We start from the raw sequence: 57,671 nt of genomic DNA on the forward strand, positions 1-57,671 counted from the left end.
TCCCGAGAACGACCTCGACGCCGGCCGGCGGCGATTCGACGTCGTTGCTGACTTTGGAGAGGTTCACTTCCACGAGGAGTTCGTCGTCCGATTCGACGCGGTCCGCCGCGGTCTGTTCGACGTCGAACCCGTTGATGATGAACGGTTCGACCGCGTAGACGGTTTCAGTTCCGTTCGTGAGCGCGATTGCGTACGTACCGGGGTCGTAGCGATCGAGCGAGAACGACGCCGAGGCGGAGCCGCCGTCGACGTACTGGCTGTCACGGAGTCGCTGTTGACTGTCGACGACACGGATGGAGTACGAGTCACCGGACGGGCCGTCGGTCGAAACGGAGAGGTAGCCGTCTTCCGACGCGCTGCCGATGGCTTCGATGGTCTGGTCTCCCCACTGAGTCGAAATCGTTCGGTCCGGGATGTCGAGGTCGCCGTCGATGTCGACGTCGTAGTCGGCGCTCTGTGCCGCCGTCAACGGGGCGACCGCCGAACACACCAACACGAGCGCCAAGAGGAGGGCACGGGACGAGTGCATGTGCCAGCCTCTACAGTCGTCTGGGGTAAGTGCATTGTCATGGCGAGTCGAACAGTCAGCGGTGGAGCAACCGCCCGACGTCGAACCGAACGAAGGGCGTCGCCGCGATGACGGCGCTACAGACCGCGAGACAGACCGCGCCGAGGGCGGACGCGGCGACCAACAGGGGAGTGAACGGGACGGCGAGTCGAATCCCGAAGACGACGAGCACGTCGACCCGCGCGAGCACCCACAGGAGCGCCGCCGCGAGGCCGAACGAGAGGACCGCCGCGGGAATCGCGAGACGGACGGCGTCGGCCGCGAGCAAGGCGAGAATCCGTCGTCTGCTCGCGCCGGTCGCGCGGTAGATGCCGATGACGCGGCGGTTCGCGTGCACCGCCTGCGCGAACGTCGCGGTCGTGCCGCCGATGGTGCTCAACCCGGCGAGCGAGACGAGCACGACGAACAGCAACTGCACGTTTCCGAAGACGTTCTCGATGGCCCGGCCGATACCGGTTCCCTCGGTGTACTCGCCGCGACTGCTGAGCGTCGCCGCGACGCGCTCGTCGCCGGTGACGCGGTAGGTCGCCGTCGAGATGACCGTCCCGTCGACGACCAATCGGAGGTCGTACGTGCCCGGCGGCGGGTCGTCACCGAGTCCGACCTCGGACGCCGACAGTTCGATCTCCGAGACGTTTCCGGCGGTCAGTTCGAGGGTCCGCGTCTGGGTCCCACCCGGCGAGACGAGGGTGAGGTTGCGGACGAGGAAGCGGCCCCACGGGTTGGCGACGCGTGCGGTCACCGTCGGGTTCGTGAGTCGCGACCCGGTGGACGGCGAGACCGTCAACCGCCCGCCGAGTCGCTGCGGCGCGCCGCGTTCCACGGTGAGCGTGTGTTCTTCCGGGACGTAGCCGTCTTTCGAGAGCCGGAGCGTGTACGTGCCCGGCTCTTCGGGAACCCGGATGGGCACGCCGCCGCGGGCGTCCGTCGTCGCGCTCCGGCCGTCGAGCGTGACGGTCACACCGGAGACCACGGACTCGTTCGGCGTCGTCGCCGGTACGACGAGCGTGGACCCCGGCGGCGCGCGCGTCGGGTACTCGGACGGGAGCTGAAGCGTGTTCGGCCGGTACACCGTCACCGAGCGGGTGACGCCGTCGGTCGCGAGTTCGTACGTCCCCGCGGTCTCGAAGCTCGTCTCGAACGACAGTTGGGTCGATTCGTCGCTCCCGAGCGTCACGTCTCGTTCGAGCGTTCGGTTCCCCACGCGGACCGTAACCGTTTCACTCGCGGTGGTGGACCCGAGGTTTCGGACCGTCGCGCCGAAGCGATACGTCGCGTTCGTCCGGACCTCGGACGGTCCCGAGAGGCTCGTCACGAGCAGTCCCGACGAGCGGTTCTGCAGGGACGTGAGCCTCGAAGACGCGTTCTTCGTCCGAATCAGGTGAACCGTTCCGGGACCCGTCGCCAGCGGCTGTGTCGTCTCGAGCGGGACGACGAGCTGGTCGTTCGTCACGCCGCTTCCGGCGAACGTCCCGACGATTGTGACACGTCTGACGCCGGGCGTGACGCTCCCCCCGAGCGTCACCGTCTCTCCGACTTCGAGCCCGAGCGTCCGCGCGAGGTCGGTCCCGACGACGGCCTCGTCGGCGCGCTGTGGGGCCGTCCCCGCGACTAACGACGCGTCGGTGACCGAGCTAAACGCGGTGTAGTTCGCCCCGCGAACGAGGTACGGCGTCCGGCCTCGGGTCTGCGCGTAGATGACCTCCGGGCTCGCCGTGATACCGTACGAGCGGAGGACCGTCGCGTAGTTCTCGTCGATGCGGCTGTTGAGGGGGTGTGCGGCACCGCTCTCGACGACCGTCCCGCTCGACGTTGTGGCGAGCGGCGCGAGCGCGCCGCCAATCGACCCCGTCAGTAGGATGATGAGCATGAAGACGGCGAGCGTCGCCGCCGTCGGGGTGAACGCCCGCCAATCGACGAGCGTCGGCGAGGCGACCGCTTGGAATCGGCGAATCGGCTGCGGCCATCGACTGGTGGCCCGGTGTGTTTGGTCGAACTTCGGGTCGCCGCGGACGACCGGAAGCGCCGCGAGGACCCCGGCGAAGAGGCCCATCACGAGGAGGAACCCGGCGATGCCGAGGAGCGAAAACGCGATATCCGCGGTCACGTTCGTCTGAATCGACACCGGGAGGCCCACGTACGTCGCGGCGTTGACGACGCCGTTGGTCACGATTACGCCGAGCGCGTATCCCAACGCGACCCCGACGAACGTGAGCGACAGCACGCGCCCGAGGATAATCGAGAGGATGCGCTGCGGCGACGCTCCGGTCGCGCGGGCGACGCCGATGAGACGGGTCCGGTCCCGAATCGACATCTTCGTGACGTTGTACACGACGACGAGAATCAAGAGCCCGCCGGCGAACGCGGCGACCGAGAGCGTCCGGACGACCTGCGTGATACCGCCCGCCAGAAACGGGAGCGCCGCGATGAGCGGGACGGTCGTCGGTGACGACGGTGCACCCGAACTCCCGGTGTCGAACACCAAGGCACCGCTCGTCCCCAACTGCTGGACGGTATCGGTGTCCGCGACGTACCACGAGTCGGGAAACAGCGTTTCGTCGACGCGGTGCGGCGAGACGGACGTCGACACGGTATTTTCAGGGCCGGACAGCTCTATCAGATGGACCGTCGATACCGGGGCCGAGACACCGTCTTTCGGCGGTCTCGGGAGCGTCGCGGCTTGCCACGAGACCGACGCACCGGAAATCGTTCGCGGCGCGTCCGGCGGTACCCCGACGACTCGGCGCGTCTCGCCGTCCGGCAGTGAAACTGTCGTGACCGCGATGACGACCTCGTCGGCGGACGCGGCCGCAACGGCGTCGTCGTACGACTGTTCGTAGGTGACCGTCGCCGAACTCGAGAGGTCGGAACTGAGGGTGCCGGTGTAGGTGGCCGCCGTGAGCAACAACAGCGCGGAACCGAGGAGAAACGCTGTCGTGACGGCGACGACCGCGATGCTCAGCCACTCGCGGCGCGACCACCTCGAGAGGAGCGCTGTCGCATAGCGCATGTTATCCGAGGCGGTTCATTGACGGATGAACTCGTCCGGTTTCCGGCGGAGCGAGCCGTCTATCAGCACGTGCGTCTCTTCGAACTGGTCGGACAGCGTGGGGTCGTGGCTGATCACGACGAGCGCGGTGTCCGTCTGGTCCTTGACGCGGAACAGGAGGTCGAGGACGCGCGCTGCGGTTTCGGGGTCGAGTTGCCCCGTCGGCTCGTCGGCGAAGACGACGTCCGGCCGGTTCGCGAGGGAGCGGGCGATGGCGACGCGCTGTTTCTCCCCGCCGCTGAGCGTCGCCGGATACTGGTCTTTGAGGTCCAAGATGTCGAGGGCGTCGAACAGCGTGTCGAGCCACGCCTCGTCTCGGCTCCGGGTGTGGTCCTGCGGCAGCGCGGCGTTATCCCACGCGGTCAGGTCCGGGATGAGCTGGAAGTCCTGGAACACGAATCCGATCGCGTCCCGCCGTAACACGGCGCGTTTCCGCTCGGGGAGCGCGCTCGTGTCGTCGCCGTGGACGTAGAGCGAGCCGCTGGTCGGGGTACTGAGCAGTCCGAGGACGTTGAACAGCGTCGTCTTCCCGGCACCGCTCGGTCCTTGAATGAGGAGGGAGGTGTCAGGCTCGACGGTGATGGAGACGTCCGCGAGAATGGTGGAGTCACCACGTTCGACGGTGAGCGAATCGCCACGCAGTACGGGGCCCGTCATCGATATGCTCCCTTCATGCTTCACGTATGTATAGTGTATGGGTGCTCGGTCAGACCGTCCGGTTCGTCGCGGCCGCGCACGTCGCGTTTCCGACCGGCCGGGACACCACCACGGGGTCGTTCCCGGTGTTGGCGTAGACGACGTTCCGCGTCGCGGTCCACTCGGCGTACGCGGTCGCCGAGACGGTCTCCGGGGCGTTCGGGAAGAGGTGCGCACCGGTCGTCGTCCACGAGCGTTGCGAGATGACGAGACAGTCCGGGCTCGGTCCGCCCGAGAGCCAGTTCGCGACGGCGCTGTAGCCGACCTGCGCCTTGAAGTAGTTCGCCCCGACCCGCGTCAGCGAGTGGTCGCTCAACCACGGCGAGTCGGTGTGCGTGGAGGCGAATTTGACGCCGTCGAACTCGGACTCGTAGGTCGTCGACGGGACGGTCGCCGTGTCCATCGTGAGGTACGCGAGCGGTGCGGTCGCGACTGTCGACACGAGCACGAGCGCGACGAGCCCGAGGCGGAGCGTGCGCCCGGCGGTCGACCCCGATGCGGCCTGAAGGAGGCGAACGAGGACAACTCCGACGAGCATCGCCGCCGGGATGTGAAGGAACGTCTGCGCGCGCATGACCGTGTCGTAGTACTCGGGCGTGAGCGACGCGGTGAGGCCGAACCCGATGATGGTGACCGGCGCGAGGAACATCGCCGTCGGTATCGCGCCGCCGCGGTACGACTCGAACAGTTCGAGTCCGAAGGCGGCGGTCACCGCGAACACGCCGAGAATCGCGACGAGCCCCAAGATGAGCGGCGGCGTCTGGGTCGTCCCCGGGAATATCGGCGAGACGGCGTTGAGCCCGACGATGCCGAAAAACGACCCGACGACGGCGAGATACGAGACCTGTTTGACCCGGCGGCCCGTCTGTTGGACCCACACGATGCCGATGGCGAGGAGGACGAGCCACGCGAGGAAGAGCCCGGGATAGGCCATGACTCGGTTCACGTACGGGACGCTGAGCGTCGTCGACGACTCGGCGAAGCGGTAGTACGAGAACATGTACGCCCAGAAAGCGACCGCGAGCACGCCCGGACCGAGCACCGAGCGGAGCGACAGCCGCACGGAGACGTGGCGCACGACGAGCGCGGTCACGACGAGCGCGGCGATGAACGTCGAAAACGTGTGCGTCATCGGGAACACGACGAGCAAGAGCCCGACGACGAGCCACCAGCGGCGGAGCCGACTCCGCAACGCGAGGTGCAGACAGAACGCGAGCGTAATCACGAGGAGGATGCCGAGAATCTCCTCGTCGGGAACCGTGGTCCGACGGAGGAACAGCCCCTGAATGGCGAGGAGCGTCGCCGTCACCGCGCCGACCGCGGTGGCGGTCCCGTCGCTCGACCCGCTGTCGCGGAGCACGCGGCGAGCGACGACGCCGCCGACGAAACAGATAACCCCGCCGACGACGGTCGCGAGCGGCTGAATCGCACGGACGGGAACGGCGTCGGTGACCAGCGACACGACGCTCAGGTACGTGCTGAACACGAGGTTGTCCGCCCGCTGCGTGAGCGGGAGCGAACCCGTCTCCGTGGCCGTCTTCGCTAACCACGCGTAGTCGAATCCGTCGAGCGTCGATGGAAGGCCGCTCCAATAAAGCGGGAGAGCACGGAGGGCGAACGCGAGGGCGACACCCGCGATGAGAATCACGAATCCGCGGCGGCGTCCGTTACTCATTGGTGATACTACCCTCTCCCTCGGGCGTCGGTATATGTCTATCCACTAAGAGTGCCGCGGGGTCCTGCAGCAACAGATAGCCCGTCGCGAGACACGCGCTCGCGACCGCGAGGCCGAGGCCCGCGAGCACCATCCCGGCGATGACGCCGGGCGAGAACGCCGGCGTGAGCGCCACGCCGAACACGCGGAGTTCGCCGACCGACAGAAGCGCCGTCACGGCCGCGGTGGCGATGACGAAGGCGGCGGCCGAAGCGACGAGTCCGACTTTGAGCGTGTCGAAGAGGACGAGCCGGAGGATGTCGGTCCGGCGCGCCCCGGTCGCGCGGTACACGCCGATGGTCTTCCGAACGCCGTAGGTGCTCCGCGTGAACGCGGCGGTCGTGCTCCCGACGGTCATGAGGCTCACCAGCGCGACGACCGCGGCGAGGAGCACTTCGAGGTTCCCGAAGACGAGCTGAATCGCCTGCGCGATGCCGCCGCCGCTCGTGTAGCGACCGCTCCCCGCGAGCGCGGTCGCCAACCGCTCGTCGCCGCGGACGCGATACGTGAGCGTGGCCGGTTCGCTCGCGCCGACCTGCGACGAGACGGTGTACTCTCCGGCCGGGCGCTGTGGGAGAGTCGCCGAGACGCGACGACTCCCGCCCGGTGCGAGCGAGACGGCCCGTTCGACGTCAGTCCCCGGACCCCGAATAGTCACGGTCGTGTTCAGTCGCTGTGTCCACGGGTTGGTGAGCCGCGCCGTCACCGTCGGCGACGTGAACAGCGTCGGCGTCTGCGGCGAGAGAGAGAGCGTCTGGACCGGCCGCCGAGTCGCGTCCTCGGAGACGGTCACCGTGGTGTTACGCTGTTGGGAGCCGGCACGCGCGGACACGACGTACGTCCCCGTCTCGTTGAACCGGACGCGGGCCGTCCCGCTCGCGTCCGTCGTTCGGCGCTGGCCATCGACCGAAACCGTCGCGTTCGCGACCGGCTCGCCGCCCCGCGAGACGCTGATTCGCGGCGCGCCCCCGACCGGTATCGACGCGGGAACGCTCACGCCGAGCGACTCGACGACGCGGCCTCGCTCGTCGACCGTCACCGACTTGGTCACGTCGGCCACGGAGAGAGAAACGGTCCCCGCAGGCGGCGTCTCGAACGCGACGAACGTCGTCTTCGACCGGCGACTGGGCACCGAGAGTGCGGTCTTCGCAGTCGCGTCCCCGAGCGTGACGGAGACGGACCGGGAGGCGTCGCTCAGCCCGAGATTCGTGGCCTCGACGGCGACGCCGAAGCTCCCGTCTCGGCGCGTGACCGTCGCGTCCGTGACCACGATTGTCGACGCGTTCGCGTCTCCGCTGGCGAGGCCGCTGGTTCTGATGAACTGAACCCCGTCTCGCCCAGTCGTCGTGAGGTGGCGCGCCGTGTCCAGCGACACGAGGAGTTGGTCGTCTTGGACGCCGGTGCCCGCAAACCGGCCCACGATTTCGATTCGCGTGATGCCGGGCGTCGTGCTGCCCCCGAGAACGAGCGTGTCGCCGACACCGAGGCCGGTCGCCTCGGCGAGACTCGCCCCGATGAGCGCCTCGTCGTCTCCGGTCGGTTCCCGTCCCGTCGTCAGCGCCGTGTGCGCCAGCGACTCGTACGCGGAGTAGTTCACCCCCCGCGCGACGAACGGCGTGTTTCGGTACACCTCGAAGAGGAGAATCTCCGGACTGACCGCGACGCCCTGACTGCGGAGCGCAGACGCGTACGATTCCGGGACGTTACTCGCGATGGGATGGGGTGCGTCCGGCTCCGTAATCGTCTGTTGGCCGACGCCCGAAAGCGGGCCGACCGCGCCGATAACGGCCGACAGCAACAGCACCACGCCCATGAACACGCTCAGCGTTGCGACGGTGGGGACGGTCGCCTCCCACCCGAGCAATCGCGTCTCGAAGAGTCCTGCGAGCGGCGACCGCGACTGGTCGTCGGCGGACTGACCCGACGACGACAGTCGGTCCAGCGGTTTCGTCGCCTCTGGGTACGACGCTGTCAGGCCGGCGACGACGCCGGCGACGAGCAGCACGGCGGTCGCCAGTCCGAGCAGTTGGATGACCGGCGGCGTAAGTGCGAGCGCAAGGGAGGTCGGGAGGCCGGCGTAAACCGCCGCGTTCAGGACCGCACGGACGAGGATGACGCCGATGCTGTATCCGAGCGCCAGTCCGACGGCCGCGAGCGTGATGGCGCGGAGCGTGTACACGCCGACGATTTGCCGCGGCGTCGCGCCCGTCGAGCGGAGCACGGCGATGTCCGGGCGTCGCTCCTTGACCGTGAGTCGGATGACGCTGTACGTCGTCACCCCGACGAGAATGCCGCTCGCGAGCGTCGCGAGTTGGAGCAGGCGGACCAGTTGGTCGGTCCCGCGGACGAAAAACTGGAGCGCCGACAACAGCGGCGTCGCCGGTGCGCCGTCCGTCCGTTCGATGGTGACCACCTCGGTCGCCTCGAACGCTGAAACCGTCTCGGCACGGGTGAGATACCAGCCGTCTCGGAGGACCTGATGGCCGGAGCGGTCCGTAACCGTGACCGACGTCGCCGTCTCGTCCGTTGCGAGCGAGACGGTCTCGCCGGCGGGCGGTCCGCCGACGACGGCGAGCGTTCCGGGGTCCGGACGGGGGAAGTCGATTGTTTGCCCCCGGACGGTGAGTTCCGAGACGCCCGGCGGGACGCCGACAACCGTCGCGGGCGTCCCGTCGACGGTCGCCCCAACGAGGACGAGTCGGACGTCGGAGTCGGACCCGCTCGCGTCCGCGACGCTCGACGGGGAGTCAACGCGCTCGACGTGATAGCTCGTCCCGAACTCGTCGGAGATGGTCGTCGTCTGCTGGCCGAGCGAGACGCCGAGAATGGCGGCACCGACGAGAAAAGAGACGGTGAGGGCGATGACGAGCACGGCGAGTGTGTCGCGCGTCTCCCAACTGAACGAAAGCGCTCGACGGTAGCCCATTAGTGTTCTCTATCGCGAGACTCGCGAGCGCTCACATTAAGTGTGTGTGGTTCCGCTGACTCATCGGTCAGACGACACTCACACGGCAGTTCGAAGCTGCCGATGACCGCCGGCGCAGTCAAAATCGGTTGCGCCGCAGGGCCTCGACCCGTCACGCAGAGCGCGACTGAATCGAGGTGTTAGTTAGCCCGCAGACGCGCCGCACCGATGAGCGCAACCAGCGAGACGAGCGCCGGCAACACGCCGAACCCTGGCGCTTGGCTCTCCGTCTCCGTCGGCGTCTCGGTCGTCACCGGGTCGGAGGTCGTGGTCGGCTCGGCGACCGTGATCGTCGCCGATTCGCCCCCGACAGAGAGGTTGTACGTCCCCGCCTGCTGGAACGCCGGGAGGAACACGACCGTCGATTCGTTGCCGGGTTCGAGGTCGGTGACGGTCTTGGTCGACTCAATCGACCCATCGACCGTGAGATTGACCGTCGCGTTCGTCGTCACGTCCCCGTCGTTCAGGACGGTCGCCGTGGCTTCGACGCTCTCGCCGGTTTCGACGTCGGTCGTCGCGACTGAGAGGTTGGTGACGGTCGTCGACGCCGTGTCGCCGTCGCCGCCGCCGGAGTCACCGCCACCATCGCTATCGTCTCCATCGTCACCGGAGCCACCGCCGCCGCCAGACGAGGAGGTCGTTATCTCGAGTTGTGCGGACCGCTCATCGCCGATGCTGTAGTCGTTACCGTCCTCGTCGCCCAGCGCGTTGACCTCGGGCGTGACCATGGTTTCGGCCGTGCTCGTCGCGTTCCCTTCGACCGTGACGGTGGCGACGACCACGTGGCCGGTCTGGTTCGTATCGAGCCCGTAGCCGGTGAGCATCGCGGAGCTGTTGTCACTCGCGTACGTCGTGTTGACCTCCGCCGCCTCGTGGCTGAACGCGACCTGCGTGATAGCCGCAGTATCGTTCGCGACCGAGAACGAGATATTGGCCGCGCCGACGCCGCCCGAGGCGTTCGTCACGACCACGTCGAACGTCGCCGCCTCGCCGTTCGTAACCGTCTGACCCGTCGGTTCGAGTGCGACGTCCGTCGACCCGGCCGCGGCGCTCACCCCTGGCGCGACAGCGAGCGCGAAAACCAGAAGCAGAAGGTAGCCGTGGCGCGCGTTCAGTTTCATGTCGCATCCCCCAAACGGTTGGGCGCTGTCCAGACGACTCGCGTTGAACCGGGCGTGTTCGAAGAACTCATAGTTGGTTTCGGGTTGTCCGTCGAACTATCACGGATCACGCACGGCGTGGATTGCGCGAAGCCGTCGGTAACGGCGGTCGGCAGCAGCCCCTCACGCGTCGTACTGCCGTGAATCGCCGTGCGAGCACGTGATTACTCGACGTTCACGATATGACAAGAAGAATCAACCATGCTAATTGTTACGGTCAGTCGGAGGGTTGCCACTTCCGCCGCTTGGCAGTCGCCGAGGGGGTGAATGAGCCCGCGTCACGCGTGGGCGTCGAGGCCGGCACCGACTTTGTCGACGACGTCGAACAGCGCTTCCGGGAGCGGTTCGTCGTCCGGGAGTCCGACCGTTTTCACGAGGTCCGAATCGACCGTTTCGAGCGCGGGCGAACGAGACGTCTCCCAGCCGGTGACGACGAGCGGTTGGGAATCGTCCACGTTCCGAGTGACGCGCGCGGCGACTCCCCCTCGATAGGACGGCGGCGCGTGGAGACAGACGACGACCGTCGGATCTTTCGATGAGACGAGTCGGCGAAGGGGCGCGGTCTCGGTCACGTATCGGATTTCGACGTCGCCCCGCGGATGCCAAGCTCGCTCTGGCGGTGGTCCGTAGACGAGAACCCGTGGTGGCGGTGCCATAAGCTATCACACCACACTTCGCAGAGCAGACATATAAACATTAGATACGCTGACAGATTCGGGGTGGGAGGCGAGCGGTCTATCGTCGGAACGGAAGGTGGCGTCGGGGACAACACACGCGGTCGCCGCGGTGGACAGCCGCCCGCCAACGTTCCCGCGAGAGACGCCCGGTCAGTCCCGCTTTTCCTTTCGCTCCCTCGTAATCATCGACTCGCGGATGTCCTGTAACCGCTCCGTGCCGCGGAGTTCGGACATGTTCACGCCGAGCGCGCCCGAATCCTCGTCGGTCGCGACGCCGCTCGTGAGGATGCTCCGGACGCCCTCCTCGACGGTCATGTCGATGTCGTACACGTCGTCGGCGGGGATGTAGGTGAGCAGGCCGCCGGTGACCGGGTTGGGCGCGAGCGGGAGAAACATCGAGACCATCTCCGTGTGGCCGGTCGACTGTTCGATGGTCGCGGGGGAGCCGCCCGTCTGGAAGCCGAGCACGTACACGTCGTCGTCGAAACACTGGACGAGTTTCACGTCCTGGAACTCGTCGGCACCCTCGTCGAGCACCACGTCGCCCATGCGGCGGAAGCTCTTGTACACCGTGCCGATACCCGGAATCGAGGAGATGACGAGGTCGAACACGCCGATGATTTTCTCGCCGTACTGGTTGCGGCCGACGGTCCCCACGACCGCGACGATGGCGAAGAGGACGAGCAGGGCGACCAGTTCGGTGAAGAAGTCGACGACGAACGAGTAGATACCGAGGTCGATGAGGAGCGTGATGAACTCGACGCTCTCGAAGCGGCTGATGATGCCCGCCCAGCGGAGCAGGTCGATGAACGGTTCGAGGGCGTTTCTGACGAAGTCGATGCCGACCCGGAGGACGTAGAGCGTGATGACGATGGGGATCATGATCGCCACGCCCGTCAGCAGCGTGTTGTACGCCCGTTCGTACAGGGATTGGCCGGTCTCTTTGGCGCTCACGGCGAGCGTTCCCGGCGAGCGCGGAGGGTCTGCGGAGGACACGGCGGGAGATTCATGTGGGCCGTGAAAATAGTGTCGGCAGTCGAACCGTCTGGATTTTCGAGACGCGCTGCGGCGGAGTCGCTTGCGAGGCGGGAGGCGACGGGCGAGTCGCGTAGAACGACGGAAAACGGGGACCGAAGCGGGCCGGATGGATTCGCGGGAGCCGTGAGCGACGACGGAAGCCGAGACGGTGGCCCGTGCCGTCCCGAAGGCGGGGGTCAGGAGACGACTTCGAACCGACCGACCGAGAGGTCGACCGCGAGCTGCTCGCGCGGGTAGACGAACTCCTCGTCGTCGTACATCGTCCGGACGGTCTCGTCTTCGATTTCCACCACCGTCTGTTCCGTACACAGCGTCGAATGCCGGATGGTCGACCCCTCCGTGATCACGTGCGGGGCGACCTCGAGTGTTTGTGCCATCGTTTCACTAACGCACGGTTTACGATATAATTCTTTCGACGTTTCGGAGATACGCTATTGAAATGTAGCTATATAGTGGTATTGTCGGGTTGATTGTTCACTTTCTATTCCACTCTCTTTCGAACTGGTCGGAGCGGTACCGACGAGACAGGAGCCGAGGCAGTCCGAGGCGAGGCTCGACGGAGCGTTTGACTCGCGTCCGAGTCGTCGGCGTCGCCACTCGTCGAGCCTCGCGTCGGTCAGCACGTCCCGGTCGTCGAGCCTCCCGCTCGGGGCGTCAGTCGCGCTCGAACGGGTCGTGCTCGGGGAGTTCGTCGTCGAGGACGGCCGCCACGGCGTCGACGAACGCGTCGTGCGCCGACAGCGTCTCGCGGAGCGCCTCGTAGTAGGCGACGGTGTCGCCCGCGAGGAAGTGCGAGTCGACGCGCCAGAGCGTCCGCCCGGTGCCGAACTCGCCCGCTGGGAGGTCGTCGCGGTCCTCGCGCACCTCGTCCAACGCCGCGACGAGTCGCTCGCGGAGCGCCGCGTACGGCGAGTCGCCCGAGAAGTCGGCGTCGCCGTGGATGCCGTCTTCGAGGTGGAGTTCGAGTCGGAACTGTCCGCGCTGGAGGGCGCGCGGCGTCGGGTAGTGTTCGAAGTGGAGGTCGTAGCCGTGGTCGCGACCGAGCTCCCACGCCGTGGGCGTGACGCGGCCCCACGGCTTCCCCGAGTCGAGGGCGTGCCACGTGTGGGGTCCCGCCGGCGGCGACGCGCGGAGGTAGTCGGCCCACTCGTACTGGAGGACCTCACGAGCGAGCTTCGCTACGGCGTCGCGGGTCGCGTCGACCTGTAGCTCGTAGTCGAGATAGAAGCTCGTTTCGTCCGCGGTGTCCGGGCCGTTCATACCTCCCTGCTAGACGCCCACACGGATAAAGATTCGACACGGGCCCTGAGAGCCCGCGTTCGCTCAGTCCTCGCGTCGCGCCCGGCGTCCGAACCCGAACAGGAACGCCGCGATGGCTGCGACCGCGGGAGCGACGCCGAAACCGGGCACGCCGGTCGCCGTGGTCCGGCGCTCGGTCGTGGTCTCGGTCGCGGTTGCAGACTGCGTGGTCGCCTGCGGAGTCGTCTCAGCGCCGTCAGTCGCCGTCGGACTCGCGGTCGACGCGGGTGGCGCGGGTGACTGCGACGCCGACTCGGTCGTCGCGGGCTGGTCGGTCGCGTCGTCCGACTCGTCGTCCGCGTCGGAGTCGCCGTCCGACCCGGAGTCCGGACCATCGCCGTCGTCACCACCGTCGTTCGGGTCGTCGTCACCACCGCTCCCGCCACCACCACTCCCGCCACCGCCGGACGACTCCGAGACCGAGAGGTCGAGTCCCGACGTATCGGTGACGGTGTAGGAGTTCCCGTCCTCGTCGCCGAGAGCGGACACGGACACGTCGAGCGCGCCGTCGCCGGTGGCGTCGGCGGTCTCGACGGTGACGGTCGCGACGGCCACCGAACCAGCGTCGTCGGTGTCGAGGCCGATGACGCCAATCGACGCGGCCGTGCGACGCTCGTCGTACGACACGTCCCGCAGCCGCGGGTCGGTGCCGTCGGGCGTTGCGACCTCGGTGATGCGACCGACCGACGCGTCGTCGAGTTCGACCGTCAGGTTGTACGCGCCGACGCCGGCGTCGGCGCTGTCGACGACGATATCGAACGTCCGCGTCGAGTCGGGTTCGACGGTCGCCGCGTCGGCGTCGAAGCCGACGGTCGTGTCGGTCGCGGCGACCACGGGCGGCGCGACGGCGCTCAGACAGACGAGCGCCGCGAGCACCGCGAGCGCGGCTCGGTCGGGCAGCTTCGTCTTACGCATCCGTGGAGGCGAACAGCCGCTGTACGTCGCCCACGTCGACGCGACCGTCGTCGTTGAGGTCGAACGCGGGGATGCTCGACTGGACCGGCTCGGCGTCGCGGTTCACGAACAGCGCCTGCGCGTCTACGATGTCCACGCTGCCGTCGCCGTTTACGTCCTCGAAGGTGCCGTCGCCGTCGTGGTCGGCCATCGCGCGGCCGTTGCCGGTGAGATCGCCGGGTTCGACGGTGACGGGTCGGTTGTCGATGTGCGACACCGCGTAGGCCGTGCCGTCGGGGTCGTAGGTCGCGGCGGGCGTCAGTTCGAGCGCCGTCGAATCGCCGAGCGCGACGCCTTCGACCGTCACGGTCGCGAGGACCTGCGAGCCGTTCGCGTCAGTCTCGGCGTCGATACCGGCGGCCTCGATGCGGACCTCACTGCCGTCGCCGCTGACGTTGACGGCCGAGGTTCCGGGTTCGTCGGGGAACTGGACGCCCGTGATGCGGGCGACGCTCGAATCGCCGACCGCGAGGGTCAGTTCGTACGCGCCGACGCCGTCGGCGGCGTCGCTCGCGGTGATGTCGAACGTTCGGGTGTCGCCGAGGGGGACCGACTGGCCGTCCGAGCCGACCGAGAGTGCGACGCCGTCGGCCGGTTCAGGCGTCGGGTCGGGCGTCGTCGCCTCGCCGTCGAGGTCGGCGTTCAGCACCGCCGAATCGAAGTTCTCGTACTGGCTCGAATACGCGCTGTCGGTGTAGTCGACGTAGAGGTCGACGCCCGCCCCCGCCGCAGTCACCGACGACCCGAAGGCGTCGAGGTCGCTCGTCGGCACGGTGGCCGTGACGGTGCCGCTCGCGCCGTCGTAGGCGACGTTCGTCGTCTCGACGTAGCCGCCGCTTCGGTCGGCGAAGGCGGCGGTTCCGCTCACGCCGGTCACGCGCGAGGGCGCGTCGATGGTGACCGTCGTCCGGCCGTCGTCGCTCGTCACGTCGACCGCGTCGGCGTCGACCGCCGCGTCGACCCGGCGCATCCGGTCGTCGGACTCGGTGTCGACCTCGGCGGCTGCGATGGTCGAGCGGTTCTGGAGGTAGCCGATGACCCCGTCGGCCATCGTCGTCTCGTTGTAGACCGACACGCGCGGTTTGTCGCCGAGCGGGTAGCCGCTGCCGCCGTCGGCGATGTAGGAGTTGGTCGCGAGCGTGTAGGTCGCCGAGTCGTTGACGGGTTCGCCGTCCACCGTCAGGTCGCGAATCGTCGCGTCGCCCTCGCCGGGCGACGAGCTATCGGTGTGGGGCACCCACTCGAAGGTGACGCCGCTGACCTGCTGTTGGGTCTGGGTGCCGTACTGGTTGTCCATCTCCAGCGGCGTGATCTGGCTCTTGACGACCTCGCGGAGTTCCGCGCCGGTCACCTCGACCACAACGATATGGTTGCCGAACGAGAGCGTCGAGGTCACCATCCCGCGGGTGATGTCGAACTCCTCGCCCGCGCCGTACTCGCTCGGGTAGAGCGTGTCGCGGATGCCGCCGGCGTTCGTGACGGCCACGTCTGCGCCGGTGTAACCACGGACGCCGTCGGTGACGAGGTGACCCGTCGCGGAGTCGTCGGTGTAACTGGAGCCGACGCCCGTGTGCTCGGGCATGACCGCCGTCGCGAGCTTCGTGTTGAGATAGTCCTCGCGGAGCGGGTTGATGTACGTCTGCCAGGAGTCGTTGCGCGGGATATCGGTCGTCACGTCGACGAGTTCGCCGGAGGCGTCGGTGACGCTCCCGTTGTCGACGGTCAGTTCCATCGTCATGACGGCGTTGGCCTTGCCGGTGGTCTCGCCGATGAGGACGCCGTTGGTCGTCTGCGGCGGGTAGCGCTGTTGGTCGTCGCCGGAGACGAGCGCGTCGATGCCGTCGACGTTCCGCGCGAGGTCCTTCGAGTCCGGGATGCCGACCGGGGCCAGCGCGACGACCACGTCAACGTCCTCCTCGTTTCGGAGCGTGTCGACGGTCCGCTGGGCGGCGGTCGTCGGGTCGACGACGGTGTAGCCGTTGCGCTCGATGACGCCGTCGGTCTTGGCGTTGATGGCCTCGTCGGTCAGGCCGAAGAAGCCGACTTTCACGCCGCCGCGCTCGACGACGGTGTAGTTCTGCGTCCCGGGGAGGTTCTCGCCGGTCTCCTCGTCGACGACGTTGGCGAGGAGCCACGGGTAGGTCGACTCGTTGGCGATGGCCTCGAAGACGGCGAAGTCGTTCGTCCCCGCGTCCTCGTCGTAGTCGAGTTCGTGGTTCTGGACGACCTCGGCGTCGGGGTCGATGAGGTTCATCGCCGTCACCGGCGGCTCGTAGCCGTGTTCCAGGCCGTCGTAGTTGCGGAGGGCGTGGGGGCTGAGTTCGTCGCCGCCGCCGGCCACGAAGACGGGACCGGAGGCGTTCGCGCGCTCGCGGTTGATGAGCGTAATCATCCGGCCGAGTTTGTCGTCGCCGGAGCCGGCGGCCGCCTTGCCGATGTCGTTGAAGCCGACGAGCGTGAGCGTCGTCGCGTTCGCGCCCGCAGTGTCGTTGCCGGCGTCGCCGCCGTCACCGCCGTCGTCGCCCGCGGGAGCGGTCAGGTTCGTCACCGACGCGGGCTGAATCTTGTACTCCTCGAAGCTGTAGAACACCGGCCCTTCGACGGCGTCGGCGGTACTGCCGACCTCGCCGGGCGTGGTGTCGTCGCCGGTCGTCGCGTCGTCGATGGCGACCGGCCCGGAGCCGTCGGTGACCGCCCACTCACCGTACTGGCCGGGGGTTTCCGTGACCTCGACGTCGCGCACGCTGACGAGAACGCCCTCGTAGGCCTCTCGGGAGACGTTCGCCGTCGCGAGCGCGGTCGCCTCGGGAACCGACCCGGTGTCGGTCGTCGACAGCGAGGCGCTGTCGTTCGCGAGGTCGAGCTGGGTCATCCCGAAGTACTCGGAGACGGGCGCGTCGACGCGCACCTCGTCGCCGGGGGTCGCGTTCGACGACCCGCCCGCGTAGACGTAGACGCCGCTGTGGCGCACGTCGGCCGCGGAGGCGTTCTGCAGGAAGAAGCCGTCGGCGTTCGTCGCCGTCACCGTCCCGGTGACGCTGACGAACTGCCCCGCGTAGGCGGAGGCGTCGCCGCCGGTCGTGTTCGACTGGAGTTCGGTGATGGTCACGGCCGTCGGCGCGGACGCGTTCATCGCCGATTGAGCGGTCGAATCGAGTGCGCTCGCGTCCTCCCCAGCCGCGACGCCCGCCGCACCGGCGGGGAACGTCGCGGTCGTGAGTACTAACACCAGTAGCACCGTTACAGTACGACTGAGAACTGTCTGTGATGGTGTGTGCGGAGGCACATCAGTCCGCACCGGGGCGGGTGTCATAACCGCTGGTAAGAGTGTTATATAGGTGACAGAACTGCGATAGGGAGGTTCATACGATACGGAGCGGTTCGTACGTCAGTCGGGTGGTTGTCGGGTCGGCTTCCGGGAGTTCACGAACAGAGGCGACCCAGAGAACGGCGGTCGTATCGCAGCACGTACCGGTGGTAGGTGAGATAGCCATATTTAAGTCCATTGGCCGATTCCGCAGCAGTTGAGAACGGTTTCCACCTCCTCGGTTCGGTGGTCGACCCACCGAAGACCGTTCTCTCTTTCCCCCACAGCATACTATCGGTACTTCCAATTAGTACCTACTTTCCGAATCTATATCACCCTCTACCAAAACAACGTGTACGAGAACGGGAACGTCATCATCTGATGCTGGTGGCGTTGCCCTCGTTCTCGTTCCATCCTCCCCCACTCGGGGGACCCCACCACCCTTCGGCTAACTGTCCACCGAGACGCATCCGTCACTGAATCGATTCGTCAGCGCTCAGACACGGCTGTCGGGGACGTGCACCACAACATCCGTCGGGCCTCCCACGAACGCGTCGAGAATCGTGACGAGTTGGGTTATGCTCCCTCTCCGCCGAGTGCGGCGCACACGCGCATTCGGACGTCCGCGGGACTCGCCGCCGATTGGTCGCGCCGCGCCATCCGTCCGGTGACGAGGTCGAGCAGGTCGAGCGCGGTCAGTAGCTCGCGGACCTCCGCGCGGTCGAGGCCGAGACGGCGTTCGACTTCGTACAGCGTCTTCGCACCCGCGACGGCGGCACACACGTCTTCGGTCGAGCAGTCGAGCGAGGACACCGACGCGGGAAGCGGCGGGAGCTCAGTCGCGGTGGACGCGTCCTCGGCCGTCGTACTCGTCTCGTCGGTCTCCGCCGCGACCGGCTCCGTGTCCGTGGCCGGGTCCGTCTCAGAGTCAGACTCCGACTCCGACTTCGGGTCCGGCCCTGACGTCGGATTTGGCCCTGACGTCGGGTCCGGCTTCGATTCCGACACCGACGTCGATTCGTCGTTCGCGTCGGTCTCGGCGTCGTCCGGCGTGTCACGTTCGACCGCCGCGTCGTCGGTATCTTCAGTCCCCACCGGGGGAGACTGGTCAGTCCCACTCGTGCTGTCCTCGACAGAGACGCTCGGCTCCGGTTGCCGTGGCTCGTCGCCCGGCTCGGTCGACTCGGTCGAAGCCGCCGGCTCGGTCGACGCGCCGTACGACTCCGGCTCGTGAATCCCGCGTTGAATCATCTGGTTGCGGACGGTCTGGGGAGTCACGTCGACGCCGAGCGCGTCGGTCATCTCCTTGAACGTCTCGCAGGCCTCGTACGCCTCTCGAAGCCGAACGGGGTCGTGGTGTGCGGGCACCGAGTCGGCGTCTGTCGCGGCGGTCGCGCTCGTCTCCGTCTTCGTACCGGTGTCCGCGTCCGCCTCCGTGTCCGGACTCGTCTCTGTATCCGTATTCGCGTCCGTCTCCGTCTCCGCCCCGATGGGGTCGTCCGTCGATACCGGTGTGGGTTGGTCGTCCTCCGACGGCTCGTCTCTCGTCGTCGGGACCGCGAACTCCATCGTCGGTGGCGACACGACCGATGCGACGGGGGCGCTACCCGTCGAGCCGCGCGCCCCGGAACCGTCGGCTCGGGCGACTGGCGCGTCCGCCGGCTCGGGGTCGCCGTCGGTGCCGGCGTGTTCAGCCGATACCGACTCCTGTCCGGCGTCTTCGGTCGCCGGGGGAGCGAGCGCCACGTCGAGTTCGAGTCGAAGTCGGCCGTCGGCAATCGACGCCGCCGGCGACGACACGGAGAGTCGGTCCGGGTCGACCGCGCACGCTGACGCGAGGTCGTACTCGACGGTGACCGAAGCCGCTGTACCGTCTTCGCGCGGTTCGTCCCCGCTGGCCAGTTCTATCCCGTGAATCTCTGCCGTCGCCTCCGAAAACTGTTCGAGAACCGCCGTGAGTTCTCGGACGTTTCTAACCACATCCATATGAGGATGTCAACTTCGTCACATAGCATATAATTTATTGCCGCCAACATCATCTAGTAATATATATTCTATACAGATTCTTGTTCGCGTGAGTCCGGCATCGAGAGACCGGAACGGTCGGCGGCGCACGGTCGCCACGCTCGACTGTCGGCGTAGCTGTTTTTATGCTTCTGAGGGGAGATACCCACCGTATGGACGTGTCTCCGCTCCGCGACATCGCACCATTCAGCACCGAGCGACGGGCGATGCGAGTCCTGTTGGTCGACGATAACGAGTCGATGGTGGAGCTGTCCGCGACCTTTCTCGAACGCGAACTCGACGACGTCGAGACGGAGACGTACACCGACCCGGTGTCGGCGCTCGACGAACTCACCGACGGCGCGTACGACTGCGTCGTGAGCGACTACGACATGCCGGTGATGGATGGGCTCGAACTCCTCACGGCGGCGCGCGAGCGGGGCATCGAGATTCCCTTCGTCCTCTTTACCGGGAAGGGAAGCGAGGAGATCGCGAGTCGCGCCATCTCCGCCGGCGTCGACGAGTACCTCCAGAAGGGCGGCCCCGAGGAGTATCCCGTGTTGGCGAACAAGGTGTCGAACCTCGTCGAGAAACACCGCGCCGAGACGCACATGCGACGCGGCTTTCTCGCCATCGAGTCGGCCGAGGAGGGCATCGGCATCATCGACGGAGACGGCGTCTATCAGTACCTGAACGAGGCGTACGCCGCGCTCTACGGCCGCGACCGGGCCGAACTCATCGGCGAACACTGGGACGTCCTCTACCCGGACGACGAGGCGCGGCGCTTCCACGAGGAAATCCTCCCGCAACTCGAAGCCGAGGGGTCGTGGCGAGGCATTTCGACCGGCGTCACCAAAGCCGGCGAGCTGGTCCCCGAGCGACTCGTGTTGACGCGGATGGACGACGGGGGACACGTCTGTATCGTCCAGGAACTCACCGAGGTCGATGCGTTGCGGGCGGAAGTCGAGATGAAAGACCGAGTGCTCGACGCCGTCGGCGTCGCAATCGTCGTCATCGACCCGTCGAAGCCCGACAACCCTGTCGTCTACTGCAACGAGGCGTTCGAGGCGCTTACGGGCTACGACGCCGCGGCGGTCGAGGGCCGCAACTGCGGGTTCCTCCACGGCCCCGAGACGGACCCCGAAACGGTCGCCGAGATTCGGTCGGCTATCGACGCCGGCGAGCCGATTTCGGCCGAGATTCGCAGCTACGACGCCGACGGCGAACCCTTCTGGAACCACCTCGATATCCAGCCGGTTCGGGACGACGAGGACGCACTCGACTTTTTCATCGGCTTCCACCGTGCGGCCGACCGCGACGGCGCGGACTCGACCTGACGGGGGGGTCGGCAGTCGCCAACGACTTTACTGGAAATAGTGGGGTGTCGAACCCACGAGTAAGAACTACACCCGCGGGACTCGTCATCTGGAGTCATGTCCCGACGTTCCCGCCTCCAACAGTTCTTGGCCCTCGGTGCGTTCCTCTTTGCGGTGTACTGGATAGTCGATGGCTCACCGGTCATCGCGGTCGGGTGGGTCATCGTCGGGCTGCTCAACCTGTACACGCTCAGACGCGACGCTGAAGCAGTGGACGACGCAATCGACGTGTGACCGCAGAAAAGCGAGGGGTTGTGTGTCGATCTGCCGTTACTCGTTCGACGCGCGCTTGAAGAACGCCAGCGCCGCGCCGAACAGCGTCAGGTTCTGGAGGAACGAGGTGAGTTCCTCGTCGCGGGCGTCGTCGTCGACGGCCCAGAAGTCGTGCATCGTCGGCGTGACGCCGGCGAAGAACGCCGCGACGCTCGCGGCGGCGAGTTTGGGGAGTTTCCAGAGACCGATGCCGATACTCCCGCCGAGGAGCAGGCCGCTCGCGGCGGGGACGAGTCGGTCCGCCTCGGGGACGCCCTTCGCCTCCGCGTAGGCGATGCGGCCGTCGAGGTCGGTCAGGTTGCGAATCGCGAGGACGGCGAGACCGCTCGCGAAGAGGGCGCGGGCGAGCCGCGATGGCGTGCTGCGTTCGGAGTCGTCGGGGGCTGTCATCACGTTTCGAAAATGGCGTCCTAATTATAAGCGTACTGTTTACAAACCGGCCAGAACGTTTTAGTACGAGAGGTGGCCCTGCCCCAGCACCAGAACCCCAAACCCGAGGCGTACAGCCGCCAACTAAGCCGTTCGCTCCCTCTGTCTGAGTTGAGAGGTCCGTACTGCGTTCCCTTTTCTGTCGACTACTGTCCGCGGAAAACACCGTGCCCACCGTCTCACTGACTCTCCGACTGCGCTCCGATTCGGGCCGAAACGCGCCGGACACCAAACTCGCCAATTGTGTGAACTCGTTGAACATTCATAACAATTAACCAATAACGAGTTGATATCTGTTTGTGGTGCGTTGACATGGCAAACCCGAAGCATTACGTCGTGCTGGAAGGCCTCGGAGCCGGAAAGTCCGACTACACGATTCAGGCGACTGGCGACATCGAAAAAGTAGGCGGCAGGCTCGGCGGACTGCCCGTCACCACGGGTCCGGCAGACCAAGTGTCCGGAAGTACGGCAGACGGAACCGTCTGGGGGAAATCCGATGGCTACCGAATCTACGGCGGCATCAAGTCCATCAGCCTCGAAAACCCCGATCACGTCCAGGTCCACATGGGAACGATCGCCGGAGAGCCGGATGACGACCACGGCGACCTGTGTGAGGTTGTCGTCCGCGCGGAGAAAGTCGAGTTCATCAGCGGGCAAGGTCCGGGCGAAGGCGCGCTCGAACTGGAGATCGAACACGACATCCGCGGCGCGCAGTCCGAACACACGTCGCTCAGGCTCCCAACGGGGTCCACGAAAAACATCGGCGTGGCGATCGATAACTTCAAAGTTCCTCGAAGTGGGTCGGAACCGAAGACGATCGTGACGAAAATCACGGAACGAGAGCCGCCAAGAGACTGGTTCACAGGGACGCCGGACGAGGGAAGCGAGCCGGTCGACATCACGCTCGCGTGCGACAACCCACAGCAGGTGACCAACACGGTTCCCATCGACTCCGACCGCGGGAACCCCGGCAAGGTGAAGGTGTACTACACCATCGACGACCTCGACGACTGAGGGGGCCGTCCCCCGTTCGGTCGTCCCGCGAGCAGCAACCATTATGATGCGGTGCGGTCACAGTTGTCCCACGAATGGACTCGCCTCGCGACACGCCGCGTTCGCTCTCGGAGTCGTCGCCTATCGACGTCCTGCACGTCGATGCCGACCCCGAGTTCGCGGCGCTCGTCGCGGCGGCGCTGGAACGCGAGTGCGAGCACATCACCGTCCATACCGAGACGGACCCGCGGGTCGCGGTCGACCGGGTTCGGCGCGACGGCCCGACGTTCGACTGCGTCGTCTGCGACTACGATATGCCCGACCTCGACGGCCTCGACGTGCTGGCGAGCGTCCGCGCCGAGTATCCGGAGCTCCCAGTTATTCTCTTCACCGCGAACGGCAGCGAGGAAGTCGCCAGCGAGGCGGTTTCGGCGGGCGTGACCGACTACCTCCGGAAGGGCGACGACACGAGTCGGTACCAACTGCTCGCCAACCGCGTCGAGAACGCCGTCGAGCGGTATCGAGCCTCGCAGTCTCTCAACCGGGGGCTGGCGGCCATCGAGAACGCGACCGACGCCGTCTGTATCCTCGGCGACGACGGCGGTATCGAGTACGCCAACGCGGCCTGTACTGAGCTGTTCGGCTACGAGCGCGCGGAACTCCTCGGTCGCCACTGGGAGGCGTTCTATCCCGACGACGACGTACAGGCGGTCTACGATTCGGTACTCCCCGAAGCGCGCGAGGGACAGTGGTCGGGACAGTCGTCGCTCGTGCGGAAGGACGGCAGCCTCGTCAACGTGGAGCACACGCTCACGTCCACGGCCGACGGGTCGCTCGTCTGGACGCTGTCGCGCGTCTCGAAACGCGACAGACTCGAAACGAAACTGTCGCGTCGGGAGCGGGCGATAGACGAGGCCCCGATCGGCGTCGTCCTCACGGACCCCGACCAAGCCGACAACCCCATCGTCTACGTCAACGACGAGTTCACCGACATCACCGGATACAGTCATGACGAGGCCCTCGGGCGAAACTGCCGGTTTCTGCAGGGCGAAGAGACGGACGAGGCGGCCGTCGCCGAACTCCGAGCGGCGGTCGACGAACGCGAACCCGTGACGACCGAACTCCTGAACTACCGCAAGGACGGCACCGAGTTCTGGAACCGCGTCCGCATCGCGCCCATCTTCGACGACGGGAGCGTCGACCTCTTCGTCGGCTTCCAAGACGACATCACGCCGCGGAAGACCTACGAGCGACTCCTCCGGTCGAACACCGCGCGACTCGAAGCGCTGTTCGAACACTCGCCGGACCTCGTCGTCGTACACGACGACGACGGCACCATCCAAGACGTGAACCAGCGGATGTGCGAGGAGTTAGGCTACGGTGAGTCGGACCTCGTCGGCAAGACCATCTGGGACCTCGACCCCGCGTCCGACCCGGAGCGCTCGAGGGCGTTCTGGACGGGGCTGCCGGCGAACGAGCCACACCGCTTCGAGGGTGAACTCGAACGGCAGAACGGCACGACGTTCCCCACCGAGATACACCTCATCCAACTCAACGTCGAGGGCGAGCAGATGTTCGTCGCGATGATTCGCGACATCAGCGAACAGAAGGAACGCGAGGCCGAACTCGTCGAACAGAACGAACGCCTCGACCGCTTTGCGAGCGTCGTGAGCCACGACCTCCGCAACCCGCTGCAGGTCGCCATGGGCCGCTTCGAGATGCTCCAAGACGACTGCGACAGCGACCACCTCGACCCTATCGACCGCGCGCTGGACCGCATGGACGACCTCATCAGCGACCTCCTGGTGCTCGCCCACAACGGCAACGACGCCATGGAGGTCGAACCGGTCGGGCTGGCCGACCTCGCGCGGGCGTGCTGGCAGAACGTCGTGACCGACGGCGCGACGCTGGTCGTCGAGACCGACGCCGTCGTCGACGCCGACCGCGACCAGCTGCAGCAACTCCTCGAAAATCTGTTCCGGAACTCGGTCGAACACGGCTCCGCCGACGGCGACGTGACCGTCACCGTCGGCGAGACCGACCGCGGTTTTTTCGTCGAAGACGACGGCCCGGGCATCCCGGAGGACGACCGCGACACCGTGTTCGAAGCCGGCTACACCACGTCCCCCGAGGGCACCGGCTTCGGGCTGAACATCGTCTCGCAGGTCGCCGCCGCCCACGGGTGGGAGGTGGCGGTCTCGGAAGGTGCCGAGGGCGGTGCGCGGTTCGACTTCCGCGTAGACTGAGCTTACGCGTCGCCAGCGTCGAGGTCGAACTGCTCGTTTTCGGAGACCGCGTTGAGAACGACGCTCGTGTTCGACTCGCGAATCGGCGCTTCGCTCAACAGCGCCTTGATCTGGCGGTTCATGTCGTCGGTGTTTCTGAACTTGCCGACCGCGAGGACGTCGTAGTCGCCGGTGACCTCGTACACAGAGACCATCTGCGGCTCGTTTGCGAGCAGGTCGGTGACGTCCGTGAGCGCGCTCCCCTCGACTTTGAGGTGCATGACCGCGGTCACGTCGTAGCCGAGTTCGTCGTAGTCGAGACGCGGCGTGTAGCCCTCGATGATGCCCTCGTCTTCGAGGTCTCGCAGGTGGTTCGAGACGGTCGTCACCGACACGTCGAGTTCTTCGGCGAGGCTTCGGAGACTACGTCGCCCGTCTTTCAACAGCGCGTTGATGAGGTCGGAATCCAGGTTTTCGTAGGTCATACTCGGGTAGTTTGCAGTTGATTGTGATTAACCTCCCGGTCGAAGTTGACAATCCGGTGAATAGTTGCCGCTTTCATGCTGAAAACCGTTCGAACGCTCGTCGGGCCGGACACGCACGCGCGCTGCCCCGTCTTCACACCCGCACCCTCCGACAACGGTGCGTTTTCGAGATGAACATGCGGTCGCTGGAGACCAGTACGAACGCCTCAGTTTGACACACCCGATGCGACCTCTCGATCGCTGTTCGATTAAATCGTGGTTGCGATAACTCTCACGTCGCGGACGCGACCGCGGCAGTTCACGCGGGTCGAAAGAAACTGACGGCCTCAGTCGGAAGTCGACGACTCAGTTTGTAGTTCCAGAAGCCACTCGCACTTCCCGCAGGGCGTCTTGCCCGTTCGCTTGGCCTCGGCGCGGGTGACCTCGACGAACCGACCGTCGCTGTGGCCGCCACAGACCAGTTCGCCGTCTTCGTCGAGTTCGTGATACGCGTAGCCGCCGGTGTACGCGCCGTTGGGTGTCGTAGCCACGCGGTCGTCGTCGTCGCGGGTGTCCTGCGCAGCGAGTTCGCTTCGCTGCTCGCTCGTGGGTTTCTGGTCGATGTGCTCTCGCGTCGGCATCCGTGCAGGTACACTCGCCCGGCCGCATATGTTTATTTCGGCCCCGACATGACGTGAGGAATCATCATGGATGTCGGCGGCGGCGCGCGATGGCTCCTTGCCACTCGACGAGTGCGTCAAACTCATGCGGACTTCGTTCGATGATTGCACAAGTGTCCGGCTTGACGAGACGCCTACGTCTCGTTCGCTCACGCGGGTACCGCGCTCGTGAACGCTGTCTCTCTCCCTTCGGTCGCTCCGGTCGCAGCTTAAGCAAGTTCCCTCGCGCCTCAAGTCAAGTGAAGGTCTTTACCGGAGTGGGTCGATGTCCCCGAGAGATGAGCCGGACGCTCGAACTCTCTGGGACGTGGCTCAGCTATCTGCTGTCTGCGTTCCAGTTGACCGCGCTCGCATTGGCCCTCGTGTTCGTCGTGCCCAGACTCGAGTACCCGGTCAACATCTTCTTGGGCGGACTGTTCGCCGTGGTCGTCCTCGCGTCGGTGGTCGCGCTGTGGCGACGCGCGGCCGGTCAGGACGGGGGTCGTCAGCTCGGAAGCACGGAAGACATCACCTATGACCCGTTTGCCGACCCCGGACAGGCCGCCCGCGATAGCTGGGAGAAGGCCGTTCGGCGGCTCCCCGGGTCCGACGACGACGAGTGAGCCACAGTCCTCGGTGCCGCTGTAGCCGTGTTCATGGGGTCACGCCATCTCGGGAACGGGGAAATCGAACAGTTCCGCTCGAAGCTGTTCGGGGGAGTCGGTCTTCCCCCACTGAATGAGTTTCCCCACCAGTTCGGGGTCCGAGAAGTCGACGTGCCGCGCCCGCTCGTCGCCCCAGTCGTAGACGTGCTTCGGGAGCCAGTCCGCCCGCCGCAGTTCCGCGAACAGTAAGCCGGCCGCCTCGTCAACGCTCGCATCGCCCGCCCGGTAGGCGTCCAGTATCTCGCCCATCCGTCGGTGTATCTCGGCTTTCTGCGGGACGAACGGCGCGCCGTCGCCCGGCGTCGGTTCTTCGAGAAGCGAGTCGAACTCGGCGGGCTGTCCCGACGCGAGGTAGGTAAAGCAATGCCGCTGGATGTACAGGTCGTGAAACAGGACCTGCCCCAGCCACATCTGGGTCCACGCGTTCCAGAGCCGGAAGTCGCCCATCGACTTGTACGCGTTGCTGATGACCCGGTCGTTGGTCGCGAGTTGGCGGCGGTGCATCTCGTCGATGGGCGCGAAGCGCGCCGCCGAGAACTCGCCGTCTTCGAACGCGTCCAACAGCAGGTTGGTCGACACGAAGACGGATTCGAGGGTGTTCACGAGCCCGACCGCGTAGAGCGGGTCGACGAAGCCGTACGTGTTGTTGGTCAGGTAGTGTCGGTGCCCCGCGGACTGACTGGCGGTCCGCTGGAGTCTCCCGGTCCGAACCCACGGTCGCACCGTCGTCGCCGACGCGAGGTGGCGTTCGATATCGGGGAAGTCGGCGATGATTCGTCGAGCCTCTCGCTCGGCGCTGACCGACTCGTCTGTGGGGTACTGCGTGCGGTCGAGTACCAACCCGATACTCGCCTTGTTCGTCTCGGAGCGCTCGAAGTTGTCGAAGGGAATCACCCACATCCAGCCGCCGTCGAACACGTGATGGAGCGTCCCGTCGTGGAGGCGGTTAGACTGTCCGGGGCGGGCGGATTCGTCGAGTATCTCGTCGAACGGAGCGAGTCCCTCGACGTGCGTGAAGATGGCGCGCGAATCCGTCTCCAACGCCGGAGCGTCCTCGCGATACCCCATCTCTTCGGCGAGGACGGAGTTCCCGCCGGTGCCGTCGACGTAGAAGGCGGCCTCGATACGACCGCGGTCGGTCGTCACCGACACCTCGTCCTGTCCGATATCCACGCCGGTGATTTCGGTCTCGTCGAGGTATGCCACGCCGTAGCCCCGGGCGGCCTCGACCAGATAGTGGTCGACCTCCGAACGCAGGAGGTGGCTCTCGCTGTAAAACGGCAGGCTCGGCGGAATCAACTGGTGGCTGTGGTCCGCCGCGACCGGGCGGTCGGGGTCGTGGTACGCGAAGCCGATGGAGTGTTTGATGCCGCACGACGGCGTGACGTTGTCGACGATGTCGTTCGTGTCGCTGAGGTACTGAATCTCCGGGATGCCGTGGTACTCCCCGAGAATCCACATCCACATCGAACTCTGCGGGAGCATCGCCTCGCCGACGGCGAACCGCGGATGCGACCCGGCTTCGAGCATCACCACGTCGAGGCCGCGTTTCCCCAGAATCATCGCGGTGAGAGACGCCGCCATCCCCGAGCCGCCGACGATGACGTCGTAGGAGTCCGTCGGCGACGACTCACCGGCGGCCCGGTCGTCGCGTCGTCCGTGCTGTCGGTTCCCGGTTGCGTCGGTCGAACCTGTCCCGTTCATGTTCCGTTTGACGGATAGGTCACGATTATAGTCATTCCCTGAGATGGCGTCTCAAGCCGTGAGACACCATTCAAACAGCAAACAGACCTGTCGACCGGAGGGTCACCGCGTTTCGGCGTTCATCTCGGCGAGATCAAGGGGGACTGCATCGCGCTTGTAGCGCCGATAGAGGTCGACGGCCCACTCGCGGGCCTCGGGGTCGTCGGTCGTGACGGAGGCGACGGGCAGCGACGTCTCGTCGTCGAAGCCGCCGACGATGACCACGTCGTCGATGATGCCCATCGTGAACGGCAGTCCGGGGTGGGTGTACAGGTCGGGCGCGTCGGCCGACGCGATGGTGTCGAACGCGTTCTTCGAGGCGTTTCGGTCCGCTTCGAGCGCCAGCGGCGTGCAGATGGCCTCGAAGTCCACGTCGTTTTGGGCGTGTTCGATGCCTTGTTCCGTAATCTTCGGAGGACACCCGGCGACGACCAGACTCCGCGAGCGGTCGAACGACGTGAAGTGTTCGAGCCACGGTTCGATGGGCGCGTTCGGGTGCTGTGGCGTGGCGACGTGGAGGTCGGCGTCGGCGAACAAGTGGACGTGGCGCGTGAGCTCCGGAGCCGAAATCTGAGCGAGCAGGGGTTCTAACTGGTCGACCGCCGCGATGGTGCGCTCGAATCGAGAGACGGCGTCGGCGACGGCGCATCCCGCCCCCGTCGTCTGGTAGCCCGCGGGCGTCTGTTCGAGCAACTGCTCGTCCGTGAGCGCGGACGTCCACCGGTAGGCCGTCGCACGAGAGATGTCGAGTTCGTCTTGGAGCGTCGACCGGTCGAGCGGCCCATCGCGGGTCGCAGCCAACAGCGGCGCTTGGTCCAGCAACTGGTGTGAGTCCCGTCCGTGAGGAGTCATGTTCTCGGAACGACCCTTCGAACTGTAAGTGTACCTCCAGCGAGCGGCTGGCGGTTGTCGCCCTCGCTGGCCTCGCTTTCGAACGCGTCACCGAATCCGGTCGTGAATTTCGAGAACACCGAGCGACCACACGAGCGCGCCGGCGAGTCCGGGAAACGCCAACGCGTTCCCCCAGAGGCCGAGCCACTTCCCGTACAGGACGCCCGCGTTGAGGCCGAGGAAGAACCCGTCGAACGACGCGAGGGTTTTCGCACGGACTCCCGCGTAGCGTTCGAGGACGACGAGCCCACACAGGAGGACGAGCGTCCCGGCGACGAGCGCGCCGACGATGTGTGCGAGCGAGGCCTGCCGGCCCAGCGTCGACTCGACGTACCAAAACGGACCGAAGGGCGCGCCGAGGACGACGGCGATGAGGGCGTACGTCCCAAGGCGTTTGCCCGTCTCGGCGAGTGCGTGGGTGTCGACCATTCCGTACTCGTGTGTCGGTTCGGGCGGTGAAATAAGTCAGCGCCGTCTCGTCGAGGGCACTACTGTAGTCCCCGGCCGGGTGGATCTCCGAGCAGTCCCTCGCTCCGGACCAGGATGTACAGGAGGATCGGGCCGGCGACCAGGAACAACAAACACAGCAGGCCGATGAGTCCCTTGAGTATCGACTGGGCGGGAACCATGTTTCCCGTCTGCAGTCCGAGTCGGAAAAACCCACTCCCGTGGTTGGGATGGGTCTACTGATAAACAAGGCGAGTGCCTCGGGGCTTGACCCCGAGGCGGTTCACACCCGTACATTCTCCCGCAACAACGTGTCCTCTGTGGCCGTCGTCGCGTCGACTCCAATTCGGCCGGCAATCGTAGCCAGATTCGGGCCCTATCGACGAACCCCCATTTCAGGTCGAACGGCCCGAAACGAGCGTGCAGACGGCGACAGACGAGTATGTGTGGCCTGTCGTCGACGCATGTCGCGGCCGCGTGTAGACGCCAATTTGGTCCCGATTCCCGCTCGCGAAATCGGGCGGTACACCCCACTTTCGAGCGTGTGTACCGAGAAATCGACGATTTTCGACCCTGCCTGAGCGACGACAATCGGCCGTCGAGACGGCATTTGCACGGGAGGACAGTGGACGGCAAACGCGTCTCTGAGCGGGTGTGAGGCGCTGCAGGCCGGAATCGGGTAGGTCGACGAGTGCCACACAGCCGGCGTCGATGGCACCCCGAACGCGTCAGGAATCGACGCGAATCGAGTACACCCTTGCGGAGAATCGGCGTCCATGTACACCCCTGAATGTCGGGGGTGTAGCGCGTCTGTCCCGGTTCACCCACGCTGCCAGGGGTGTAGAATCGACCGCGATTTTCGCCAGGGGTGTATCGAAGCGGTCGGGTCGGTGGCGTCGGCTCGGCCGTGGACGACTGGTCGTTGGGCGTGTCCGCTTTCGGTTCATAGTCGTGTTAGATTCTCCACACGAATCGGATGCGTCGGGCTGTGGCAAGGCTTGCTGAGAATGTGCGTTTCCAACAGCATCTGAGAACACGTGGAAAGAGCGGCCCCCGTACTGTACACATTGAATCAGTTCAACAGAGTCGTCTCGTAGGTTTGGCATCGGTAAACAGCACACTCGTCGTCAACAGTTCACTACATAGCAATCGTGTTAGATATTATAAGTGCTTAACCTGTCCGACGGGGGCTGTCGACTGTGGAACGATCACAACAGACGAGCGATATCGGGCGTCGAGCTGTCTTGGGTCTCACGGGCGGAACCGTCCTCGGACTTCTCGCAGGCACGGCTGTCGCGGGTCACGACCAGGCGGCGAGTGGCTCCGATTCGGGCGGGCTTTCGGGGACCGAGACCATCACACTGGAACAGATCGGCCGGTACGAATCGGGGCTCTTCGACGAGGGTGGGGCCGAAATTATCGCCTACCACGCCCCCACACAGCGGCTGTTCGTGATCAACGCTGATCTCGGTGGCGTCGACGTGCTGGACGTCTCGGAGCCGACTGCCCCCGAGAAGGTTGGAGCGATCGACGCCGCGAGCGAGCTCGACGGCGTGAGCTCCGCGAACAGCGTCGCGACGTCCGCCGACGTCGTCGCTGTCGCGCTCGAAGCAGAGATTGCCCAGGACCCCGGGCAGGTCGGGCTCTACGACCCCGCGACGCTCGAACGCCTGGGGACCGCGCCGGTCGGTCCGCTGCCGGACAAGGTCACCTTCACCCCGGACGGGACGCGGGTGCTCGTCGCGAACGAAGGCGAGCCGACGGACAACTACGCGTACGACCCCCGCGGTTCCGTCAGCATCGTGGATCTCTCTGACGGCGCGGCTGCACCCACGGTCAGCACCGCCGACTTCACCGCCTTCGACGGAAAGGAAGACCAGCTCCGAAAGCAGGGCATCCGTATCTTCGGGCCGAACGCGAGCGCGTCGCAGGACTTCGAGCCCGAGTACGTGACCGTGAGCGACGACTCGAAGACGGCGTGGGTCTCGCTGCAGGAGAACAACGCGATCGCGGAGCTCGACATCGACGCGGCGAAAATCAAGAATCTCCTGCCGCTGGGGTTCAAGGACTACAGTCTGGCCGGGAACGAACTCGACGCGAGCAACGAGGACGGCGGGGTCAACATCCGGAACTGGCCGATCAACGGGATCCTCCAGCCGGACGCGATCGGCGCGTACAACCCCGACGGCAACACCTACCTCGTGACCGCCAACGAGGGTGACAGCCGCGATTACGACTCGTTCAGCGAGGAGGCGGAGGTTTCGGACCTCCGACTCGACCCCGAGGCGTTCGACTTCGACGAGATCGAAGGCATCGACAGCGTCGAGGAACTCCAGCAGCCCGAGCACCTCGGGGCCAAAGGCGTGACGACGACGCTCGGCGACGTCGACGGCGACGGGCGCTACGAGGAACTGTACGTCTTCGGTGGCCGGTCGTTCAGCATCTTCACGACGAACGGCAAACGGGTGTTCGACAGCGGAAGCGACTTCGAAGACATCACCGCCGAGCGGTTCGGCGACCAGTTCAACAACGACAACAACGAACACGACCCTGACGGCCGCAGCGACAACAAAGGCCCCGAGCCCGAGGGGCTCACAATCGGGCAGGTCGGCGACCGGTACTACGCGTTCATCGGTCTCGAACGCATCGGCGGCGTCATGGTCTACGACATCACCGACCCCGAGTGTGCCACGTTCGTCGAGTACGTCAACAACCGGGACTTCTCGGTCGACATCGAGGCGGCCATCGAAGACGGTGACGCCCCCGCTGGCGCTGCCGGCGACCTCGGCCCGGAGGGACTGGACTTCGCGACCGCCGAAGAAAGCCCGATTGACGACCCGCTCGTCTTCGTCGGCCACGAAATCAGCGGGACGACGGCGATACTCCGCGTGACGAGCGACGAGAGCGATGACGTTGCTGTGGGGTCGTGTAGTGTCGGCTCGCGTGGGAACGGCCGTGGGAACGGACGGCGGTCGTAAGTTAACGGCGTCGACCCTGGGTCGCTGACAGTCGCCCCGGTATTCACGCCGGTGGGCCATCTGAGCACACGAAACGTCCGCTCACAGACCATCTCGTGTGCTCACCGCAGCGCCCGCCGAACGCTCGCCGTGTCCACCTCGACGACCACTTCGTTCGTCCGGAGCCACGGCGGCGTGAAGGGTGCGTCGTAGCGCAAGAGGCGAGGCTCACCCGTCGGTTCGATGCCGGCGTGCGCCAGCGTCTTCCGGAGGGTGCGTTCGTTCAGCGAGACACGGATGCGCGGAGCCCACCACGAAAAGCGGCGGACGGCCAGCGTCCGCGGCGGGTCGACGACGAGTTCTACGTCGTCGTTGGTTGGCTCCGGTGCGGTCTCCGGCGTGTACGTTGCAGGGAGGAAAAACGACATCGTCGCGTCGTCTGCCCGGGTTGTCTCGACAGGAGCGGTCATCGAGATCGACTCGCCCGTCTTGGTGGCCCCATCGCCGGCGGCGCTCGTGTCCGTACCCGTTTCGACGGGGGCGGTCATCGAGACGGACGTACCGCCTTCGTTCGCGCCGTCGATGTAGTTGAACAGGCGGAAAAACGCCTCTCGGCCGTTGGACGCGGTGGTCCGGACGCGAATCGTCTCCGGGTATCGCCGGAGTTCGACGCCATCGATTTGCTCGACCGTCTTGTACGGGACCCGTTCAGTCCCGCGGTTTTTCACGCGGTCGAGGGCCGTCCAGGCCGTCGCGGCGGCCAGCCCCACACCGATGATGCCGACTCCCAGTTTCGCTTTCGTCTTCCAATCCATGTCTCGTGTAGGCGACGTGACTGCAAAAGCCGACTTGTGTGACTCTGCGTTCCGCTCGCGTCGACTTCGGCTGTGAACACGGTCGAGCAGGGCGATAACAGATGAAGTCGTGGGGGTGGGTGGTGTCGCGGATGGGATACCGGTTCGAATGTATCGTTCCACTCGCGGCCGCTAGACGCTCAGTATCCGTCGTTTCAGGAGCTTTGGCTGCTACCCACGAGTCCACGTGACTGACAGCGTCGGGGTCGCATGCGTTCGAGCGAGCGCTAACGTACGAGATCCAGCCCGTGGCTGTCGTCGCTTCGTCAGCCATCGTCTCACTCGTCTTGGACTGTCTTCAGGTCGAGCCGTGGAGCAAACGATTCGTACGTCTCATCGCTCGAAACGATGGTATCACCATCTGATTCGACGAGGTGAAGCGCGTCGAACGGTGTGAACCCGTGGTCTTCGACGTAGGTCGCAGCTGTGACAACGGTGTCCACGTCACCACGGACTTCCAACAGAGCAGCGGCATTTGTGACGACTCGCTCTGTATCTCGTTGTTCACGATACGCAACCATGAGGAGTTCGATGAGTGTGAACTGAGACGTCCACAGTTCGTCCTGGTGGTCGCGGTATACCGTCTCTGCGGCGTCACCAAGCCAGTCTTCGTCCTTGATGAGTGCTAAAAGGAAGTCTGTCTCCGCGTACATTCAGCGTCCAGCCTCGTCTAATGCTGCGTTCCGTGCTTCCTGCCGGAGTTCGTCCGCCGTCTTCTCGACGTCTGCGAACTCAGAACGGAGGGCATCGAGCGGGTCATCCTCGACTGGAATCAACTTGATACCGTCGTGAAGCTGGACGATGTGGTAGTGTTCGCCATACCGCTCTCGAATCTCTTTCGGGAGCGTCAGGCGTCCACGACCGTCCAGCGTTGCTTCGGACATACGCTCATATTGTGTGGGTAGGTACAAGTAATTTCCCCGAATCTGTCTAAATGCCCACTCAATCAACTCAATCTCGCTTGCAGAACTCACCCACTGTCTGCAGCACGCACATCCTGTCAGGCCCAGGAGATTTCAATAGAGCCGTTTCTTCCTATCGAGACTGAAGAGCCGATTTCAGGCGTGTTAGGGCTTGAAACTCAGAACAGATGAAGTCGTGGGGAGAGGGAGGACGTTCTGTATCTCCAAACAACAGATGAAGTCGTGGGGGGACTCACATCTCGAATGCAGTTTCACGCGACGGGGCCACTTATATATGAAACCGGAGTTCGTGTGTTTCGTTTGCTTTCGTAGCTAGAACTAGCCATCCAGAAACCACCGCGTAAGCGTGTGTACTCAGTGTGATGCGATTCGAAACACACGAAACGACCTCTTTGTCACCGCCCTCGTGTTCGCACCGCGGCCCGACTTGCCACCGGCTTCAGTCAGTCGTCAAGGCGGCCTGTGGACCTCGCAAGAACAGATGAAGTCGTGGGGTGGGGTGGTTCCGTGAGTACCGCTTGGCGTGGCACGCGAGTCGCGACTCGCATTTGCGGCCCGATTCCCGAAGACATTGTTCCGTGTCTTCTCAACAGGCGGAGCAGGCCGAGTGCCTCGGGGCTTGACCCCGAGGCCATTCACCGTTCCGCCTTCGCCATCGTGGTGACTCAGTTTTCGGATGTCGTTGGTGCCAGCACTCGAAATTCAGGGCTGAGTTGCGCGAACTGTTCGCATTCTCTATCAGCGCAACGTCGTTCTCCACCGCAACACGTACGTCAGTGAGGCAACCCAGAACGCTGCGAGGAAGACATACATCGCGTCGCCCCCGGGGTTGATTGAGTCGGTGAACGTCCCCGAGAGAGCGTATGCGAGGACAACGACGAGAACGGGCGCTCCAATGTACGCGACGAGATGCGGCTTCCAGTTCGTACCTGCGGCGCTCGTGCGTTTCACGTGAAGATACATCGCAACGCCGGTCAGCGGAACGAGTACCATGATAAGGCCGAACATGCCGAACACAGTTGCGAGGACGGCCGCTCCCTCGTGTGGTCCGAGAAATACAGTTCCGATGACGAGCGGCGCGATGACCACGTAGCCGACGATAACACCTGGCCATCCGCCGGGGACTTCGACCTGTGAGCCGAACCGTTCGACGAGCGCCGGCGTCAGCGGATATCGCCACGCGTCCCCGAATACTGCCTTGCCGGTTGCGATGAATCCGAACAAGAACGTACAGGTCGTGACGATCATCCAGACGAGGAGCAACGCCGAGATGACGAGACCGACCCCAGCGGCGATGGGTGCGGAAAGCGTAACGACGTTGGTGATGCCCTGTTCGGTGAGTTCGGCGTAGACGAATACGGAACCGAACGTCAGCACTGTCAGTGCCAGCACGGTGAAATGCCAGTCGAGAGCGTTGCGGGCGTTTCGTTTCGTGAACTCGTTGGTCGCGACAAGATACACCAGTCCGGCGCCGACGACGCCGGTTGGGATCGACAGCAGGTGGACGAGAATGCCGCCGATCGATCGTTCGTTGAGCAGTTCGGGACCGGGTGCGGCGGGCGTGGATGTCGATGTCATTGGGCTGTGGAGGGTTGTGGTGGGTGATGAGGTGCTGTTGGGTGGTGCTATGTCGATGAGAGGAGGTTCAGCGGGCCGTAGCGGTCGCGAACCCAGCGAACGAGTCGCTCGACGACGAGCAACGCCAGGCTGGTCACGAGCAGATCAACTGCGGTGTCCCACAGCACGATATCGCTCTGCGTGCTGCGTACATCAGCGCCGACAATCGTGAGAACACCGCCGAGAGCGAACAGCACTAAACTCAACTGAAGCCCGGCGAGTACGAGCGTGCGGATTCCTGCCGTGTCCGATAGCGTGAGGAATCCTCGCGTGGAGAGCCGGTCAAGCGGGGTATCTGCGTTTAGCGCGCGTTTTCCCTCGGGCGAGAGGGGCCAGTCCGACTCTGGATGGTTAATGTAGTACAGGGTGATCGAGTCGGGATACGTCTCTGTGGCCACGACGTCGATTGCCTGTAACTCCTGTAACCGATTTCGAACTGTTGCCCTGCTCACTTCGGGTTTGATTCGCGCGTGCAGTTGCCGGAGAGAGAAGAACGGTCGATCGGACTCGATCATCGTCTCAACGACGTGCTCTTGTGTGAGCGTGTTGTCGAGGTTCCGATCGATTCGTTCATCGATCCATGACGGGAGCGTGGACACGGTTCCACCGTTGTCGACGGGGATTATTAAATCGAGACGGATTTTTCGACCCCGCGAACCGCCGTTTCACGGCCGTGAAACGGCCCGAAATCGCTGTGAGAACGGTGTTCCGGGTGGACACCGATACTTCGATACTAACTGTGGCAATCGGTACCGTCGTTCACTCGACTCTGTGTCTGTCGTTGTCGAAGAACATCACGCGCTCTCTAGTGTCGATGCGGACTCCGACGTGGACGACGCGACTCCTGAGGCGTCGTAGTCCTCACGGGAAGGACCTTGGGTCGACTTTACATCGGAGCGCTACCCGGAACCACCCAGTATGACTCGTGACCGACTCCTGAGTGCCGAGACGAAAACGACGCTCGTGTTCATGTTCCTCGGGCTCACCGCCTGGTACCTAGCACAGCAGTATCTGGGGAACTGGCTTGTGGAACTCGTCGCGCTGTTCGGTGTGGGTATCGTCCTCCCGACGTTGATCAACGAACTCCGTCGGCAGTCCAACGAGTGAGGTGGCGGCGTTCTCGGGTGTGTTGGAGTGCCACTAGCTGCGTTCTTCGAGTTCCGAAACCTGCTCCAGTAGTTGTTCGAGCTGTGGGGATGGCCGATACCGGACACAGCCACTCCGTCGGTCGTGTTCGATAACGCCCGCGTTGACGAGTTTCGGCAGCGAAACGTGGTACAGACGCTGTTCGACTCGTGCGTTATCGTCGTCGTCCGCTCGCTCTCGCTCTCGTTCTCGCCCGACGAGATGCTGGACGAGTCGTTCCACACTCACAGTCGCTTCGTCCGCGTCACGGAGAAAGTACAGGACGTGACGACGACGCTGTTTTGCGATGACGTCGCAAAGTTCTCCGATTCGATCAGGTTCCTGCTGCGACGACGGCACGTCGAAAGTGGACATCTACCGGCAGTTCTCGCGACCGGACAATCAGTCTCCTACCTGAACCTCCCGGGTGTTTATAGGCGCTGGTCTCGTTCATCTATCTAGTGAGGGATGCTACCAATGCTCATAGCAGAATTCACGATCGACCATCCGATTTTGCTCACGCCGTTACGGGAGATTCCCGACATCGAAGTCGAGTGGGAAGAGACGTATCGGGGGCCAGACGATCGGACGCAGATGCTTTTTTCGGTGCGGAGCGACGACTTCGCGGCGGTCGAGGCGGCGCTGGCTGACGACCGCTCAGTTACGAATCCAACCGTCTTGGACGACACGGGCGACCGTCGGTTCTACCGGGTGGACTTCACCTCGGCCGGAGACGAGACGAATCTCATGCCCGAGTTCATCTCGGTCGGGGGCGTCCTCCAGCGAGCGGTCGGGACGAACAGCGGGTGGCGGTGTCACGCCCGCTTTCCGAGTCGAGACGCGTTCAGACACATCATGCAGTTCTGTGCTGATCACGATATCACCGTCTCCGTCAAGCGACTCTACGAGGAGACCGACCAGGACGGACTCAGCGTGTCGCTGACGGACGCCCAACGAGAGCTGTTGGTTGTCGCATCCGAGTGTGGGTATCTGGAGATTCCTCGGACGTGCTCGCTGGCCGACCTGGGAGACCAGCTTGATATCTCAGACAGTTCCGCCTCCGAACGGTTTCGAAGAGGCGTAAAGCAACTCGTCCAGCAGACGGTGGTCAACGAGTCGGCGGCTGCACAGGGATGACATCCTCCCCGCCGTTCACGGCGGAGTTTCCTCGCGTTGGTGGTATCGCTCACCGACCCACAGAGGCAACTTGCGGGTTCGTATGCTCCTCGTTGGGACGATGAGAGTGTGATGGCTCCAACCATTCGTGGTTGTCCCACTTGAGGGGTAGACCGGTCCCAGATACAGAATCGCCTTGACCTCCTCCCGCGCCTAAAGTCGCTGTGTCAGCGTGTCGATGGTGTTTTCGACGACACACAGTTGCTGAGTGTTGTGCGCCGTTTCCGTGGCGTCTCGCGTCTTCGCCGCCGTTGTGCGTTGTCTGTCGATCAGCTGTCGACGACGTTCTCGATGAGAACTGCCCCAACGAGGTACACCGGTCCCAGATACAGAATCGCCATCACGGGGAGCACAATGAATATCGGTGTGTGACCATCTCCGGTCTCGTATACCTGTGCGGCCAACAGCACGACGATCAAGCCGAGGAAGAAGTCCGTCCGGTCCATGTGATTCGTTTTGGGACCCATTCCCTGTTAGGTGTGGAGTCCAAGTCGTCACGTCGTGGAACGGGCGACTCAACGAGCGTGTATGAGACGGGTGAGTCGCTCTCATGTGAATCATACATTCTGACATATCGTCAGATTGTGTCGAACGAACGTCGCGAGTTGACGACGACATCCAGGGAATGCCTGGTTCTCGTCTCATGAGAGTTATTGACATGTATATGCTGGTTTGGCACCTCTCTCTAGTGAGGGTGTTTTGACCGATGACCCAAACCGTCTCGACCAGACACGAACAGCCCATGAGTGCCTACCTCGCGCTCTGGAACGGTGAGACTTCGAACACAGACGCCGTCTCCGAGTCGTTCGTCGCCTACGAGCCAAGCGCTCCCGGCGGTGAAGTACACGGGCCGGACGCCCTCGAGGCATACGTCCGCGAACTTCGGACCGCGTTCCCCGACTTCACAATCACTCCCACGGCGCTCCTCGAAGACGCCGAGATCGTCATGACCGAGTGGACCGCAACCGGGACGCACGACGGCGTGTTCAATGGCATGCCCCCGACCGGACGCACGTTCGAGCACACGGGCATGTCGGCGTTCGTCCTCACGGACGGAAAGATACAGGAAGAACGGATGTACTACGACCCTCGAGAGATTGCCGAGCAACTCGGCTTCCTCGAGGAGTAAACGTCATTTTTACAATATTTCTGGCGGGAGATTGTCTCGATGGATTCGGCCCTCCGCAAACACCTCCTGTTGATCGAGTTTTTCCTGCTCGTCCTGATCGTCATCGGCGTGTTCGCCTACGGGCAGTTGGTGCCACAATCTGGATACCTCGGACTCGGACTCATCGCCCTCGTTGTGATACTATATCTGTCTGTGTACGATTCGACCGGTTGAGGTTCCGCTCAGCGATTCGTGCGGCGGAGATACACACCACCAAATAGGCAGACAGTTGCCACCAGCAACAGCCCTCCGCTCAGGACGTCTCGAAGGCCTCCAGAAACGCCCGGGTTCGCCACCAGTCCGAAGGTGCCTTCGAACACGACCGATTGAATGACCAACGCCAGCCCCCCAATCGAGATCAGTAGTTCTGGAACGCGTGTGCTCGTGTCGCTAGGCATGTCGGCATTTTTATAGGAGATGTTGATGTACGCTGTGGTTTCCTGAACCGCGCGTATTCGCCTCCCGTCCTTGGCGAGGAGACAGCGAGTCTCTGCTGACTGCCACGCCTTTCGGGGGCGTGGTCGATCACTCGTCGAGATATGGTTTCTCGATCTGTTGGTCGCCTCCGATGAGTGTCGTCAGCCATCGCGTGATGATATCGAACACCGCAACGAGCGGCCCCAGTGCACAGACGAGGATGAGAACACTCACCGAGAGTGTCGCAATCACGACGGTGGAACCGGGGGGATGTCAAGAGAGAATGGCAACTCAACGTATCATACTCAGAAGCGCGATTATCGGTCTACAGCTGATCTGGATGACTGCGCCCTTGCCGTGCCATTGATTCGATATAAATTGAATGGCCTCAACCTATATTAATACATGGCTCGTAGAACAACGTATGTCCGAAGATGAAGAGAACTCTGAGAGGGGGATAATGGAACGCCACACTACAGGGGAAGACCGTGTTCGGATGGTCGCTCGCCAACTGTCCAAGCCACAGACAGCCAACTGGATTGCCTCCGAAGCCGAATGGTCACACGGCCCCACAAAGCGCGTCCTCGAACGACTCGTCGAGGACGGCGTACTCCGTCGTGATGAAAGTGGCACCCACACCACATATCACCCAGACTATCGCAGGCAAGCGATGCAGGAAGCAATGCGGCTTCGTGATAGCAGCCACTCCGTCAAAGAACTGACCGACCGCCTCGCCGAGTTCAAAGCACAGATCCGAGATTGGAAAGACGAGTTTGCTATCGAATCACCAAACCATCTCCGTGCAACGCTCGCGGAAGATGACCTCAGCCCAGAAGAGGAATCCCGGCGACGAGAGATTGCACGTGAATGGGAACACCTCCAACGGCGCATCCAAGTCCTCGGCTTCGCGATTCGTGAGTGGGACTTCTTAGCCCCCGAGACACAGCACGCAGAGGTCGGAAACTAATCGATGTCTGTCCCACATCCGGGTGGTGATCCGAACGCAAATTTGTATGCACAACTCAAGCGAGATGTTCTTGACCGAGTCCCCCACATTACTGCGGTCGAGTACGTCCCGGACGATATCGAAGCAAAGAAGCTCCGAGCGACGTTCGACCACACCCGAATCCGCCCTCCCACTGGACCTGAATCACCGGAACTAATTGTCACTTGGTACCGCCAGACCCCACACGATTGGTTTCGCGTAAATTGCCTCGGGGTCAAGCCCCGAGGCTTTCGCGTGGACTCCCGTTCTAACTGCTGAGAGCAGTAGGCGAATATTCGCCGTTCACGTTCAGCATCCCGCGATTCAAGCGCACATCTACGGGTGCGCCTCCGTCGTTTGCGTTTTGCCGACGACGGAGATACTGCAACCCGATGTTCTTTGAAGCGTTGTAGTCTGCGTGGTTCTCGTATCCACACTTCTGACAACAGAACGATTCACCAGACCGATTGTCGCCGTGGGTAAACCCACACGTCGAACACCGCTTAGACGTGTTCCGAGGGTCAACCTGTACGACTTCCACGTCGTACTCCTCTACTTTGTATTCGACGTACTCGTAGAGGCGTCGGAACGCCCAGACGTGTTGCCACGTCGCCTTCGGGATGTTCTCCCGAATGTGCGTCAAGTCCTCGAACACGATGTGTGAGCAGTCGTGTTCGACGGCCTCCGTGATGAGTTCGTTCGCCACCGTGTGCAAGTATATCTCGAAACGTCCAGTCTCTTTACGACCCACTGATTCGATGTTCTCGTGAGCGTAACGCGAGTCACACTGTTGGAGCGACCCACGGCGTTTCTCGTACTCGTTTCGCCAGTGGTTGAACTCGTCAGCCGACCAGAACCGTCCTGTCGAAGCGACGACGATGTTGTTGACGCCCAAATCCACACCAAGGACTGTTCTGTGCTTGGAATCGGATTCAGGTTCGTCGTCTGCTTCGACATTCCGCATGGAAGCGTGCAAGTACCAGTCGCCGTCTCGGTACTGCAAGTGTGCCATCCGAAACTCGAAGTCCTCGTCGGAGATGTACTTTGTCGGCGGTTTCTCCGAGTCGTCGGGGAGGATGTAGTCGCACTCGATTCTGCCGTCTACGGTGGAGAGGGATACGTGGTCGCGGTGGAACGTCGCACTGCGTTTGTCGTACACCGCGCTGTTCGCTGAGAAGTAGGGTTGTGACGTATTCTCTCCACGTTTGAGGCGTTCGACTCCGCTTTTGACGGATTCGACCGCTCGTCGAATCCCTTTCTGGACGAGGTTGGCGGTGAGGTTGGTTTCGTCGCGGAGTTGGTCGTAGAGGGCTTGTTCGGCTTTGGCTTTGGATGTGACGTGGTATCCGTCGTCGCCGTGCCAGCACCATTCGCTTGCGGTGTTGGCGCAGTGTTTGAACTGCTCGACTGTCTCGCGGAGGAGTGGGTCGGCCCCTTCGGGAGTGTCGAGTTTGATGACGGCGGTTCGACGGTATTCCACTGTGTTTCACATATTTCCCAGTGGTTATTTAATAGCTGGGAGTCAGCCTGCCTTCGTAGCGTGGTTTGTGTACCGAGTTGTCGGCTTCCTCCCCGAGGTCAAGCCTCGGGGCATCCGCCTTGACTTTTCTGTGAACTACAGTGATTCCAATACGGGCTTTCACGCAGGGTGGCATCAAGACGAAGACCACCCAGACCTCGGCTTGGCACACTTTCAGTACACGACGACTGACAGCGAAGATCGGTGGGGAGTCTCATTCGAGCACGAGACTCCATCATTGATCCTCTGGGAAATCATCGAAGAGTTGCTTGAGACCGTGCTCCCAACATACCAACAGTGATACAGAATCAAGCGCATACCCGCGTCTTTAGGCGTGGGAGGGGGTCAAAGAACGCGTGTGCCCATGTCGGCACGCATGTCACTCATCGAGATATGGTTTCTCGATCTGTTGGTCGCCCCCGATGAGTGTCGTCAGCCATCGCGTGATGATATCGAACACCGCAACGAGCGGCCCCAGTGCACGTTCGACGTACGAGATTGGGCGAGCGACACGGAGACTCCACGACTCGGCGTGGCCGAGGCCATAGGATTTCGGCACGATTTCCCCGAAAACGAGGATGAGCACACTCACCGAGAGTGTTGCGATTACGACGGTGAAACCCGGAGGAATGAACCGTGCAACCAGCAGCGTGACGATGCTGGTGATGGCGATGTTGACGAGGTTGTTGCCAACCAGCAGCGTGACGAGCAGTCGATGTGGGTTCTCACGGAGCTGTTGGAGTGTGCGGCTGTCTTTTGTGCTGTCTTCGGGAGCGGTCTGCAGCCAGTCATCCGGGAGCGAAAAGATCGCTGACTCGCTGCTGGAAAAGAACGCACTCAGCAACAACAAAATCACGACTGCGACGAGCGACGGTCCCAAAATCGAGTATGTATTCATACAACACTCGTACGGTGGTGGGCGTATGAATATCGGTGGTTGGTCGTTCCTTGGGAGGGGACTCCACGCTACTCCCTTAGTTGGATTACCAGTCGTTCGATTCGAGTTTCATCGACAGCCTCCACTTGAATGATGTACCCGTCCATATCGATCTGATCGCCAACGACAGGAACCCTGCCGAGGCGACTGAAGACCAGTCCACCGATCGTCTCGACGTCGTCGCTCTCGAATCGGGTGTCGAGTCGGTCGTTCACGTCCTGAATCGGGACCCCTCCGTCGACGACGTACGCGCCGTCGTCTCGCTTCTCGATAGACGGTTCCTGCGCAGCGGTATCGAACTCGTCTTGGATGTCGCCTACGATCTCTTCGAGGATATCCTCGATGGTCACAATCCCCTCGAAGACGCCCCATTCGTCGACGACGACGGCCATCTGGCCTTCCCCACGCGTCTGAAAGTCGGCGAGAATCGTGTCGATCCGTCGCGTTTCCGGGATGGTGAGGACTGGCCGGGCAAGGTCTCGCGCAGTCATGGATTCATCTAACTCCGTTTCGGTTTCACTCACTCGCAGGATGTCTTTCGCGTGGACGAACCCGAGCGGCTGGTCGCCATCCTCGTCGAGCACGAGATAGCGGGTGTAGGTTCCCGTCGCGACAACTGACCGGAGGTCCGGAAACGACATCGAGGCGGGGATGGTCTCGACGTCCGGACGCGGAATCATGATCTCGCGAGCGATCGTGTCGCCGAGTTCGAAGACGCTCTCGATCATTTCGACCTCGTCGACGTCGATGTGGCCCGTCTCTTCGGACCGCGTGAGGATCATCCGAATTTCCTCTTCGGTATGGGATTCCTCGCTTTCGGATGCCGGTGAGACGCCAGCGAGGCGGGTGAAGTAGTTGGCAGTCCCGTTGAAGACGATGATGCCGGGCACGAACACGTAGTAGAAGAACTTCATGAGCGGGGCGACGAGGAGCGCGATACGCGGGGCCTCTTGAATCGCGAACGTCTTCGGCGCGAGCTCGCCGAATACCACGTGGAGGAACGTGATGAACCCGAATCCGAGAACGAACGCGACGAGATGGACCGACCCCGCGGGAAGCACCCGCCCGAGGACGGGTTCGATGAGCGCTGCCACTGCCGGTTCGCCGATCCAGCCGAGACCGAGCGAGGAGAGCGTGATCCCGAGTTGACTGACCGCCAGATAGTCGTCTAGGTTCTGGATGACGTCCTGTACGGAGAGTCAAGGAGAAAGCCCCGCCCTTTAGGGCGGGGATGAATCCGGCATAATCCTCCACAGACCACCGTTCAAACACTCGGATGGATATTCCACGCTGCGTAATCCATACCTTCAAGTAATATTCTCGACATAGGTTACGTATGGCGAAACAGGTCGTCACCCGCACCTACACTGCTTCCATCAGGAACCAGCAACAGGTGTCTGACGACCTCGATTCGCTCGGGTTCGCAGCCTCGAAGCTCTGGAACNGCTTCCATCAGGAACCAGCAACAGGTGTCTGACGACCTCGATTCGCTCGGGTTCGCAGCCTCGAAGCTCTGGAACGTCGGACGGTGGGTCTGCGACCGCGTGTGGTCGGAGATAGGCCACATCCCCGGTCACAACGAACTCACCTCGTACCTGAAGTCGCACGAACGCTACGGTGACCTCCATTCGCAGTCAAGTCAGCGAGTCCTGCAAGAACTCGCTGAAGCGTTCACCGGCTGGTACGGCAAACGACGCAACGGAGACACGAAAGCGAACCCACCGAAGTACCGCAAACACGGCGACGAACACCCCCGAAGCACGGTGACGTTCAAAGCCGCCGGTTTCAAACTCGACACCCAGTACAACCGAGTCCGACTCTCCAAAGGCTCGAATCTCAAAGAGNCCCCCGAAGCACGGTGACGTTCAAAGCCGCCGGTTTCAAACTCGACACCCAGTACAACCGAGTCCGACTCTCCAAAGGCTCGAATCTCAAAGAGTATTGGTCGGACTTCATCCTCTGTGAATACAAGACAAGACCTGACGTTGACCTCTCCACTGTAGAGAGCGTTCAACAAGTTCGGGCCGTCTGGACAGGTGACGAGTGGGAGCTACACTTCGTGTGCAAGGTCGAAATAGAGGTTGCTGAAGCCCCCGGTGAGAAGACCGTGGGTGTTGACCTCGGCATCAACAACTTCGCCGCACTCGCCTACGAAGACGGCCACAGCGAACTGTATCCACTGAACTGCTTAAAGCAGGACGACTACTACTTCAGCAAACGACTCGCTCGGTGTGACGATTCAGACTCCGACCAAGCGACACGGTTGAATCAGAAGAAGTCGGCTCGCCGCACCCACTACTTCCATACACTCTCCAAACACATCGTCCAGCGATGTGTGGACGAAGAAGCTGGAACGATTGTGGTGGGCGACCTTTCTGGCATCCGAGAAGGTGAGGGGAACGGTGAGTCGAAGAACTGGGGTAAGCACGGCAACCTTGACCTGCACTCGTGGGCGTTTGACCGCTTCATCGACCTCGTTGAATACAAGTCCGAGATGGAGGGCATCACGGTCGAACGAGTGTCTGAGCGAGATACGTCGAAGTCGTGTTCGTGCTGTGGTCGTAACCGTAAATCAAACCGTGTTGAGCGTGGGTTGTACGTGTGTGATGACTGCGGTGTGGTGGCGAACGCGGATGTAAACGGTGCTGAGAACATTCGACAGAAAGTATCTCCGAGTCCTTCCGAGGATAGGAGTAACGGCTGGTTGGCACAGCCTTCGACGTTCTTGTTTGACAAGGAAACTGGTGCGTTCGCACCTCAAGAACAGGTAACGTCGTAAACCACAATATCCCAACTGCGGTCGGGAATCCTCGCGCTTCAGCGCGGGGAGGATGTCAACTGCGTGGGCCGAACTTTGACGAACGCGAACTCCGCAGCCACGAAAACGCCGTTCATGATGACGAGAAAGAACGCGAGAAGTAATCCGCCGAGAGAGAACAAATCCACCATACTCAGTTACCGATGTCGTGGCACTTGTAGGACGTGGATGTGCACTCAACAGCCGGGGCTGTCACGAAGGTGGTGGCCACAGAAGTCGCCCAGGAATGCTGTGTTCCGGCGCTGTTGGAATCCCCAGCCGCTGTTCTTTGTTGCGGCTGTGCTGAATAGAGGCGCGAATCGGTCGTCGCTCCGTCGCTCTACGTGACCAAATTGACTCGTTCAGTACAGAGAAAACAGTTACCCAAGCAGATATCTGTCTGACATATGGTGGCCAAGCAGAAATTTGCGTATATTGTTGCGACGATTATGGCTGCAGTATTGGGCGTCGTCGGAGCGTGGCTTCCATGGGTGCGAAAGCAGCCAGCCGGCATCACGGACGAATACATGGTGGGCTTGGATGCCGGCTTTTCTGACATCGACCTCCTTGTTACCATCCTTGTTGTGGCCGTCGTTGTGGCCGTCGTGTTGGGGCACTACCGGAACTGGCGACCGGATGGCATTCTCATCGGTGCTGGCGGACTGATACTCATTGTGTTCGGTAGTGTGTTCCAGAGCTACTCTGCAGTAGAGCGATATGTAGTCGAACCGGGGCTGTATCTCTTGATTGTCAGTGGTTTTCTGTTCATCCTGATCGGAGTCGTTGCAGTACTGAGTCGGCGTATGACGTTCCCACCTCAGTATCGCGACGAGGCAGTCTAGTACCCCGCCGTTCGACGACAGTCCTAGACGTTTCCGTTGATGCTGTCGGCCACGCGCTGGCGGTCGAACAGCTGTTGTGCGTCCGCAATGTCGGGATACGGGCCACCCTCGTAGGTCGGCCACGCGCCGAACTGCTCAGGGTACAGTTGCTTGGCGATCATCTCGAGTTGGAACAGGTTCATCAGCGGACCGCCGTAGCGAACTCCAATCGGGAACACGCGGTCGTTTGCGACCGCTGAGAGGCCCTGCGCAGTCGGTTCGTCGTACAGCTCCTGTTTGGTCGCCTCCCAGTTCGGTCCGAGTCCGCCGTCGACGAGGATGACGTCCGGGTCGGCTTCGACGAGCGCTTCCATGTCGATTTGCGTCCCGCTCGGGACGTCGGCGAGCGCGTCTTCGGCGTCGAACACACGCGTGTGAGCTCGGACCGTCCCGGGGCCGTTGAGCGGATACACCCAGATGCCGCCCCGCCACAGGAACCGTGCGACCGACGGTCGCTGGTCGGTCTCTTCGAGGCCAGCCGCAATCGTGTTCAGGAGGTCGCGGCGGATGTCTGCCAGCGCCTCGTACTGGTCCTGTGCGTGGAACACCGTCGCGACCTGCTCGAAAATCTCCCAGAGCGTGTAGTACTGGTACTGGTCGACCCACGCTGCCGGCGGTTCGCTGTGGTTGCGGCTCAGCGAGTTCCCGAACCACGGCGCGATTGCCGTCCGAACCTCCTCGACGTCGTCGGAGTCCCACGCCTCCATCGTCGCCATGAGCGCGGGGTCTTCGAGGTGGAGGTCGCTGTCGAGTTCGTAGAGCACCTCCTTGTCGGGATTCCAGGTGTCCGCCAGCACGGACCAATCGACCGAGACGCCGGGGAGTCGCTCGAGAAGCAGGTCGTATATCTGGCCGAACCCCTCGGGGTTGTACATCCCGTTGAGCGTCTCGCCGTGGCCGAGTGCGACCACCATGTCGGCGTGGTGGAGAAGGACCGTGAACACGTTCTCCGGGGGGTCGGTGAACGACACACGACCGGCCGGCGCGAGGGTGGCGGTGTAGCGCTCGTCGTCGGGCGTCGAAGTCGTCGTCGTGTCGGGTTGCGTCTGTGTGGTCGTCGCCTCGGACGCCTGTCCGCTACAGCCGGCGAGTGCGGCCGTCACTGCAGCGCTCCCGTACGTCAAGTAGTCGCGCCGCGTCAGTGCATCGTGTGTGTCTGACATGCATTTTAGGCCTGCCTAAAGATAGATAACAACTTCGGTTTTTAGGTGGGCCAAAATATTCTGTGCGTACCTGGCGTTCAGTGAGAAATGGACTAGCCACAGTAGCCGAACCGGGCAACACACCAAGACGACGAACGCTCACGGCAGAGCGCCGCGAGCGAACTTAAGTCGTCGTCGTGTAGAACAACCGCTGGACGTCGACGATGTTGAACACCCCGTTTCCGGTGACATCGAAGCGCTCGCGTTGCTCAGTGACCGCCTCGCTGTCTCGATGGGTGAACAGCGCCTGGACGTCGGAGACAGTGACGGTGCCGTCGCCGTTGACGTCTTCGTACACGCCATCACCATCGGGGTCGGTCGGCGGCGATTCGAAGTTACCGATCGGGTCAACTGTCGGTGCAGTCGGGTCGTCGCCGACGGTGAGACTGCGGTTGAGCGTCGTCTGCGTCCCCGTGTCGTCACTCGCCGATACGTCAAGTGTGTACTCGCCGGCGTCCGTGTCGATATAGCGCGTCGTGTAGACGTACGTCGACCCGTTTTGTGTCGCCGAGAACGCATCGAGCGTGATCGTCTCCTGGGATACCGTCTCGGTGCTCGCGAGGACGGCTTCGAGCGAGTCGAGTGACTCATTCGCTGTGACCGTGAGGACGAGATCGCCGTCGACCAGTTCGGTCGTTGCGTTGAGTGCCAGGGGCGTCGGCTCGTCGCTATCCGTGCTCACGGGATACTCGTCGTCAGCTACCCCGACGAGGTCCGGGTACGCACCCGACTCAACCTGCCACGTTTCGTCGAAGTCCAGCGCAGTCAGGTTCGCCGTGGCCGCCTCGCCCGTCATCTCGGCGGTCGAGAGCCCGACGCTCCCGTCCCCCGCTGCCGCGGAGGTTGGTTGGCCGGTAGTCTGTTCGTTCCAGTACGACCCCGTGACCGAACTGCCGTAGTAGAGGCCGCCGACGAGCCCGCCGACGGTTTCCTCGCCGGTCACGTTCGCTGTCGCGTACGAGTTCGCAACAACCCCGCTTTCGTAGTTACTCGACCCGACGAGCCCGCCGACGTAGTTCGTGCCGGACACGCGCCCGTGGGCGTGTGTCGCGGTGATGTTCCCCGAATTATACCCGACGAGCCCGCCGGTCGCGACGCTGGTGTCGTCGGTCGTCCCGACGACGGTCGCGTTCACCGCCGCGCGTTCGATCGTCCCGGGGTTCTGTGCGGCGATACCACCGGCGTACGGCCCACCGGTGATGGTCCCGGTCACGACGACGTCGCTGATGGTTCCCTCGTTTTCGCCAACGAGGCCACCTGCGCTCCCGGGGCTCTCAACCGTGGCGGCCGCGCGTGCGTGTTCGACTGTCCCGCCGTCGGTGGACGCTACCACGCCGGCGACGGTCCCGGTTCCGGTCACCGACCCGGAGACAGTCACCTCGCGGACGAGGGTGTTCGTTGCCGACCCGACGAGGGCAGCAGTGGTGAAGTCACCAGTAATGGAGACGTCGGTCAGTCGGAGGTTCGTTATCGAACTCTCCGAGGCGTAGCCGACGAGTGCGACACCACTCGTCGACGGCCGGTCAATCGTCAGCCCCTCAATCGTGTGATTCGCCCCGTCAATCGTGCCCGTGAACGGCGTCCCGAACGTTCCGATGGGTTCGAAGCCAGAGCCGTTGTTCCACGTCGCCGTCTCGGTCGCATCGATGTCCGAGTCAAGTACGTAGTGGGCATCGAGGTCGTCGCGTATCGCGGCGAGCCCAGAGGTGTTGGTGATGACGTACGGGTTCACTTCGGTCCCGTTTCCGCTCTGTATTGCGAGCGTCCCTGTCGATTCGAGGCGTGGTTGTTTCGTGGGCTGTTCTTCGTGGTCGACTGTCGTCGCGCCTGCAATCGGTGCGGTGGCCATGAGGCCGCACAGCAGGAGTATACTCGCGATATGTGTGAATTTGTGTCCCATGTATCGATGTCGCGTCGCGTCTGTTGGTCCCGTGTTCGACAACTCCCTTCGTCGCGGCATCGCGAGCGTTAGTGCTCGCTGTGAACCGGCTGCCCCGACATAGCCGGTTGTTGATAGGTTTCATATTTGTAAAGTTATGGGACACCACAGGGGTTGCGGGGTGTGGCAGCTGTGGGGAGTGAACATCTATCCCGCCTTCCTGCGATTGCTCTCGTATGAGTACGGACGACGACGGGATGGATTCGGCGGCGATAGGCACCTGGATTGCGATTGGGACCGGATTCGGCGTCGCTCTTGGTTTGGCACTCGATAATCTTGCATTGGGCATCGCAATCGGCGTGGCGCTCGGGGCCGGTCTGGGGGCTGGGTTGTCGTCGCGGTAGGGGGGTTCCGGTCGGTGGGTTCAGGGACTCGTGGCGCTGCTCAAGACTCGCGCCACTTGCGGCCGCACTCGACGCAGGTGAACAGCCGAACCTCGTAGGAGCCACCCGGTTTCGGCATCATCTCGTAGTTGGCTCGGTCGCTGTCGCAGTCGTCCGCCGGACACGGTTCCTGCATCGTCTCGGTGGAGCCGTGGGTCGCGTCGGCCACGGCGGGTGCGCCGTCGTCTCGCTGTCCATCTTGAATCGCCATCGCCGCTTCCGCGTTCGCGTCCCGCGGCTCTTCGTGCGCACAGGAGCGACACACCCACGTGTCACCCTCTGTGTGCATTATCGACCCGCATTCGGAACAGAATTGCATTTACCGGAGGAACACACGGGTCGCAGATATATGTATTAATTTCCGATTCGTCGTCCAGGTGCCTCCTCGTGCTGACAGTACGGCCGACTCTCGTTACCCGGCTCTTCGGGCAGGTCGTCGCGTTACTGGGAGGTTTCACTCTCGAGAACAACAACGGTACCGGAGCAGTCGAATATGTGCTCCGAAGTTAGGAATCAAACTATAATAGTTTGAGCTATAATAGTTCAAACTCTAACTCTACGGGTCAATCACGAAGGCAGAACCCCACGACGGGAGGACTCTTCGCACACCGTGTTCGATTTGAATTCACCGCTCGAATCTCGGTTTGATCGGCGTCTGAGCCGATATTGCGTAGTCGACGCTTCCGGACAGATTTCATTTCGACGATGGTGTGGGGTGACGATCTAGTCGGTCGTTCGACTTCTACAGTCCACGAGTCGATGTGGTGAACAGCTTGAGTCAACAGTCGGTCGTAGACTCGGTACCGCGCTCGATTGTGGTCACGGGGGGACACCGTTTTGCAAGTGTTTTGAGAGCACAGAGGGACAGAGTAGGTTCACGAACGGGGGTGACCGAAGTCCTGAGTGCTCCACACCAGACCAATCTGTGGTGTTTTTCTGACCCGTTGAGTGGTTCTCAACTGAATCACACAGTTGCGTTGTCAGCGTCAGTAGTCCTGTTGACCAGGACAGACACACCGTTTTGCAAGTGTTTGACTGAGACAGACGAGGTGACGCTTCTGTAAGAACGGGTACTGTTGTTCACGGTACACAACTCGCGCGAGAGTTGCATTGGTAGTCACCCAGAAACGACCGCGACGCCGCAAGTCCCGTTACGGTATAATATTCCACCCTCCAAAGTGTTGCATGTGCTCTGGTTCTTTATCACACTCCCACACACCGTTTTGCAAGTGTTGTTGATCACGTCGTGAGATATGGGGTTCACCTAAGCGGTAGCGCGGAGGCTCCTTCGTCAACGAACGAGCAAAGCGAGTGAGTAGGGAGGGGAGGAAGCGCGTTCGTTTCGAGAGCAAACGCTTATTCCGATGCCTCGCCGACCGTGAGTGGCTTTCTGGTCGGTTCGCATTCTGTTTTCTCTAGTCCACGGAACGAGCACGGCGAGGGATTCGAGGAGGAGTCGACCGTGGACCCGTTGCCGTACTCAATTGTAGACAGAGGGGGACACCGTCTTGCAAGTGTTTCTTGCCGTTGTTGTCCTCGAGCGATACGCGGGAAAGGATCGGAAAATAACACTTGGAAAGTGGTGTGTTCCACATATAAGAGAGTTACTAACACTTAGAACACTCTGATGGGTGGTTTTATAAATAGGCCTGTCGTATTTAGCGTAATGACCCATCATGAGTTCCGAAAAACACGGGATATCTTCATCACGAAGGACGTGTTTTCAGAGAACTACTCTCCAGAGGTACCCATCGAGCGTGATGATGAGATTGATGAGTACATGACTGCACTCGAGGACTCGCTCTTCGGGGATCAACCATCGAACATCCTCACGTACGGAAAGACAGGCGTCGGAAAGACTGTCGTCACGAAGTACGTCCTCAACCTCCTTGTTGAGACAGCAACTGAGCGCGATGTCGACATTGAATACTTCGAGGTGAACTGCGGCAGCAATCAGACGTCGTACCAAGTGGCCCTCTCACTCCTCAACAAGATTCGTGCACAAACAGGACAGTCACCGCTGAACCGCGGCTACGGTTTTTCCGAGGTCATGTCGCGGTTGTACGAACAGATTGAGTCGCTGGATGCGACGGTCTATGTGATGATTGACGAAATCGATTACCTTGGCGGTGATGACCGTATTCTCTACGAGCTACCACGAGCGTACAAGAACGGCTACTTGGATACGAGCTTTGTCGGCGTCATCGGTATCTCGAACGACTACTCATACCGACAAAACCTCTCGTCGAAAGTCAAGGATACGCTTCAGGAACGTGAGATTCGATTTCCGCCGTACAACGCTAGTGAACTGCAGTCGATTCTCCGTGAGCGGGCAAGTGAAGGCATGAAATCCGGTGTCGTCGGTAATGGTGTAATCGAGCAGTGCGCAGCACTCGGTGCCCGCGATACGGGATCGGCCAGACAAGCAATCGATCTCCTCCGGGAAGCGGGAAATGTCGCCGAAGAAGCGTCAGCAGGTGAGGTTGAAGTCAGCCACGTCGAACACGCAAAGGAGCGAGTCAAACGCGGTCGTATCCGGGACGGAGTCACCGACCTGACCGATAGTGGGCTGATGGTTCTACACGCGGTTGCGAGCCTCGCTCGGAGTGGTGAGACACCAACTCGGCTCAAATCAATTGTTTCGGTATACGAGGAAATTGCGACGCACTACGGACGCCGTCCACTCGGCGAGTCGCGTATCAGAGACCATGTGGGAGATCTGACTATGCTCGGGTTTGTGACTGAAGAACGGAAGAACCTCGGCCGAGCAGGAGGACAATTCTATCAATACTCACTTGCAGTCGATAGTGACCTCGTGTATGACGTCGTCTCCGAACGACTGTCGTAACGAGGGACGCAAATTCGTGTGCGGCTACTCAGCTATATCTTCAGGGACACCGTTTTGCAAGTGTTTACTGGAAAACCCTTACAAGCACAACCGGAGTTGGCTGCTTGAGCAGGTTTCGAATTGAGAAAGAACACTTGCAAAACGGTGTGTGGGTGTCGTATAAAGAACCAGAACACACGGAACACATTGGATGGTGGTGCGATATAGCTCAACCCGTTATGCTGGGGTGCAGATTAGCTGAAAATCAGCGCTAAGCCTCCTTCCTCAAGGAGCGACCGAAGGGAGTGAGTAAGGAGGGAATACAGCGTTCACGAGAGCAATCATGTGGGCGAACGAGACACAGGGCGTCTCGTCAACGCCGCACGATTAGCAAACACGTTCGACACTCTGCCCACAGGCCAACGTTTCACCATAACCATTATCCGAAGATGAACGCGAGCAGTGCGGCAACTGCAAGTATACCGAGACACACCCACAGGAACGATTTCACTGTCGACGTGAGAAGCGACGATCCACCGCCTCCATCGGTGTAGCCCATCGATTCGAGGATGTCGGAACCGGTGGTCGACGAACCTGAGTCTCGGTGCCCCTGCGGTGCGTCCTGTTCGGCAGTCTCTCTGCCGACTGCACTTCCGAACCCGGCACCTGACGGATCTTCCTGGACCAGACGTTCATTAATTGGTTCGGTGACACTAATAGTAGTGGCTTCCGAACCGAGCGCGCGAGTCGACCCAGGGAACTCACGACTGAGGTTTGTTAACAATCGTTAACCGCCGCTGGCACCTAGTGGAATGCCAGTATGACCGCCGACGAAGCGTCGGAATACGGACCGACACCGGAGCAGGCGTTTGCCGTTCTCGGCCACGAGACGCGGCTCGCGATCCTGTTTGCGCTCTGGGAACACCGGCGTCTCGACGAACACGTTCCGCAGCACCCGATGACGTTCTCAGCGTTACGAAAGACCCTCGGGATGCGGGACGGCTCGCAGTTCAACTACCACCTCAAGCCCCTCCTCGGTCGATTCGTCCACCATGTCGCGGACGGGTACGTGCTCCGACGGGAGGGCGAGCGTGTGGTCAGCGCCATCCTCGCCGGCGCGTTCACCGACGAACTCGTGTTCGACGCCGTCCCGAACGACAAGCCGTGCGAACTCTGTGGCGGCCGAACCGTCTTCGAGTGCAACACGGAGCTGACCCGTGGGTACTTCGCGATCAGGTGTACCGAGTGCGACGGAGCGTTCGGTGGCACCGGCTTCGACGGGACGTTGAGCCTGACCGAATCGCTCTCGCCGGTCGGGACTCGCAGTCGAGACCCCGCGGAGTTCTACCGGGCACTCGACGTCATGGTGAAACACCAGATCATGTCCGCAATCGAAGGCGTCTGTCCCGACTGTACCGGCACCACGAGCGCGACGCCCCACGTCTGTCGGGACCACCACGTGGAACCGGGTCACCGCTGTGTGTCGTGTGACACCATCTTCGAGGTCCAGTACGACATCGTCTGTGACGTCTGTCACCAGCGATTCAGTATTCCGAGCAACCGCTGTTTGCTCACCGAGCCGCGAGTGCTCGTCTTCCTCGAAAACCATGGCTACGACCCCTGGTACGACTGGCTGTTGATCGAACTGGAATTAGTCCACCGCCAGACCGTTCTTTCGGAGACTCCGTTCGAACTGGAGATGGTCCTCGAGGCCGACGGGGACCGACTGGTCGCGACCCTGGACAACAACGGGGCCGTCACAACCCTCTGTAGATGCTCTCGAGAGCAGTCATGACAGGAGACTCAGGCTACTGAATTTCAGTCCGATCCTGGATAGAAATATAATTCAGCTTACATATATGCCCTGAGACGCCGTCAGTACTCACGAGGAGACATGACCAGATTCGAACCGGTTGGACGAAGCGCGATTGAACAGCCCGACGGTGTGTTGCGCCGGACCGTGTTGAAAGCCAGTGCCCTGACCGTCGCCGCGCTCGGCACGAGCGTTCCCGTTGCCGCCGACCCGATAGATCACAACGGCGAATCGAAAGCAGACCGCGACGTCGACAGCCCCGTGGGCTTTACCGTCGACCTCCTCGCAGGGCACGCGCCGTTCCCCGACGAGGTTGCCGCGACGTTCCGGCTGAAATACGAGGATGGAGACGGAACCATCGTCTCCAATTTGCCACGGGACGCGTCGACGACAGTCTTCGCGAAGGTGACGTGGGACCCCGAGGGGACCTCGGGCTGGCACACCCACCCCGGACCGGTCATCGTCAGCGTCGTCGAAGGCGAACTCGAACTCATCAACGAGCGCGACTGCATCACTCGGACCTACTCGGCGGGTGAAGCCTTCATCGACCCCGGGCAGGGAAACATCCACATCGCGTCGAATCCGAGCCAGCGCGACATCGCCGTCGCCTACGCGACGTTCCTCGGCGTGCCAGCCGGCGCGCCGGCGACGGTGCTGGTGCCTCCGGTGTCCTGTGAGTAGACGCTGGGTCCTGCGTATCCAGCGTCGGGTGTTTGCGTCATGCTCGGCGGGCATTGCGAACTCGGCCGGGCGCCGTGCTGTGTCGTGTGGGTTCGGGAACTGGCGTGCGGTGGCGGCCCGTTAGCGGGGACGCCGTGGAGCACGGTTCGTTACGCTGCTGATTGGTTCCCCGCACCCACGTCCTCGGGTGCCTGCTGGAGCCACGCGTCGAAGTGAACGTTCGATTGGCCCGCGCTGTTCGGGTCTTCGGAGACGGCTGCACCGCTGCCGTTCGCGAGTGTCCCCGTTTCCGGGTCCGCGAACGGTGCGTCCACGTCCGCGGCGCTCGATGGCCCGTCGCTCGCACCCCAGTAGTTCGACGTCGCATTCACCACGTCGGCGTTCTGATTCAACACGCCGTACGCGGTGTTGTTGGCGATGCGGTTGTCGTGGACGGCGACGAATGCAGCGCCCTCGGCCGTGGGCGAACAGACTGCCGACGCCCGAAGGGTGATGCCGTGTTCGTTGTGCTGGATGTCGTTGCCCTCGACGACGAGGTTGCGGTCGAGCGCCCTGACGAAGATGCCGTCCGTGTTGTTCATGATGTCGTTCCCGCGAATGTCGTTCGCGCGGTCATCAGTCGAGTCGACGAAGGAGATCTCGACGCCGATTGCGTTGTCTGCAAGCGTGTTCCCCTCGATGGTGTTGTTGTACGAGTTCGCCCGAAGCGACACGCCGACGTCAGTGTCGGTAATCGTGTTGGCTGTGATCGTGTTGTCCGTCGCGAGTTGGCTCATGACGACTCCGGTTTCCGCCCCGGAAATCGTGTTGTTCCGGACGGTGTTCGACCCGGCGTTTCGGAGGGCGATGCTCCCGCGTGGCCCCGTACCGGGGTTGGTGAGGACGTTGTCTTCGATGGTCACGGCCGACGCGAACGAGACGGTGATGTCGCTGTGGGTGAGCGTGTTATTCGCGACGCGCGTCTGGGTCGGGACGCCGCGGGCCAGCCCGACCGCAATCGAGCCGTTCACGACCTCGTTGTCGACGAGGTGGGTGTTCGTGACGTCATCGGACGCGTGTTCGACGGTGATCGCCCCGTTGACGATGCGGTTCGACGCGACGACGTTGTCGGAACTGCCGTCGTTCACCGCGGGATCCGAGGTGCGGACCTGAATCGCGTCTCCCGACTCGGCGGTCGCGACCACGTCGTTCCCGCTGACGATGGCGTCGTTGACGGTATCGAGGCGGATGCCAACCGTCTCGTAGGTCGTGATCGCGTTATCGACGACTTCGATTCGGTTCGACCCCGCTGTGCGGACCGCGCTCTCGACGTGCTCGAAGGTCGAGTTCCTGACCATCGCTCCGTCTGAAGCGGTCTCGTATCCCGGCCGGGTGTCGAGCGAGCCAACCTGGACGCCGATAGCTGTCTCGGTCACCGTGAGGTCAGTCGCCGTCGCGTTCGGCGCGAAGACGAAGTTGAGGCCGGTCCCCCAGGAGTCGACGGTGAGGTCGCGGACGGTGACGTTCGCGTGGCCGTCTGCAGTCCGGTTTTCGGTCTGGTTCGCGTTGACCGCGACACCGTCGCCGTCACCGGTCAGGGTGTGACCGTTCCCGTCGACGACGACATCACTCGATTCGATGTCGAGACAGGGACTGGCGGTGGCGTTCGTGATGTCGGTCCCGAGCGTGTAGACACCGGGGTCGGTGATGGTGGTACACTCGGTGATCGGCTGTGAGTGAGGTGTCTGTGCCGTACCAATTGTGGGTGCCGCCGTCGACGCCACTACGAGGGCCGTCACGACGGCGACTGTCGCAAGTAATCGTCGCATCCGCGTGGGAGTGGTCAGTGTTACCGCATTATTATCAGTCGGCTAAGGTCTGCAATTGGGAGGTTT

50 protein-coding genes and 4 pseudogenes (1 of these 54 only partly in view) are annotated in these 57,671 nt (G+C 62.9%); 19 read left to right on the forward strand and 35 right to left on the reverse strand.

Translation table 11 applies throughout. The features are described from left to right. The 13 genes from C454_RS11445 to C454_RS11505 all read right to left on the reverse strand — a co-directional run. Positions 1 to 529: the 5' portion of a hypothetical protein gene (locus tag C454_RS11445; RefSeq protein ID WP_004975718.1), read on the reverse strand. 608 nt of this gene lie to the left of the window's left edge; 529 of the gene's 1,137 nt are visible here — the first part of the coding sequence; its start codon is at positions 527 to 529; the stop codon falls past the left edge of the window. Between the two features lie 55 nt (positions 530 to 584). Next, entirely contained in the window at positions 585 to 3,578 is a 2,994-nt protein-coding gene (locus C454_RS11450; protein WP_004975721.1) for an FtsX-like permease family protein, read from the reverse strand. Between the two features lie 15 nt (positions 3,579 to 3,593). Next, complete coding sequence (locus C454_RS11455) at positions 3,594 to 4,274, reverse strand: ABC transporter ATP-binding protein (protein WP_004975722.1); 681 nt, start codon at positions 4,272 to 4,274, stop codon at positions 3,594 to 3,596. 49 nt (positions 4,275 to 4,323) lie between these two features. Then, positions 4,324 to 5,988 carry a hypothetical protein gene (locus tag C454_RS11460; protein WP_239639932.1) on the reverse strand — a complete coding sequence of 555 codons (1,665 nt, stop codon included), beginning with the start codon at positions 5,986 to 5,988 and terminating at the stop codon, positions 4,324 to 4,326. After that, the gene (locus tag C454_RS11465; protein WP_004975726.1) at positions 5,981 to 8,953 is read right to left on the reverse strand and encodes an FtsX-like permease family protein; all 2,973 of its coding nucleotides are present in this window, start codon (positions 8,951 to 8,953) and stop codon (positions 5,981 to 5,983) included. Before C454_RS11465 ends, C454_RS11460 begins: the two co-directional genes overlap by 8 nt. Before the next feature lie 179 nt (positions 8,954 to 9,132). After that, positions 9,133 to 10,113, reverse strand: a complete 981-nt coding sequence (locus C454_RS11470) for a CARDB domain-containing protein (RefSeq protein WP_004975728.1) — start codon at positions 10,111 to 10,113, stop codon at positions 9,133 to 9,135. A gap of 317 nt (positions 10,114 to 10,430) precedes the next feature. Beyond that, positions 10,431 to 10,607, reverse strand: a complete 177-nt coding sequence (locus tag C454_RS21010) for a hypothetical protein (RefSeq protein ID WP_231608273.1) — start codon at positions 10,605 to 10,607, stop codon at positions 10,431 to 10,433. 372 nt (positions 10,608 to 10,979) lie between these two features. After that, the gene (locus tag C454_RS11480) at positions 10,980 to 11,783 is read right to left on the reverse strand and encodes a DUF502 domain-containing protein (protein ID WP_004975733.1); all 804 of its coding nucleotides are present in this window, start codon (positions 11,781 to 11,783) and stop codon (positions 10,980 to 10,982) included. A 260-nt stretch (positions 11,784 to 12,043) separates the two neighbouring features. Further along, the gene (locus C454_RS11485) at positions 12,044 to 12,244 is read right to left on the reverse strand and encodes a hypothetical protein (RefSeq protein ID WP_004975735.1); all 201 of its coding nucleotides are present in this window, start codon (positions 12,242 to 12,244) and stop codon (positions 12,044 to 12,046) included. Positions 12,245 to 12,521: 277 nt separating this feature from the next. Beyond that, positions 12,522 to 13,127: a hypothetical protein gene (locus C454_RS11490; protein ID WP_004975737.1), complete on the reverse strand. Its 606-nt coding sequence runs from the start codon at positions 13,125 to 13,127 to the stop codon at positions 12,522 to 12,524. Between the two features lie 63 nt (positions 13,128 to 13,190). Beyond that, positions 13,191 to 14,081, reverse strand: coding sequence for a hypothetical protein (locus C454_RS11495; RefSeq protein WP_004975739.1), 891 nt, complete (start codon positions 14,079 to 14,081; stop codon positions 13,191 to 13,193). Next, the gene (locus C454_RS11500) at positions 14,074 to 17,349 is read right to left on the reverse strand and encodes a 5'-nucleotidase C-terminal domain-containing protein (RefSeq protein WP_152421539.1); all 3,276 of its coding nucleotides are present in this window, start codon (positions 17,347 to 17,349) and stop codon (positions 14,074 to 14,076) included. Before C454_RS11500 ends, C454_RS11495 begins: the two co-directional genes overlap by 8 nt. Before the next feature lie 654 nt (positions 17,350 to 18,003). Beyond that, a complete protein-coding gene (locus tag C454_RS11505) occupies positions 18,004 to 19,413 on the reverse strand; it encodes a hypothetical protein (RefSeq protein WP_049905121.1) in 1,410 nt (469 codons plus the stop codon). Between the two features lie 191 nt (positions 19,414 to 19,604). Here C454_RS11505 and C454_RS11510 point away from each other — a divergent pair, with 191 nt between their 5' ends. Both C454_RS11510 and C454_RS20745 read left to right on the forward strand, forming a co-directional pair. Further along, entirely contained in the window at positions 19,605 to 20,768 is a 1,164-nt protein-coding gene (locus C454_RS11510; protein WP_049905122.1) for a PAS domain-containing protein, read from the forward strand. Positions 20,769 to 20,864: 96 nt separating this feature from the next. Then, positions 20,865 to 21,041: a hypothetical protein gene (locus C454_RS20745; protein ID WP_004975753.1), complete on the forward strand. Its 177-nt coding sequence runs from the start codon at positions 20,865 to 20,867 to the stop codon at positions 21,039 to 21,041. 36 nt (positions 21,042 to 21,077) lie between these two features. On the opposite strand, the gene C454_RS11515 is transcribed toward C454_RS20745, so the two are convergent. Continuing rightward, the gene (locus tag C454_RS11515; RefSeq protein WP_004975755.1) at positions 21,078 to 21,470 is read right to left on the reverse strand and encodes a DoxX family membrane protein; all 393 of its coding nucleotides are present in this window, start codon (positions 21,468 to 21,470) and stop codon (positions 21,078 to 21,080) included. A 351-nt stretch (positions 21,471 to 21,821) separates the two neighbouring features. On the opposite strand from C454_RS11515, the gene C454_RS11520 reads away from it, so the two are divergent. Together C454_RS11520 and C454_RS11525 are read left to right on the forward strand one after the other, a co-directional pair. After that, positions 21,822 to 22,523, forward strand: coding sequence for a hypothetical protein (locus C454_RS11520; protein WP_081605216.1), 702 nt, complete (start codon positions 21,822 to 21,824; stop codon positions 22,521 to 22,523). A gap of 74 nt (positions 22,524 to 22,597) precedes the next feature. Continuing rightward, positions 22,598 to 24,748, forward strand: coding sequence for a PAS domain S-box protein (locus C454_RS11525; protein WP_004975760.1), 2,151 nt, complete (start codon positions 22,598 to 22,600; stop codon positions 24,746 to 24,748). A 2-nt stretch (positions 24,749 to 24,750) separates the two neighbouring features. On the opposite strand, the gene lrp is transcribed toward C454_RS11525, so the two are convergent. Together lrp and C454_RS11535 are read right to left on the reverse strand one after the other, a co-directional pair. Further along, on the reverse strand, positions 24,751 to 25,212 hold the full coding sequence (gene lrp / locus C454_RS11530) for an HTH-type transcriptional regulator Lrp (protein ID WP_004975762.1): 462 nt from the start codon (positions 25,210 to 25,212) through the stop codon (positions 24,751 to 24,753). Positions 25,213 to 25,538: 326 nt separating this feature from the next. Beyond that, a complete protein-coding gene (locus C454_RS11535; RefSeq protein ID WP_004975763.1) occupies positions 25,539 to 25,832 on the reverse strand; it encodes a hypothetical protein in 294 nt (97 codons plus the stop codon). A gap of 317 nt (positions 25,833 to 26,149) precedes the next feature. Between C454_RS11535 and C454_RS11540 the strand changes: the two genes are divergently transcribed. After that, complete coding sequence (locus C454_RS11540; protein WP_004975765.1) at positions 26,150 to 26,473, forward strand: hypothetical protein; 324 nt, start codon at positions 26,150 to 26,152, stop codon at positions 26,471 to 26,473. A 39-nt stretch (positions 26,474 to 26,512) separates the two neighbouring features. Here the strand turns inward: C454_RS11540 and C454_RS11545 are convergent, their stop codons facing one another. From C454_RS11545 to C454_RS20540, 4 genes are all read right to left on the reverse strand, one after another. Then, entirely contained in the window at positions 26,513 to 28,219 is a 1,707-nt protein-coding gene (locus C454_RS11545) for an NAD(P)/FAD-dependent oxidoreductase (protein WP_004975767.1), read from the reverse strand. A gap of 102 nt (positions 28,220 to 28,321) precedes the next feature. Beyond that, a complete protein-coding gene (locus C454_RS11550) occupies positions 28,322 to 29,110 on the reverse strand; it encodes a helix-turn-helix transcriptional regulator (RefSeq protein WP_231608272.1) in 789 nt (262 codons plus the stop codon). An 87-nt stretch (positions 29,111 to 29,197) separates the two neighbouring features. Continuing rightward, positions 29,198 to 29,578, reverse strand: a complete 381-nt coding sequence (locus C454_RS11555) for a hypothetical protein (RefSeq protein ID WP_004975773.1) — start codon at positions 29,576 to 29,578, stop codon at positions 29,198 to 29,200. 59 nt (positions 29,579 to 29,637) lie between these two features. Continuing rightward, positions 29,638 to 29,778 (reverse strand): hypothetical protein, encoded by a 141-nt coding sequence (locus tag C454_RS20540; protein ID WP_158547620.1) that lies wholly within the window; start codon positions 29,776 to 29,778, stop codon positions 29,638 to 29,640. A 1,017-nt stretch (positions 29,779 to 30,795) separates the two neighbouring features. On the opposite strand from C454_RS20540, the gene C454_RS11560 reads away from it, so the two are divergent. Beyond that, positions 30,796 to 32,574 carry a choice-of-anchor I family protein gene (locus C454_RS11560; RefSeq protein ID WP_239639934.1) on the forward strand — a complete coding sequence of 593 codons (1,779 nt, stop codon included), beginning with the start codon at positions 30,796 to 30,798 and terminating at the stop codon, positions 32,572 to 32,574. Between the two features lie 101 nt (positions 32,575 to 32,675). On the opposite strand, the gene C454_RS11565 is transcribed toward C454_RS11560, so the two are convergent. From C454_RS11565 to C454_RS11585, 5 genes are all read right to left on the reverse strand, one after another. Then, the gene (locus tag C454_RS11565; RefSeq protein ID WP_004975776.1) at positions 32,676 to 33,368 is read right to left on the reverse strand and encodes an SOUL family heme-binding protein; all 693 of its coding nucleotides are present in this window, start codon (positions 33,366 to 33,368) and stop codon (positions 32,676 to 32,678) included. A gap of 317 nt (positions 33,369 to 33,685) precedes the next feature. Beyond that, entirely contained in the window at positions 33,686 to 34,060 is a 375-nt protein-coding gene (locus tag C454_RS11570) for a type II toxin-antitoxin system VapC family toxin (protein ID WP_004975778.1), read from the reverse strand. After that, positions 34,061 to 34,291 (reverse strand): AbrB/MazE/SpoVT family DNA-binding domain-containing protein, encoded by a 231-nt coding sequence (locus C454_RS11575; RefSeq protein WP_004975780.1) that lies wholly within the window; start codon positions 34,289 to 34,291, stop codon positions 34,061 to 34,063. Between the two features lie 777 nt (positions 34,292 to 35,068). Beyond that, positions 35,069 to 35,908: a DUF4870 domain-containing protein gene (locus C454_RS11580; RefSeq protein WP_004975781.1), complete on the reverse strand. Its 840-nt coding sequence runs from the start codon at positions 35,906 to 35,908 to the stop codon at positions 35,069 to 35,071. Positions 35,909 to 35,955: 47 nt separating this feature from the next. Further along, a complete protein-coding gene (locus C454_RS11585; RefSeq protein ID WP_004975782.1) occupies positions 35,956 to 36,546 on the reverse strand; it encodes a helix-turn-helix domain-containing protein in 591 nt (196 codons plus the stop codon). Positions 36,547 to 36,865: 319 nt separating this feature from the next. Between C454_RS11585 and C454_RS11590 the strand changes: the two genes are divergently transcribed. Then, entirely contained in the window at positions 36,866 to 37,054 is a 189-nt protein-coding gene (locus tag C454_RS11590; RefSeq protein WP_004975784.1) for a hypothetical protein, read from the forward strand. A gap of 33 nt (positions 37,055 to 37,087) precedes the next feature. On the opposite strand, the gene C454_RS21365 is transcribed toward C454_RS11590, so the two are convergent. After that, positions 37,088 to 37,447 carry a DUF7344 domain-containing protein gene (locus C454_RS21365; RefSeq protein ID WP_455428726.1) on the reverse strand — a complete coding sequence of 120 codons (360 nt, stop codon included), beginning with the start codon at positions 37,445 to 37,447 and terminating at the stop codon, positions 37,088 to 37,090. A 102-nt stretch (positions 37,448 to 37,549) separates the two neighbouring features. Here C454_RS21365 and C454_RS11600 point away from each other — a divergent pair, with 102 nt between their 5' ends. Beyond that, positions 37,550 to 38,209 (forward strand): helix-turn-helix domain-containing protein, encoded by a 660-nt coding sequence (locus C454_RS11600; protein WP_004975792.1) that lies wholly within the window; start codon positions 37,550 to 37,552, stop codon positions 38,207 to 38,209. A gap of 308 nt (positions 38,210 to 38,517) precedes the next feature. On the opposite strand, the gene C454_RS20750 is transcribed toward C454_RS11600, so the two are convergent. Beyond that, positions 38,518 to 38,694: a hypothetical protein gene (locus C454_RS20750; RefSeq protein WP_004975795.1), complete on the reverse strand. Its 177-nt coding sequence runs from the start codon at positions 38,692 to 38,694 to the stop codon at positions 38,518 to 38,520. A 260-nt stretch (positions 38,695 to 38,954) separates the two neighbouring features. Between C454_RS20750 and C454_RS11610 the strand changes: the two genes are divergently transcribed. Both C454_RS11610 and C454_RS20545 read left to right on the forward strand, forming a co-directional pair. Then, the gene (locus C454_RS11610; protein ID WP_004975797.1) at positions 38,955 to 39,377 is read left to right on the forward strand and encodes an ester cyclase; all 423 of its coding nucleotides are present in this window, start codon (positions 38,955 to 38,957) and stop codon (positions 39,375 to 39,377) included. Between the two features lie 39 nt (positions 39,378 to 39,416). After that, entirely contained in the window at positions 39,417 to 39,590 is a 174-nt protein-coding gene (locus C454_RS20545) for a hypothetical protein (RefSeq protein WP_158546583.1), read from the forward strand. 351 nt (positions 39,591 to 39,941) lie between these two features. Here the strand turns inward: C454_RS20545 and C454_RS20950 are convergent, their stop codons facing one another. After that, entirely contained in the window at positions 39,942 to 40,085 is a 144-nt protein-coding gene (locus C454_RS20950; RefSeq protein ID WP_158547624.1) for a hypothetical protein, read from the reverse strand. 130 nt (positions 40,086 to 40,215) lie between these two features. Here C454_RS20950 and C454_RS11615 point away from each other — a divergent pair, with 130 nt between their 5' ends. Continuing rightward, positions 40,216 to 40,800: a DUF7342 family protein gene (locus C454_RS11615; RefSeq protein WP_049905126.1), complete on the forward strand. Its 585-nt coding sequence runs from the start codon at positions 40,216 to 40,218 to the stop codon at positions 40,798 to 40,800. Positions 40,801 to 40,803: 3 nt separating this feature from the next. Then, positions 40,804 to 41,043 (forward strand): annotated as a pseudogene (locus C454_RS21015) (hypothetical protein); the annotation flags it as partial. Positions 41,044 to 41,086: 43 nt separating this feature from the next. Here C454_RS21015 and C454_RS11620 read toward each other — a convergent pair. After that, positions 41,087 to 42,298, reverse strand: coding sequence for an RNA-guided endonuclease InsQ/TnpB family protein (locus C454_RS11620; protein WP_004975800.1), 1,212 nt, complete (start codon positions 42,296 to 42,298; stop codon positions 41,087 to 41,089). 124 nt (positions 42,299 to 42,422) lie between these two features. On the opposite strand from C454_RS11620, the pseudogene C454_RS21190 reads away from it, so the two are divergent. Next, positions 42,423 to 42,638: pseudogene (locus C454_RS21190) on the forward strand (hypothetical protein); the annotation flags it as partial. A gap of 78 nt (positions 42,639 to 42,716) precedes the next feature. Here C454_RS21190 and C454_RS11630 read toward each other — a convergent pair. After that, positions 42,717 to 43,235: a DUF21 domain-containing protein gene (locus C454_RS11630; RefSeq protein WP_004975803.1), complete on the reverse strand. Its 519-nt coding sequence runs from the start codon at positions 43,233 to 43,235 to the stop codon at positions 42,717 to 42,719. 68 nt (positions 43,236 to 43,303) lie between these two features. Next, a pseudogene (locus C454_RS11635) lies at positions 43,304 to 44,467 on the reverse strand (hemolysin family protein); the annotation flags it as partial. 143 nt (positions 44,468 to 44,610) lie between these two features. Between C454_RS11635 and C454_RS11640 the strand changes: the two are divergent. Together C454_RS11640 and C454_RS11645 are read left to right on the forward strand one after the other, a co-directional pair. After that, a pseudogene (locus tag C454_RS11640) lies at positions 44,611 to 46,053 on the forward strand (RNA-guided endonuclease InsQ/TnpB family protein). A 425-nt stretch (positions 46,054 to 46,478) separates the two neighbouring features. Beyond that, positions 46,479 to 46,913, forward strand: coding sequence for a hypothetical protein (locus C454_RS11645; protein WP_004975813.1), 435 nt, complete (start codon positions 46,479 to 46,481; stop codon positions 46,911 to 46,913). A gap of 23 nt (positions 46,914 to 46,936) precedes the next feature. Here C454_RS11645 and C454_RS11650 read toward each other — a convergent pair whose 3' ends face one another. Together C454_RS11650 and C454_RS11655 are read right to left on the reverse strand one after the other, a co-directional pair. After that, complete coding sequence (locus C454_RS11650) at positions 46,937 to 48,115, reverse strand: ABC transporter substrate-binding protein (protein ID WP_049905128.1); 1,179 nt, start codon at positions 48,113 to 48,115, stop codon at positions 46,937 to 46,939. 163 nt (positions 48,116 to 48,278) lie between these two features. Then, positions 48,279 to 50,003, reverse strand: a complete 1,725-nt coding sequence (locus C454_RS11655; protein ID WP_239639935.1) for a GLUG motif-containing protein — start codon at positions 50,001 to 50,003, stop codon at positions 48,279 to 48,281. Positions 50,004 to 50,269: 266 nt separating this feature from the next. Between C454_RS11655 and C454_RS20755 the strand changes: the two genes are divergently transcribed. Beyond that, on the forward strand, positions 50,270 to 50,437 hold the full coding sequence (locus tag C454_RS20755) for a hypothetical protein (protein WP_004975817.1): 168 nt from the start codon (positions 50,270 to 50,272) through the stop codon (positions 50,435 to 50,437). 40 nt (positions 50,438 to 50,477) lie between these two features. Here the strand turns inward: C454_RS20755 and C454_RS11660 are convergent, their stop codons facing one another. Continuing rightward, the gene (locus C454_RS11660; RefSeq protein WP_049905129.1) at positions 50,478 to 50,795 is read right to left on the reverse strand and encodes an RPA12/RPB9/RPC11 RNA polymerase family protein; all 318 of its coding nucleotides are present in this window, start codon (positions 50,793 to 50,795) and stop codon (positions 50,478 to 50,480) included. Between the two features lie 1,347 nt (positions 50,796 to 52,142). On the opposite strand from C454_RS11660, the gene C454_RS11665 reads away from it, so the two are divergent. The 3 genes from C454_RS11665 to C454_RS11675 all read left to right on the forward strand — a co-directional run bounded on the left by C454_RS11665 (position 52,143) and on the right by C454_RS11675 (position 55,797). After that, on the forward strand, positions 52,143 to 53,324 hold the full coding sequence (locus tag C454_RS11665) for a Cdc6/Cdc18 family protein (protein ID WP_004975819.1): 1,182 nt from the start codon (positions 52,143 to 52,145) through the stop codon (positions 53,322 to 53,324). A 799-nt stretch (positions 53,325 to 54,123) separates the two neighbouring features. Continuing rightward, entirely contained in the window at positions 54,124 to 55,098 is a 975-nt protein-coding gene (locus C454_RS11670) for a DUF7351 domain-containing protein (protein WP_004975820.1), read from the forward strand. Positions 55,099 to 55,263: 165 nt separating this feature from the next. After that, entirely contained in the window at positions 55,264 to 55,797 is a 534-nt protein-coding gene (locus C454_RS11675) for a cupin domain-containing protein (RefSeq protein ID WP_239639936.1), read from the forward strand. Between the two features lie 149 nt (positions 55,798 to 55,946). On the opposite strand, the gene C454_RS11680 is transcribed toward C454_RS11675, so the two are convergent. Next, positions 55,947 to 57,575 (reverse strand): right-handed parallel beta-helix repeat-containing protein, encoded by a 1,629-nt coding sequence (locus C454_RS11680; protein WP_004975822.1) that lies wholly within the window; start codon positions 57,573 to 57,575, stop codon positions 55,947 to 55,949. Between the last annotated feature and the right edge of the window lie 96 nt (positions 57,576 to 57,671).

This window comes from Haloferax gibbonsii ATCC 33959 (assembly GCF_000336775.1).
GTDB lineage: Archaea > Halobacteriota > Halobacteria > Halobacteriales > Haloferacaceae > Haloferax > Haloferax gibbonsii.

Excerpts from the sequence above, each read along its gene's own strand:
- C454_RS11450 (WP_004975721.1), bottom strand. The coding sequence starts at position 3,578 with ATGCGCTATGCGACAGCGCTCCTCTCGAGGTGGTCGCGCCGCGAGTGG.
- C454_RS11455 (WP_004975722.1), bottom strand. The coding sequence starts at position 4,274 with ATGACGGGCCCCGTACTGCGTGGCGATTCGCTCACCGTCGAACGTGGT.
- C454_RS11460 (WP_239639932.1), bottom strand. The coding sequence starts at position 5,988 with ATGAGTAACGGACGCCGCCGCGGATTCGTGATTCTCATCGCGGGTGTC.
- C454_RS11465 (WP_004975726.1), bottom strand. The coding sequence starts at position 8,953 with ATGGGCTACCGTCGAGCGCTTTCGTTCAGTTGGGAGACGCGCGACACA.
- C454_RS11470 (WP_004975728.1), bottom strand. The coding sequence starts at position 10,113 with ATGAAACTGAACGCGCGCCACGGCTACCTTCTGCTTCTGGTTTTCGCG.
- C454_RS11485 (WP_004975735.1), bottom strand. The coding sequence starts at position 12,244 with ATGGCACAAACACTCGAGGTCGCCCCGCACGTGATCACGGAGGGGTCG.
- C454_RS11490 (WP_004975737.1), bottom strand. The coding sequence starts at position 13,127 with ATGAACGGCCCGGACACCGCGGACGAAACGAGCTTCTATCTCGACTAC.
- C454_RS11495 (WP_004975739.1), bottom strand. The coding sequence starts at position 14,081 with ATGCGTAAGACGAAGCTGCCCGACCGAGCCGCGCTCGCGGTGCTCGCG.
- C454_RS11505 (WP_049905121.1), bottom strand. The coding sequence starts at position 19,413 with ATGGATGTGGTTAGAAACGTCCGAGAACTCACGGCGGTTCTCGAACAG.
- C454_RS11510 (WP_049905122.1), top strand. The coding sequence starts at position 19,605 with ATGGACGTGTCTCCGCTCCGCGACATCGCACCATTCAGCACCGAGCGA.
- C454_RS20745 (WP_004975753.1), top strand. The coding sequence starts at position 20,865 with ATGTCCCGACGTTCCCGCCTCCAACAGTTCTTGGCCCTCGGTGCGTTC.
- C454_RS11515 (WP_004975755.1), bottom strand. The coding sequence starts at position 21,470 with ATGACAGCCCCCGACGACTCCGAACGCAGCACGCCATCGCGGCTCGCC.
- C454_RS11520 (WP_081605216.1), top strand. The coding sequence starts at position 21,822 with ATGGCAAACCCGAAGCATTACGTCGTGCTGGAAGGCCTCGGAGCCGGA.
- C454_RS11525 (WP_004975760.1), top strand. The coding sequence starts at position 22,598 with ATGGACTCGCCTCGCGACACGCCGCGTTCGCTCTCGGAGTCGTCGCCT.
- lrp (WP_004975762.1), bottom strand. The coding sequence starts at position 25,212 with ATGACCTACGAAAACCTGGATTCCGACCTCATCAACGCGCTGTTGAAA.
- C454_RS11535 (WP_004975763.1), bottom strand. The coding sequence starts at position 25,832 with ATGCCGACGCGAGAGCACATCGACCAGAAACCCACGAGCGAGCAGCGA.
- C454_RS11540 (WP_004975765.1), top strand. The coding sequence starts at position 26,150 with ATGAGCCGGACGCTCGAACTCTCTGGGACGTGGCTCAGCTATCTGCTG.
- C454_RS11545 (WP_004975767.1), bottom strand. The coding sequence starts at position 28,219 with ATGAACGGGACAGGTTCGACCGACGCAACCGGGAACCGACAGCACGGA.
- C454_RS11550 (WP_231608272.1), bottom strand. The coding sequence starts at position 29,110 with ATGACTCCTCACGGACGGGACTCACACCAGTTGCTGGACCAAGCGCCG.
- C454_RS11555 (WP_004975773.1), bottom strand. The coding sequence starts at position 29,578 with ATGGTCGACACCCACGCACTCGCCGAGACGGGCAAACGCCTTGGGACG.
- C454_RS20540 (WP_158547620.1), bottom strand. The coding sequence starts at position 29,778 with ATGGTTCCCGCCCAGTCGATACTCAAGGGACTCATCGGCCTGCTGTGT.
- C454_RS11565 (WP_004975776.1), bottom strand. The coding sequence starts at position 33,368 with ATGGATTGGAAGACGAAAGCGAAACTGGGAGTCGGCATCATCGGTGTG.
- C454_RS11570 (WP_004975778.1), bottom strand. The coding sequence starts at position 34,060 with ATGTACGCGGAGACAGACTTCCTTTTAGCACTCATCAAGGACGAAGAC.
- C454_RS11575 (WP_004975780.1), bottom strand. The coding sequence starts at position 34,291 with ATGTCCGAAGCAACGCTGGACGGTCGTGGACGCCTGACGCTCCCGAAA.
- C454_RS11580 (WP_004975781.1), bottom strand. The coding sequence starts at position 35,908 with ATGACATCGACATCCACGCCCGCCGCACCCGGTCCCGAACTGCTCAAC.
- C454_RS11590 (WP_004975784.1), top strand. The coding sequence starts at position 36,866 with ATGACTCGTGACCGACTCCTGAGTGCCGAGACGAAAACGACGCTCGTG.
- C454_RS21365 (WP_455428726.1), bottom strand. The coding sequence starts at position 37,447 with ATGTCCACTTTCGACGTGCCGTCGTCGCAGCAGGAACCTGATCGAATC.
- C454_RS11600 (WP_004975792.1), top strand. The coding sequence starts at position 37,550 with ATGCTCATAGCAGAATTCACGATCGACCATCCGATTTTGCTCACGCCG.
- C454_RS20750 (WP_004975795.1), bottom strand. The coding sequence starts at position 38,694 with ATGGACCGGACGGACTTCTTCCTCGGCTTGATCGTCGTGCTGTTGGCC.
- C454_RS11610 (WP_004975797.1), top strand. The coding sequence starts at position 38,955 with ATGACCCAAACCGTCTCGACCAGACACGAACAGCCCATGAGTGCCTAC.
- C454_RS20545 (WP_158546583.1), top strand. The coding sequence starts at position 39,417 with ATGGATTCGGCCCTCCGCAAACACCTCCTGTTGATCGAGTTTTTCCTG.
- C454_RS11615 (WP_049905126.1), top strand. The coding sequence starts at position 40,216 with ATGGCCTCAACCTATATTAATACATGGCTCGTAGAACAACGTATGTCC.
- C454_RS11630 (WP_004975803.1), bottom strand. The coding sequence starts at position 43,235 with ATGAATACATACTCGATTTTGGGACCGTCGCTCGTCGCAGTCGTGATT.
- C454_RS11645 (WP_004975813.1), top strand. The coding sequence starts at position 46,479 with ATGGTGGCCAAGCAGAAATTTGCGTATATTGTTGCGACGATTATGGCT.
- C454_RS11650 (WP_049905128.1), bottom strand. The coding sequence starts at position 48,115 with ATGTCAGACACACACGATGCACTGACGCGGCGCGACTACTTGACGTAC.
- C454_RS11655 (WP_239639935.1), bottom strand. The coding sequence starts at position 50,003 with ATGGCCACCGCACCGATTGCAGGCGCGACGACAGTCGACCACGAAGAA.
- C454_RS20755 (WP_004975817.1), top strand. The coding sequence starts at position 50,270 with ATGAGTACGGACGACGACGGGATGGATTCGGCGGCGATAGGCACCTGG.
- C454_RS11660 (WP_049905129.1), bottom strand. The coding sequence starts at position 50,795 with ATGCAATTCTGTTCCGAATGCGGGTCGATAATGCACACAGAGGGTGAC.
- C454_RS11665 (WP_004975819.1), top strand. The coding sequence starts at position 52,143 with ATGACCCATCATGAGTTCCGAAAAACACGGGATATCTTCATCACGAAG.
- C454_RS11670 (WP_004975820.1), top strand. The coding sequence starts at position 54,124 with ATGACCGCCGACGAAGCGTCGGAATACGGACCGACACCGGAGCAGGCG.